Annotated in this window: 44 protein-coding genes (1 of these 44 only partly in view); 19 read left to right on the forward strand and 25 right to left on the reverse strand. The window is 64.2% G+C overall.

Annotated features, from left to right (window positions below; translation table 11 throughout):
- Window positions 1–263: 263 nt before the first annotated feature.
- Entirely contained in the window at window positions 264–1,289 is a 1,026-nt protein-coding gene (locus tag JGU71_RS13610; protein WP_199704704.1) for an alpha/beta hydrolase, read from the forward strand.
- 79 nt (window positions 1,290–1,368) lie between these two features.
- Here the strand turns inward: JGU71_RS13610 and JGU71_RS13615 are convergent, their stop codons facing one another.
- Window positions 1,369–1,935, reverse strand: a complete 567-nt coding sequence (locus JGU71_RS13615; RefSeq protein WP_199704705.1) for a hypothetical protein — start codon at window positions 1,933–1,935, stop codon at window positions 1,369–1,371.
- 215 nt (window positions 1,936–2,150) lie between these two features.
- On the opposite strand from JGU71_RS13615, the gene JGU71_RS13620 reads away from it, so the two are divergent.
- The 7 genes from JGU71_RS13620 (at window position 2,151) to JGU71_RS13650 (ending at window position 15,637) form a co-directional block, all read left to right on the forward strand.
- Entirely contained in the window at window positions 2,151–4,007 is a 1,857-nt protein-coding gene (locus JGU71_RS13620; RefSeq protein ID WP_267908408.1) for an alpha/beta hydrolase-fold protein, read from the forward strand.
- Window positions 4,008–4,165: 158 nt separating this feature from the next.
- Window positions 4,166–4,693 (forward strand): DUF732 domain-containing protein, encoded by a 528-nt coding sequence (locus tag JGU71_RS13625; protein ID WP_199704706.1) that lies wholly within the window; start codon window positions 4,166–4,168, stop codon window positions 4,691–4,693.
- Between the two features lie 6 nt (window positions 4,694–4,699).
- Window positions 4,700–5,674: a cutinase family protein gene (locus tag JGU71_RS13630; RefSeq protein WP_199704707.1), complete on the forward strand. Its 975-nt coding sequence runs from the start codon at window positions 4,700–4,702 to the stop codon at window positions 5,672–5,674.
- A 172-nt stretch (window positions 5,675–5,846) separates the two neighbouring features.
- Complete coding sequence (locus JGU71_RS13635; protein ID WP_199704708.1) at window positions 5,847–6,848, forward strand: LLM class F420-dependent oxidoreductase; 1,002 nt, start codon at window positions 5,847–5,849, stop codon at window positions 6,846–6,848.
- Window positions 6,849–7,050: 202 nt separating this feature from the next.
- A complete protein-coding gene (fadD32, locus tag JGU71_RS13640; RefSeq protein WP_199704709.1) occupies window positions 7,051–8,949 on the forward strand; it encodes a long-chain-fatty-acid--AMP ligase FadD32 in 1,899 nt (632 codons plus the stop codon).
- 144 nt (window positions 8,950–9,093) lie between these two features.
- Complete coding sequence (gene pks13 / locus JGU71_RS13645; RefSeq protein ID WP_372433184.1) at window positions 9,094–14,088, forward strand: polyketide synthase Pks13; 4,995 nt, start codon at window positions 9,094–9,096, stop codon at window positions 14,086–14,088.
- Window positions 14,089–14,134: 46 nt separating this feature from the next.
- Window positions 14,135–15,637: an acyl-CoA carboxylase subunit beta gene (locus tag JGU71_RS13650; RefSeq protein WP_199705281.1), complete on the forward strand. Its 1,503-nt coding sequence runs from the start codon at window positions 14,135–14,137 to the stop codon at window positions 15,635–15,637.
- A 51-nt stretch (window positions 15,638–15,688) separates the two neighbouring features.
- Here the strand turns inward: JGU71_RS13650 and JGU71_RS13655 are convergent, their stop codons facing one another.
- A complete protein-coding gene (locus JGU71_RS13655) occupies window positions 15,689–16,555 on the reverse strand; it encodes a hypothetical protein (protein ID WP_233529204.1) in 867 nt (288 codons plus the stop codon).
- 210 nt (window positions 16,556–16,765) lie between these two features.
- Entirely contained in the window at window positions 16,766–17,425 is a 660-nt protein-coding gene (locus tag JGU71_RS13660) for a TetR/AcrR family transcriptional regulator (RefSeq protein WP_199704712.1), read from the reverse strand.
- 66 nt (window positions 17,426–17,491) lie between these two features.
- Between JGU71_RS13660 and JGU71_RS13665 the strand changes: the two genes are divergently transcribed.
- Window positions 17,492–18,793 carry a glycosyltransferase gene (locus tag JGU71_RS13665; protein ID WP_199704713.1) on the forward strand — a complete coding sequence of 434 codons (1,302 nt, stop codon included), beginning with the start codon at window positions 17,492–17,494 and terminating at the stop codon, window positions 18,791–18,793.
- Window positions 18,794–18,856: 63 nt separating this feature from the next.
- Here JGU71_RS13665 and JGU71_RS13670 read toward each other — a convergent pair whose 3' ends face one another.
- The gene (locus tag JGU71_RS13670; protein ID WP_199704714.1) at window positions 18,857–22,162 is read right to left on the reverse strand and encodes an arabinosyltransferase domain-containing protein; all 3,306 of its coding nucleotides are present in this window, start codon (window positions 22,160–22,162) and stop codon (window positions 18,857–18,859) included.
- 22 nt (window positions 22,163–22,184) lie between these two features.
- Window positions 22,185–25,463, reverse strand: a complete 3,279-nt coding sequence (locus JGU71_RS13675; protein ID WP_199705282.1) for an arabinosyltransferase domain-containing protein — start codon at window positions 25,461–25,463, stop codon at window positions 22,185–22,187.
- Between the two features lie 261 nt (window positions 25,464–25,724).
- On the opposite strand from JGU71_RS13675, the gene JGU71_RS13680 reads away from it, so the two are divergent.
- Window positions 25,725–27,464 carry a sensor histidine kinase gene (locus JGU71_RS13680; RefSeq protein WP_307829644.1) on the forward strand — a complete coding sequence of 580 codons (1,740 nt, stop codon included), beginning with the start codon at window positions 25,725–25,727 and terminating at the stop codon, window positions 27,462–27,464.
- A gap of 77 nt (window positions 27,465–27,541) precedes the next feature.
- Window positions 27,542–29,173: a protein kinase domain-containing protein gene (locus JGU71_RS13685; RefSeq protein WP_199704715.1), complete on the forward strand. Its 1,632-nt coding sequence runs from the start codon at window positions 27,542–27,544 to the stop codon at window positions 29,171–29,173.
- Here the strand turns inward: JGU71_RS13685 and ligD are convergent.
- The 3 genes from ligD to JGU71_RS13700 form a co-directional block, all read right to left on the reverse strand.
- A complete protein-coding gene (ligD, locus tag JGU71_RS13690) occupies window positions 29,148–30,122 on the reverse strand; it encodes a non-homologous end-joining DNA ligase (protein WP_199704716.1) in 975 nt (324 codons plus the stop codon). The genes JGU71_RS13685 and ligD overlap by 26 nt on opposite strands.
- A gap of 28 nt (window positions 30,123–30,150) precedes the next feature.
- Window positions 30,151–30,423: a DUF4242 domain-containing protein gene (locus JGU71_RS13695; RefSeq protein ID WP_199704717.1), complete on the reverse strand. Its 273-nt coding sequence runs from the start codon at window positions 30,421–30,423 to the stop codon at window positions 30,151–30,153.
- Between the two features lie 132 nt (window positions 30,424–30,555).
- Complete coding sequence (locus JGU71_RS13700) at window positions 30,556–32,223, reverse strand: helix-turn-helix transcriptional regulator (RefSeq protein WP_199704718.1); 1,668 nt, start codon at window positions 32,221–32,223, stop codon at window positions 30,556–30,558.
- Window positions 32,224–32,490: 267 nt separating this feature from the next.
- Between JGU71_RS13700 and JGU71_RS13705 the strand changes: the two genes are divergently transcribed.
- The 3 genes from JGU71_RS13705 to JGU71_RS13715 all read left to right on the forward strand — a co-directional run bounded on the left by JGU71_RS13705 (window position 32,491) and on the right by JGU71_RS13715 (window position 33,720).
- A complete protein-coding gene (locus JGU71_RS13705; protein ID WP_199704719.1) occupies window positions 32,491–33,042 on the forward strand; it encodes an HNH endonuclease in 552 nt (183 codons plus the stop codon).
- A 66-nt stretch (window positions 33,043–33,108) separates the two neighbouring features.
- Entirely contained in the window at window positions 33,109–33,363 is a 255-nt protein-coding gene (locus tag JGU71_RS13710) for a WhiB family transcriptional regulator (protein WP_199704720.1), read from the forward strand.
- A gap of 66 nt (window positions 33,364–33,429) precedes the next feature.
- On the forward strand, window positions 33,430–33,720 hold the full coding sequence (locus JGU71_RS13715) for a DUF1905 domain-containing protein (protein ID WP_199704721.1): 291 nt from the start codon (window positions 33,430–33,432) through the stop codon (window positions 33,718–33,720).
- On the opposite strand, the gene JGU71_RS13720 is transcribed toward JGU71_RS13715, so the two are convergent.
- A complete protein-coding gene (locus tag JGU71_RS13720) occupies window positions 33,713–35,914 on the reverse strand; it encodes an MMPL family transporter (RefSeq protein ID WP_199704722.1) in 2,202 nt (733 codons plus the stop codon). The genes JGU71_RS13715 and JGU71_RS13720 overlap by 8 nt on opposite strands.
- 91 nt (window positions 35,915–36,005) lie before the next feature.
- On the opposite strand from JGU71_RS13720, the gene JGU71_RS13725 reads away from it, so the two are divergent.
- The gene (locus JGU71_RS13725; RefSeq protein ID WP_199704723.1) at window positions 36,006–36,935 is read left to right on the forward strand and encodes an SGNH/GDSL hydrolase family protein; all 930 of its coding nucleotides are present in this window, start codon (window positions 36,006–36,008) and stop codon (window positions 36,933–36,935) included.
- A gap of 51 nt (window positions 36,936–36,986) precedes the next feature.
- Here the strand turns inward: JGU71_RS13725 and JGU71_RS13730 are convergent, their stop codons facing one another.
- From JGU71_RS13730 to dprE1, 3 genes are read right to left on the reverse strand one after another with little or no spacing between them, the layout of a single operon-like run.
- Window positions 36,987–38,897 (reverse strand): galactan 5-O-arabinofuranosyltransferase, encoded by a 1,911-nt coding sequence (locus JGU71_RS13730; protein WP_199704724.1) that lies wholly within the window; start codon window positions 38,895–38,897, stop codon window positions 36,987–36,989.
- A gap of 4 nt (window positions 38,898–38,901) precedes the next feature.
- A complete protein-coding gene (gene dprE2 / locus JGU71_RS13735; RefSeq protein ID WP_199704725.1) occupies window positions 38,902–39,663 on the reverse strand; it encodes a decaprenylphospho-beta-D-erythro-pentofuranosid-2-ulose 2-reductase in 762 nt (253 codons plus the stop codon).
- 15 nt (window positions 39,664–39,678) lie between these two features.
- Window positions 39,679–41,118 (reverse strand): decaprenylphosphoryl-beta-D-ribose oxidase, encoded by a 1,440-nt coding sequence (gene dprE1 / locus JGU71_RS13740; protein ID WP_199704726.1) that lies wholly within the window; start codon window positions 41,116–41,118, stop codon window positions 39,679–39,681.
- 39 nt (window positions 41,119–41,157) lie between these two features.
- On the opposite strand from dprE1, the gene JGU71_RS13745 reads away from it, so the two are divergent.
- Window positions 41,158–41,619 carry a GtrA family protein gene (locus JGU71_RS13745; protein ID WP_307829645.1) on the forward strand — a complete coding sequence of 154 codons (462 nt, stop codon included), beginning with the start codon at window positions 41,158–41,160 and terminating at the stop codon, window positions 41,617–41,619.
- On the opposite strand, the gene JGU71_RS13750 is transcribed toward JGU71_RS13745, so the two are convergent.
- From JGU71_RS13750 to JGU71_RS13765, 4 genes are read right to left on the reverse strand one after another with little or no spacing between them, the layout of a single operon-like run.
- On the reverse strand, window positions 41,612–42,232 hold the full coding sequence (locus tag JGU71_RS13750; RefSeq protein ID WP_199704727.1) for a pyridoxamine 5'-phosphate oxidase family protein: 621 nt from the start codon (window positions 42,230–42,232) through the stop codon (window positions 41,612–41,614). The two genes, JGU71_RS13745 and JGU71_RS13750, sit on opposite strands and share 8 nt — an antisense overlap.
- Window positions 42,233–42,277: 45 nt before the next feature.
- Complete coding sequence (locus tag JGU71_RS13755; protein ID WP_199704728.1) at window positions 42,278–42,934, reverse strand: Crp/Fnr family transcriptional regulator; 657 nt, start codon at window positions 42,932–42,934, stop codon at window positions 42,278–42,280.
- Window positions 42,931–44,916 (reverse strand): adenylate/guanylate cyclase domain-containing protein, encoded by a 1,986-nt coding sequence (locus JGU71_RS30405; RefSeq protein WP_199704729.1) that lies wholly within the window; start codon window positions 44,914–44,916, stop codon window positions 42,931–42,933. Before JGU71_RS30405 ends, JGU71_RS13755 begins: the two co-directional genes overlap by 4 nt.
- Window positions 44,917–44,925: 9 nt before the next feature.
- Window positions 44,926–47,106 carry a molybdopterin-dependent oxidoreductase gene (locus JGU71_RS13765; protein WP_199704730.1) on the reverse strand — a complete coding sequence of 727 codons (2,181 nt, stop codon included), beginning with the start codon at window positions 47,104–47,106 and terminating at the stop codon, window positions 44,926–44,928.
- Window positions 47,107–47,290: 184 nt separating this feature from the next.
- On the opposite strand from JGU71_RS13765, the gene JGU71_RS13770 reads away from it, so the two are divergent.
- A complete protein-coding gene (locus JGU71_RS13770; RefSeq protein ID WP_199704731.1) occupies window positions 47,291–49,906 on the forward strand; it encodes an AAA family ATPase in 2,616 nt (871 codons plus the stop codon).
- 400 nt (window positions 49,907–50,306) lie between these two features.
- Here JGU71_RS13770 and JGU71_RS13775 read toward each other — a convergent pair whose 3' ends face one another.
- The 3 genes from JGU71_RS13775 to JGU71_RS13785 form a co-directional block, all read right to left on the reverse strand.
- Window positions 50,307–50,960: a M50 family metallopeptidase gene (locus JGU71_RS13775; RefSeq protein WP_199704732.1), complete on the reverse strand. Its 654-nt coding sequence runs from the start codon at window positions 50,958–50,960 to the stop codon at window positions 50,307–50,309.
- A gap of 62 nt (window positions 50,961–51,022) precedes the next feature.
- Entirely contained in the window at window positions 51,023–51,127 is a 105-nt protein-coding gene (locus tag JGU71_RS13780) for a methionine/alanine import family NSS transporter small subunit (protein ID WP_199704733.1), read from the reverse strand.
- Window positions 51,124–52,692, reverse strand: coding sequence for a sodium-dependent transporter (locus tag JGU71_RS13785; protein ID WP_199704734.1), 1,569 nt, complete (start codon window positions 52,690–52,692; stop codon window positions 51,124–51,126). The genes JGU71_RS13780 and JGU71_RS13785 overlap by 4 nt, the downstream gene beginning before the upstream one ends.
- Window positions 52,693–52,869: 177 nt before the next feature.
- On the opposite strand from JGU71_RS13785, the gene JGU71_RS13790 reads away from it, so the two are divergent.
- Window positions 52,870–53,517, forward strand: a complete 648-nt coding sequence (locus tag JGU71_RS13790; protein ID WP_199704735.1) for a DUF998 domain-containing protein — start codon at window positions 52,870–52,872, stop codon at window positions 53,515–53,517.
- Here JGU71_RS13790 and JGU71_RS13795 read toward each other — a convergent pair.
- The 6 genes from JGU71_RS13795 to JGU71_RS13820 all read right to left on the reverse strand — a co-directional run bounded on the left by JGU71_RS13795 (window position 53,483) and on the right by JGU71_RS13820 (window position 57,565).
- Window positions 53,483–53,650 (reverse strand): hypothetical protein, encoded by a 168-nt coding sequence (locus JGU71_RS13795; RefSeq protein WP_199704736.1) that lies wholly within the window; start codon window positions 53,648–53,650, stop codon window positions 53,483–53,485. The genes JGU71_RS13790 and JGU71_RS13795 overlap by 35 nt on opposite strands.
- Before the next feature lie 12 nt (window positions 53,651–53,662).
- Window positions 53,663–54,247: an LppU family putative lipoprotein gene (lppU, locus tag JGU71_RS13800; RefSeq protein ID WP_199704737.1), complete on the reverse strand. Its 585-nt coding sequence runs from the start codon at window positions 54,245–54,247 to the stop codon at window positions 53,663–53,665.
- A 91-nt stretch (window positions 54,248–54,338) separates the two neighbouring features.
- Window positions 54,339–55,226, reverse strand: a complete 888-nt coding sequence (locus JGU71_RS13805; protein WP_199704738.1) for a DUF8017 domain-containing protein — start codon at window positions 55,224–55,226, stop codon at window positions 54,339–54,341.
- A gap of 74 nt (window positions 55,227–55,300) precedes the next feature.
- On the reverse strand, window positions 55,301–55,675 hold the full coding sequence (locus tag JGU71_RS13810) for a hypothetical protein (protein ID WP_199704739.1): 375 nt from the start codon (window positions 55,673–55,675) through the stop codon (window positions 55,301–55,303).
- Window positions 55,676–56,044: 369 nt separating this feature from the next.
- Window positions 56,045–56,530: a hypothetical protein gene (locus JGU71_RS13815; protein ID WP_199704740.1), complete on the reverse strand. Its 486-nt coding sequence runs from the start codon at window positions 56,528–56,530 to the stop codon at window positions 56,045–56,047.
- Between the two features lie 270 nt (window positions 56,531–56,800).
- Entirely contained in the window at window positions 56,801–57,565 is a 765-nt protein-coding gene (locus JGU71_RS13820; protein ID WP_199704741.1) for an alpha/beta hydrolase, read from the reverse strand.
- A gap of 82 nt (window positions 57,566–57,647) precedes the next feature.
- Here JGU71_RS13820 and JGU71_RS13825 point away from each other — a divergent pair, with 82 nt between their 5' ends.
- Window positions 57,648–57,671, forward strand: partial view of a DUF4282 domain-containing protein gene (locus tag JGU71_RS13825; protein WP_199704742.1) — the 5' portion only. It continues 537 nt past the right edge of the window; 24 of the gene's 561 nt are visible here — the first part of the coding sequence; it begins with the start codon at window positions 57,648–57,650; the stop codon falls past the right edge of the window.

Below are 57,671 nucleotides of genomic sequence, written 5' to 3' on the forward strand. Positions count from 1 at the left end.
TCAGGTCATGGTTATCAAGTCGTGACCGAAAGTGGTTGTCGCAACACGGGAAGGACAAGCTAGGGTCACCAACCAATAACGGACAAATGCGTCTGGATCGCCGGGGGCTCGGTTGCCTCGGCGGGCAATGTCGAATATTGTCACCGAGCGAGTGTGACCGGAACGTTATTGCACTACCCGCCTGCGTAATGGCGGTCGTGTCCGTTTGAAGTTGGTAGAGCCGCCCTGGCGGACACCGCAGTAGCAGAAAGAGAGCTCTATTCATGCGTCTTGGCAACGCGACGTCGTCCGGAAGTCGGGGCGTTTCCCGCAGTTGGAAACAGCGGGTCCTCGGCCTGACTGCCGCAGCGCTCGTGCTGCCGGTGTCGGCCGGTATCGCCGGTGGCGTCGCCACCGCGTCGCCGATCCATGGCGCACCGGTTCTCAGCGCGCCCTCGGGCGGCTTCGAAGAACTGATCGTCCCGTCGGGCATGGGCCCGATCAAGGTGCAGGTCCAGTGGGCCGCCCGCGGCGGCAACGCGGCGCTCTACCTGCTCGACGGACTCCGCGCTCGCAACGACCGCAACGCCTGGTCGTTCGAGACGAACGCACTGCAGCAGTTCGCGGGCGACAACGTCACCCTCGTCATGCCCGTCGGTGGCCAGTCGAGCTTCTACAGCGACTGGTACGCGCCCAGCAACTTCAACGGGCAGAAGACGACCTACAAGTGGGAGACGTTCCTCACCAAGGAACTTCCCGCATTCCTCGCCAACTACGGCGTCTCGCCGACCAACAACGCGATCGCCGGCCTTTCGATGGGTGGCAGTGCAGCGCTGACCCTCGCCGCGTACCACCGCGATCAGTTCAAGGCGGCTGCCGCGTACTCCGGCTACCTGAACATCTCGGCACCGGGTATGCGTGAAGCGATTCGCATCGCGATGCTCGACGCAGGTCGTTTCAACGTCGACTCCATGTGGGGTCCGCCGTGGAGCCCGAACTGGCTGCGTAACGACCCGTTCGTTTTCGCACCGAAGCTCAAGGGCCTCCCGCTCTACATCTCCGCTGCAAGCGGTCTCCCGGGTCCCTACGACCGTCCGACATCCGCGCTCGGCGTCTACAACACGGCCAACGGCATGGCGCTCGAAGCGCTCGCACTCGTGAACACCCGCGCCTTCCAGATCCGTCTCGCGACGCTCGGTGTCCCGGCCCGCTTCGAATTCCCTGCTGCTGGCACGCACTCATGGAAGTACTGGGAAGCGGAGCTGTTCAAGTCCCGCGACATGTTCCTGGACGTTCTCAACGCACGCTGACCGAAACGGTCGAACCGAACGCCGAACCGCCCCGCGCAATCTCGACGATTGCGCGGGGCGGTTGTTTGTGTCGGGGGTGTCAGCTCACGACGAAGGCAAGCAACAGTGGCGAGATTGCTGGATCACGCCACCAGGAAAGCCCGAACCAGACACCGGGTGAGACTTCCCGAATCTCGTCGAGGAGTGGCGGCGTCGGTGAGGGTGCGTAGTTCAGTATCCAGGCCGGTTCGTTATCCACCTTCGAGGTTCCGAGGTAGACGTCTGCGACCCAGCCTTCGATGCCGGCACCGGTGATGCGGTTCTGCAGGTGCCCGCCGTTGCTTCCGGTGTAGAACGTCTTGCCGATCCACAGTGGCGGTGCCATTGCGGCCATGATTGCCGGCCGAGTGACCCAACCACTCGTTACGCCGCGGGGTGTGGAACCGGCGGCAGCGGACACGTAGATCTCGTCCTGCTGCTCGACGCTGCATTTGAACCGCAGTGCGTCGATGGTGGCAGCGCGGTCGTCGGGATACACCGCACAGCCGTTGCCGTAGTCGGTCGGTTCCGCGCTCGCATTGCCGACCGCTGTGAACGGGGCAAGCGCCACAACGGTTCCGAGCGCAAACGCAAGACTTCGAAATCGGTATCTTGGCTGTTTGGTCATGTCCTTCGTATCGTTACCGAGACGAACTTTGTCACTACCTATTACGCTCGATGTGGTCCGAGCCACAGTTTCATGCACCAATTGCAACATCCGTCACATTGGAAACTACCCGTCCCCTGCGCGTCGTCCCCGGAATGGCCTCTTTCGGCGTGTAGAACAGAGCTTGCATGCGGGTGCCGAAGGGTGCCCATTGGACGGAAAGTGAGGCCACGCCGATGCGACGCGCACCCGGTTTACGCTCTCGAGCCTTTGGGATGTGTGCGGCGGTGCTCGTTTTGCCGCTCGCCGCCGGACTCACCTCCGCGACGGCGTCGGCGACGCCACTCGCTCCCGCATACGAAGCCCCGCCGCTTGCGAAAGCACCTGGCGCTGCCGCGATCACCAACGTCACGTGGTTCACGGATCGTCGCGTTTCGCTCTGGGTCGAATCTCCGTCGATGGCAGCTCCGGTCCAAGTGCAACTGCTGCTGGCCCGTGATTGGAACGCCCGCCCCGAGTCGAAGTTCCCCGCGCTGTTCATGCTCGACGGCCTCCGCGCGCAGGACGGCGAGAACGGCTGGACGCTCGACGCGAAAGCCGAGACCTTCTTCGCCGACAAGAACGTCAACGTCGTACTTCCGATCGGTGGCCAGTCCAGCTTCTACTCCGACTGGCTCGAACCGGACAACGGCAAGAACTACCAGTGGGAGACGTTCCTGACGAAGGAACTCCCACCGCTGCTCGAAAGCCAGTGGCGCACAACCAATGTCCGCGGTGTGCAGGGCTTGTCGATGGGCGGCACATCTGCGATGTTCCTCGCAGCGCGCAACCCCGACTTCGTGAAGTACGCGGCGTCCTACTCCGGCTTCCTGACGACCACCTCGCTCGGCATGCCGCAGGCGATTCAATACGCGATGAACGACGCGGGTGGCTTCAACTCCGGAGCGATGTGGGGTCCGCCGAACAGCGCGGACTGGACCGGCCACGATCCCTACATGCTCGCCGACAAGCTCAAAGGCATCAGCCTCTACGTCTCGAGCGGCAGCGGCATGACCGGACCGTTCGACCAGCCGTCGGGAATCCCAGGAGTCAGTACCAACTTCGCGGGTATGGGCCTGGAAATTCTGGCACGCCTCACGTCACAGAACTTCGCCACGAAGCTCAATCAGCTCGGTATTCCGGCGCAGGTCAACTACCGACCGTCGGGCACGCACTCCTGGCCGTACTGGGATTTCGAGATGCGGCAGTCGTGGCCGCAGGCGGCGAGCGCACTCGGCGTCGAGGTCGACAAGCCTGCCTGCAACCCGGCGGGCGCGATCGCTGGCTTGGCATCGGCCAACAACTGGCTCGGTGACTGCCTCACCGGCGAATACAACGTCGCAGGCGGCGTCGCACAGGACTTCCGCTTCGGCCGGATCTTCTACTCGTCGACCGGTGGGACCCAGGTTGTCGCCGGCCGAATCGGTGGCGACTACGAGGCCAACGGTGGCGCAGGCGGACCGCTGGGGTTGCCGATCAGCGAAGAGCGCGGCGCGCCGGACGGCCGTGGGCGCTACCAACTCTTCGAGCGCGGCAGCATCTACTTCACCCCGCAGACCGGCGCGCACGCGATCCGCGGATCGATCCTCGACGAATGGTCGAAACAGGGTTACGAAGGTGGACCTCTCGGCTACCCGGTGGCCGAAGAGGTGAAGACGCCCAACAAGGACGGCGTCGTCCAGGGCTTCGAAATCGGTGCCATGTATTACAGCCCCAACAACGGCACACACCGAGTGCAGGGCATGATCATGGGCAAATACGGCGCCCTCGGTTACGAGGACAGCTGGCTCGGCTTCCCCAAGGGCAGCGAGCAGTCGGTCAAGGACTTCGGGAAATTCAACGAGTTCGAGGGCGGCAACATCTACTGGAGTCCGTTGTCGGGTGCATGGGCCATCAAGAACGGACCCATCTTCGACGCCTGGAAGAGCGTCGGCTACGAGAACGGCAAGCTCGGGTTCCCGACCGGCGATCAGTTCGACATACCTGGCGGAACGCAGCAGAACTTCCAACTCGGCTACATCACGGTCAAGGACGACAAGGCGGAGATTCACTAGCAGGGCGCTTCGCGCCTCGTGAGTCTCTTCGGAGGGTGGAGCCTCCTGAAAGACTCACGAGTCTCGAATCACTGCCAGAGTTTCGTCAATTTCGCTCTGTAGCCTGTACGAAAGCCTGTAGGGAAACGACCAGCCACGACTGCTTAGGAAACGAAAGAATGCCGCGCTTCTCCCTTGTCCGTTCCATGTCCGCTGTTGCGGTTGCCGCCGCTGCGTGTGGGTTGTTGGCCGGTTGCGGCGGAGACGATTCGACGGCTACGGGCAATCCGACGCCGACCACGCAGGCCGTACCGACGAGTGCGGAAACATCGGCGCCCGAAGCATCAGGAGCCCAGCCGTCGTCGGCGCCGGTGACGAGCCCGGGTGCAGCCGCAACGGCACCGCCCGAGGAGCCGCAGCCGGTTCCGAGCGGATTCCCCGGACCGACCGAGGCTCCGAAGCCGGTCGCGCGTGACGAGGCGATGCTGGCCGAGCTGAAGAAGGGTGGCATCACGACGTCGCAGGAGAGCGCGACCGTCATGGCCAACTACGTCTGCCAGTCGCAGCAGGAGAACGGCGACCCGGCAACCGTCAAGGCGACCGTCGTCGCCTACGTCGGCGGCGATCCTGCAACCGAGACGACGCTGACGCCCGAGGACGCCGCCCAGGTGTTCATCGATGCCGCGAAGACGTCGTACTGCAAGTAGTCCGTGATGGCGTCGCGAACAACTCGTAAACGGTCGAGAGGCAAGCTCTTCGGTCTGATAGGCGTGCTTGCCGTCGGGTTGCTGATCCTGCTCGTCATCCTGTTGGTCTGGTATCTGCTCGCGGGTCGGTTGCCGAGTCCTACGCCGGGGCCAACCGAACCACCGCGACCGGACACGCAGTCAGCGGATTGCCCCGACGTGCGGGTACTTGTCGTTCCCGGCACCTGGGAATCAAATGCCGCAGACGACCCGTTCAACCCGACCGCAAACCCGATCTCGTTGATGCTCAACATAAGTCGGCCCCTGCAACAGCAGTTTCCGGTGTCTCGGACCGATGTCTTCACGGTGCCGTACGTCGCGCAGTTCTCGAATCCGATCGCGTTGCCACCGGACGGTCAGCAGTCCTACAACAACAGTCGAACGCAGGGCATGCAGAAGGCGACCGAAGCTCTGGTCGACATGCATGCCAGATGTCCGCTGTCGAGCTTCGTGTTAGCCGGTTTTTCGCAGGGTGCCGTGATCGCAGGCGATCTTGCGGCGCAGATCGGGGCAGGCAACGGACCCGTACCCGCTGACCTGGTTCTCGGTGTGACCCTTATCGCAGACGGCCGTCGCGATCCTGCGCAGTCGATTCCGATCGGACCCAATCCGGCGGGTGTCGGTGCCGAAGTGTCGTTGCGCGGCATCGAGGTCCCCGGCATCTCGATGACGGGCGCCCGACCCGGCGGCTTCGGACAGCTGTCCGACCGCACGTTCTCCATCTGTGCACCGGGAGATCTGATCTGCGATGCACCCCGAGCTGCGTTGAATCCCTTCAACATTCTGCCGAGTCTCGCAGCTCTTGCAGGTGCGGCAGGCAATCCCGTCCACACGCTCTACAACGGCTTCGTCGTCGATCCCGCAGGCACGACAGCGACGCAGTGGACGACACAGTGGGCGATCGATTTGGTGAACAACGCCCCGAAGCCGGCGCATTCGTGATCGGCTCGGATCAGCGTGTTCGAAGTCACGGACCGCCTAATCGGCGTAACAGTATGTGTGACGGAGCGGAAATAGGTTCGAGAGCGCGCACCCGCTAGAGTGGCGCACTGGCTGGCTGCCACCGTGGCCGTGCCTACTGACCAGCACCAATAGTCGAGGAGAGCGTGAATCGATGACCTCCGCCGTCGAGCCGGGTAGCCCGCCGTTGCGAAAGTTCCGTTTCGCTGCGGGTGGCGAAGGCAACGCCGAAGAGGGCGGTGCACGCAAGTTCATCAAACTCGCGCAGCAGGCCGAAGAATACGGTTACGACAGCTTCATGATTCCCGATCACCTCGGCAATCAGGTCGGACCGATCGCGGCTCTCGGCGCCCTCGCTGTTGCCACGGACAAGATCCGGCTCGGCACAGCTGTGCTGGCAAACGGCTTCAGGCATCCGGCAGTACTTGCCAAGGATGCTGCGACTATCGACGTTCTTTCGCGTGGCCGGCTCGAACTCGGAATCGGCGCAGGCTGGATGAAGGAAGAGTTCGACAAGGGCGGGATCACCTACGACAAGCCGTCGGTGCGCATCGAGAAACTCGACGAAACACTCACCATCCTGGATGTGCTGCTGCGTGGCCAGGAGTGCAACTTCGAGGGCAAGCACTATCAGATCAAGGGTTTGAAGGGCAGTCCTCGTCCGCGTCAGGGTCCTCGTCCGCCGATTGCGGTCGGCGGCGGCGGACCCAAGATGCTCGCGCTGGCAGCCAAGCATGCCGACATCGTCTCCGTTGTGCCCGTTACGACGAAGGAAGGCAAACTGCTGCTTTCCGGCATCACGATGGAGAAGACGATCGAGCGCGTCGACCTGATTCGTCAGGCCGCAGGCGACCGATTCGCTGACATCGAGCTCAACTGGGCGATCACCACGATCGTCATCACAGACGACCGCGAGCAGATCGCCGAGATGGCACTGCAGGCGCTGGACAAGGGCTTCCCGCCCAACATGGAAGTCGACGTGAAGCTCGGTGTCGAAGACATTCTGACGTCGCCCTACATCGCTATCGGGACGTTCGAAGAGATCGCCGATCAAATCCGAAACACCCGTGCCAAAACGACGATGTCCTACGTGGGTGTGTTCCCGACCCAGATGGATGCCTTCGCACCAATCATTCCGTTGCTACGCGGTGAGTAGCGCCGGGGTTTGCAGTGTTCCGCGCGTTTCACCGACGCGGACGTCTGTAACATATTTCTGGTTTCCAAACATGTAGCCGATACGGTGAACGCCGCGTTCGATTGCCAATAACCTTGCACGACGAGAGAACACCCGCGGGCGAAGCAAGTCGGGGTGCACCACGCCAGTGACGTGAGTGCGCAGGCGCTTCGGAGGAGAAGGAATGGACGAGACTTTCGATGACTACCTCGACGACAACGGGAATATTTTCATTCCCGAGGGTCGTACGCTGGTAGACCACGTCGAGAAGCACACCCGCGCCGACGCACACGACTTGGCGTACCGGTACATCGACTATTCCCGTGAGCGCGACGGTGAAGCGCACGAGCTGACCTGGAACCAATTCGGCACCCGGCTGCGGGCGGTGGCCGCTCGGTTGCAACAGGTGACCAAGCCTGGTGACCGCGTCGCGGTGCTCGCACCGCAGGGACTCGACTACGTCATCTCTTTCTTTGCCGCTATCTACGCCGGAACCATCGCCGTGCCGTTGTTCGACCCCGACGAGCCGGGCCACACCGACCGGCTGCATGCCGTTCTCGGCGACTGTGAGCCTGCGGCGATCCTCACGGCTACTTCTTCCGCCGCTGGGGTCCGTCAGTTCTTCCGTGCCCTGCCTGCCGCGCAGCGTCCGCGCATCATCGCCGTCGACGCGATTCCCGACAGCGTCGGCGACACCTGGGTTCGTCCGGACATCAAGGTCGACGACATCGCGTACCTGCAGTACACCTCGGGCTCGACCCGAGTCCCCGCAGGCGTTGAGATCACGCACCGCGCCGTCGGTACCAACCTGCTGCAGATGATCGACGCGATCGAGCTCACCGAGGATTCTCGCGGCGTCACCTGGTTGCCGCTGTTCCACGACATGGGCCTGCTGACGGTGATCCTGCCTGCGGTCGGTGGCAAATACATCACGATCATGTCGCCGAGTGCGTTCGTGCGCAGGCCGTACCGCTGGATCAAGGAATTGGCCGCCGCGAACGACGGCGCCGGAACCTTCGCGGCCGCACCGAACTTCGCGTTCGAGCACGCCGCCGCTCGCGGACTTCCGAAGCCGGGCGAGACGCTCGACCTCAGCAACGTGATCGGACTGATCAACGGCAGCGAGCCTGTAACGACGTCGTCGATGCGCAAGTTCAACGACGCGTTCGCGCCCTACGGGCTGCCGAAGACCGCGATCAAGCCGTGCTACGGCATGGCCGAGGCGACCCTGTTCGTATCTGCGACGAAGCACGAGGACGAAGCCAAGGTCATCTACGTGGACCGCGGTGAACTGAACGCCGGCGTCATCAAAAAGGTCGATCCACACTCGGAGAACGCGATCCCGCAGGTCTCGTGCGGGTTCGTCGCGCGCAGCCAGTGGGCCGCGATCGTCGACCCGGAAACGGGCATCGAGCAGGCAGACGGACATGTCGGCGAAATCTGGTTGCACGGCGCCAACATGGGCATCGGCTACTGGGGCCGCACCGACGAGACGACGGAAACGTTCAAGAACACGATCGCAACGCCGCTTGCCGAGAACAGCCATTCCGACGGCGCTCCCGACGATGCGACGTGGATGCGAACCGGCGACTTCGGCGTGTACGTGGACGGCGAGCTGTACATCACCGGTCGCGTCAAGGACCTGGTGATCGTCGACGGCCGCAATCACTACCCGCAGGACCTCGAGTACTCCGCACAGGAGGCGAGCACGGCACTACGTCCCGGTTTCATCGCGGCGTTCGCTGTCCCCGCCAACCAGCTGCCGCCTGTCGTGTTCGAACACAGCAGCCATTCGGGCTTGAAGTTCGATCCGGACGACAGCTCGGAACAGCTCGTCGTCGTCGCCGAACGTGGACCGGGCGCTGGCAAAGCCGATCCGCAGCCGATCGCGGACACCGTCCGCGCGGCCATTGCGACTCGGCACGGTGTCACCGTTCGTGACGTTCTGTTGGTGCCCGCGGGAAGCATTCCTCGCACATCCAGCGGAAAGATTGCGCGTCGCGCATGCAAATCGGCGTACCTCGAAGGAACTCTCCGCGGTGGATACACCCAGACAGCCTTCCCGGACGCCGCTAACGATTAGCTTCTACGGGCGGGTAACTTGGTGGATCTGATGACTGAACAAGAACACACGCCCTCAGACAGTGTTGGCGCTAGCTCGGACGGCGCGGTTGCGAAAGGCTCGGCTGCACAGAGCCTGGAAGTACACGGTTCGGACGGCGCAGAGCTGACCGTCGCCGAACTGCGCACCTGGCTACGCAACTGGGTCGCACAGGCGACCGGGCAACCAGCGGAGAACATTGCCGACGACCGGCCGATGGAAGAATTCGGCCTGTCCTCGCGTGACGCCATCGCGTTGGGTGGTGAAGTCGAAGACCTGACCGGTGTGATGCTCACCGCGACGGTTGTGTACCAGCACCCGACGATCGCGTCGCTCGCGTCGCGCATCATCGAGGGCGAGCCGGATGCGCCGGAAGAGTCGAACGACGACTCCTTCTACACGTCTGCGGTCCCGGCCGGAGAGTCGCACGATATCGCGATCGTCGGCCTGTCGACCCGCTTCCCACACGCGGGCACGACGCCCGAGCAGACGTGGGAGTTTTTGATCAACGGCGGTGACGCGATCACCGAACTGCCGGAGGGTCGGTGGCAGGAGTTCACGTCCGATCCCGAGGTCGCGGCGCAGGTTGCGAAGGCGAACACCCGCGGCGGCTACCTCGACGACATCAAGGGCTTCGATGCGGAGTTCTTCGCCATGTCGCCCACCGAGGTCGAGAAGGTCGATCCGCAGCAACGCCTCGCGCTCGAACTGACGTGGGAGGCCTTGGAGCACGCGCGGATTCCCGCAAGCAGCCTCAAGGGCACACCCGTCGGTGTGTTCATCGGCAGTTCGTCGCACGACTTCACGATGCTTGCCGCGATCGACCCCAACAACGGGTCGACGCCGTACGGACTGACCGGCGCAGCGTCGTCGATCATCGCGAACCGTGTCTCCTATTTTTACGACTTCCGCGGCCCGTCCGTCGCGGTCGACACCGCTTGCTCGTCGACGCTGGTTGCCGTTCATCAGGCGGTCCGTGCGTTGCGCAGCGGTGACGCCGATCTCGCGCTCGCGGGCGGCACCAACACTCTGCTCGCCCCGCTCGTCACCCTCGGGTTCGATTCGGTCGGCGCGGTCGCCAAAGACGGCAAGATCAAGGCCTTCTCGTCGGACGCCGACGGCATGGTTCGCTCCGAAGGTGGCGGACTCGTCGTACTCAAACGGCTCGAAGACGCCGAGCGTGACGGCGACCCGATTCTCGCGGTCATTGCAGGTTCCGCGGTCAACTCCGACGGCCGCTCCAACGGCCTGCTCGCGCCGAACCCGGACGCCCAGGCCGATGTGCTGCGCCGCGCCTACCGTGATGCCGGCATCGCGCCGTCGGGCGTCGACTATGTCGATGCGCACGGCACCGGCACCATCCTCGGCGACCCGATCGAGGCGGACGCCCTTGCACGCGTCGTCGGTCGTGGTCGTGACAACGACAAGCCGATGTTGCTCGGCTCGGCGAAGACCAATTTCGGGCACCTCGAGTCCGCAGCCGGCGCCGCAAGCCTGACGAAGGTTGTCATGGCGATGCAGGAGAACAAGATTCCTGCCTCGATCAACTACGCGGGTCCGAACCCGTACATCCCGTTCGAGAAGGCCCACCTCGAGGTTGTCGCCGAACCGACCGATTGGCCGCGCTACACGGGCACTGCCGTCGCAGGGGTATCGGGCTTCGGGTTCGGTGGCACCAACGCGCACGTCGTGCTCAAGGAGTACATCCCGGCTGTCGTGGACGCCGAGGTCTCGGACGAGGGTGCCCCCGACGCCATCGAGCAGGGTCAAGGTGCCCCCGACGCCGCGGTCGATGACGCTCGCGAGCCGTTGCCGGTCGTTCTCGTGCTGTCCGCCTACCTGCCGTCACGTCGCCGTCGCGCGGCTGCCGACCTTGCCGACTGGCTCGAATCCGACGCAGGTGCGAACACCCCGCTCGAAGATGTCGGCCGCGCGCTCGCAAAACGTAATCACGGTCGTACCAGGGCCGTTGTGCTCGCGCGGACCCACGCCGAGGCGGTCACGGGCTTCCGGGCAGTCGCTGCTGGCAAGCTCGCGCAGGGCGTCTACTCGGCCGACTCACCCGCGACACAGGGTGCGGTCTGGGTGCTGTCCGGCTTCGGCGCACAGCACCGCAAGATGGCCAAGGACCTCTACCTCGCCAACGCCGTGTTCGCGAAGGCCATCGACGAGGTCGACGAACTGATCCTCGACGAGGCCGGCTACTCCGTGAAGGAGATGTACCTCGACGACGCGCAGGACTGGGATGTCGGCACGTCGCAGGTCGGCATCTTCGGCATCCAGATCGGCCTCGCCGCACTGCTTCGCCACCACGGTGCCGAGCCGTCCGCGGTCGTCGGGCATTCGCTCGGTGAGGTCGCGGGCGCGTACATCGCCGGTGGACTCGCGCTCGAGGACGCCGTTCGCGTGATCTGTGCGCGGTCGCGGCTGATGGGCGAAGGCGAGTCGATGCTGTCTGGCGACGCAATTCGCCGAATGGCTCTGGTCGAATACAGCGCCGAGGAAATCGTCGGCGTGCTCAGCGAGTACCCGGACCTCGAGGTCGCCGTCTACGCCGCCCCGACGCACACGGTCATCGGAGGTCCGGAGCCGCAGGTCGAGGCGATCATGGCCCAGGCCGAGGCCGCAGGAAAGATGAACCGTCTGCTGCAGACGAAGGGCGCGGGCCACACGTCGCAGATGGACCCGCTGCTCGGTGAGCTCGCCGCCGAACTGGCAGGCATCGAGCCGACCAAACTGAAGCACGGCGTCTACTCGACCGTCGACAAAGAGACGTACTACCGTCCCGGTCACGAGGCGATTCACGGTGTCGACTACTGGGTCAAGAACATGCGCCACAGCGTGTACTTCACCAACGCTGTGAAGCAGGCCGTCGATACCGGCCACACCACGTTCCTCGAGCTTGCGCCCAATCCTGTTGCGCTGATGCAGGTTGCCGCAACGACGTTCGCCGCCGGCCTGCACAATCCGCAATTGATCGGCACCCTCAAGCGCAAGGAAGACGAGCAACTCGGTGTGCTTATGGCGCTTGCTCAGCTCTACGTACACGGGCACAACGTCGACATCGACACGCTGTTCACGCCCGGCGACTACGCAGACATCCCGCGGACGGCGTTCATCCGCAAGCCGTACTGGATCGATGCGCGCCTGAACAGCAGTGGCAACTCTCGGATCCCTGGTGCGCACGTCGCGCTGCCCGATGGTCGCCACGTCTGGGAGATCGACGCGACTGCCGCGACCGACCTCGCCGCGCTGGTGACAGCCGCTGCGACACAGGTACTTTCGGACGTGGCACTCGGTGCCTCGATCGCGCACGGTGTCGTCCCGACCGTGGGAACCCTGACGACGACGCTCAACCCGCACCCCGGTGGCGCATCGGTTCAGGTGCACGCCAAGCAGGGTTCGGCGTTCACGCTGCTGTTCGACGCGGTCGTCACCTCCGGCGCGGAGTTGCCGCAGCCGGTTGTCGCCGCACCCGTTGCCGTTGTGGAAGAGGCAGACCCGGAAGCTCTGCCCGAGGTCGTCGAAACCTTCGGTGAGCGTTGGGATCCCAACGGCACCCAGACGTTGGAAGACCGACTTGCGTTCATCGTCGCGGAGTCGATGGGCTATGCGCCCGAAGACATTCCGGTCGAGATTCCGCTGATCGAGCTCGGCCTCGACTCCCTGATGGGTGTTCGCATCAAGAACCGCGTCGAGTACGAATTCGACATCCCGCAGTTGCAACTGCAGGTGGTCCGCGACGCGAACCTCATGGAGGTCGCGAAGTACCTGCGTTACGCGGTCGACAACCGCGAAGAGGTCCAGGCGCTCGCCGACAAGCAGGCAGCGGAGAAGGCGGCTGCGGATGCTGCAGCCGAGGGTGCCGTGGTCGAGGGACCAGCGGTCGAGAGCCCAGCGGTCGAGGGACCGGTAGTTCTGGATACAGCGGGCGAACCAGTGCTCGCCGTCGAAGACACGACGGTGCTCGCCGAAGCCGAAGCGATCGTCAAGGAATCGGCACCGGAACCTGCGGCAGTGCTCGGTGGCAAGCAGGCGACGGCGGACGCAGCGGGTTCCGACGTGCCGCCGCGGGATGCTGCCGAGCGGTTGGCTTACGCGACCTGGGCTGTTGTCACGGGCGAGTCCGCCAAGGGCATCTTCAACACCCTGCCTGTGCTCGACGACGAAACGGGCGAGAAGCTCGCAGCTCGGTTGTCCGAGCGGGCGAAGGGCGAGATCACCCTCGACGACGTGCTCGACGCCGAGAACATCGAAGCACTTGCCGACGTGATTCGACCGCACCTCGAAGGTGGCATCGACGGGATCGTGCGCACACTTCGGGCTCGTCCCGAAGGCGCGACGACCACACCGGTGTTTGTGTTCCACCCGTCCGGCGGATCGACGGTTGCCTACGAGCCATTGCTCAAGCGGTTGCCTGCCGACACCCCGATGTACGGCTTCGAACGTGTCGAAGGTGAGATCGAAGACCGTGCGCGGCAGTACATTCCGGAGCTGCGCAAGATTCAGGGTGACGGTCCGTACGTGCTGTACGGCTGGTCGCTCGGAGCCGTGCTGGCCTTCGCGGTCGCCAAGCTGCTGCGTGCCGAAGGTGCCGACGTCCGCTTGGTCGGCATGATCGACCTCGCGCTGCCCGCCAACCCGCCTGCCGACGGTCCCGAGGAGGCGAAAGCGCGGCTGGAGCGGTACACGGCATTCGCGAAGACGACCTACGGCGTCGACGCTCCGTTGCCGATGGACAAACTCGCCGGTGCCAGCGAAGAAGAGCAGATCCGGATAGTCATGGACCTGGTCAAGGTCAGCGGCGTCAAGATTCCTGGCGGCGTGATCGAACATCAGCGGACGTCGTTCATCGACAGCCGAGCACTCGCCAACGCGCAACCGTCGAACTACGAGGGCGACGTCGTCCTCTACCTCGCCGAGCGCTACCACGACGGCATGATCGAGCTAGAGCCCGCCTACAAGCACCGTGCACCTCAGGGCGGTTGGGGTCCGTACTTGCCGAAGCTGGAGATCGTCGAGGTCGGAGGCGATCACATCCAGATCATCGACGAGCCGTACATCGCGAAAATCGGTAAGCACCTCACCGACAAGCTCGTCACCATCTCGAAGGGGAACTGACTCAGTGAGCACTACGGCCGAGAAGCTCGCCGAACTGCGTAGGCGGATGGCTCTCTCCCAGGAGCCCGCCGGCGAAGCCGGTGCAGCGAAGCGCGCCAAAAAGGGTATCCCCAGCGCGCGCGAGCGCATCAACATGCTGATGGATCCGGGCTCGTTCGTCGAGATCGGCGCACTGGTCCGGCAGTCGAGCGACCCGAAGGCACTGTACGGCGACGGAGTTGTCACCGGTCATGGGCTTGTCGAAGGTCGTCCGGTCGCTGTCTTCTCCCACGATCAGACGGTCTTCGGCGGTTCGGTCGGCGAGATGTTCGGTCGCAAGGTGTCCGCGATCCTCGAGTTCGCCGCGAAGATCGGTTGCCCTGTTGTCGGGATCAACGACTCCGGCGGTGCGCGCATCCAGGACGCGGTGACATCGCTCGCGTGGTACGCCGAGATGAGTCGCAGGCACGAACCGCTGCTCGGCGTGGTTCCGCAGGTCTCGATGATTCTCGGTAAATGCGCAGGTGGCGCCGTGTATGCGCCCATCACGGGCACCGAGACGCTCGTCGCGACCGAAGACTCCTACATGTTCGTGACCGGCCCCAACGTCATTCGTGACGTCATGGGTGAGGACGTCACGCTCGAAGAACTCGGCGGCGCGCGAAATCAGATGGAGTACGGCAACCTGCACCACGTTGCCGTCGACGAGAAGGCTGCGTTCGAGTGGGTTCGCGCCTACCTCGGCTTCCTGCCGTCCAGCTGCCAGGAGCAGCCCCCGATCGTCAATCCAGGTCTGGAGCCGGAGGTGACGGCGAGCGACCTCGAACTCGACTCGATCATCCCGGACGCCGACAACGCCGGCTACGACATGCACGACATCCTGCTCCGCATCTTCGACGACGGCGACTTCCACGAGGTCGGCGCAGACGTTGCGCGGAACATGATCACCGGTTTCTCGCGGGTGGACGGTCGGACGGTCGGCGTAGTTGCGAGCCAGCCCCTCGTGCTCAGTGGTGCGATCGACGCGCGGTGCTCCGACAAGGCTGCTCGATTCGTCCGCATCTGCGATGCCTACGAGATTCCGCTTGTGTTCGTCGTCGATACGCCCGGTGTGTTGCCCGGCGTCGAAGAGGAGAAGATCGGCGTCATCCGGCGCGGCGGTCGCTTCTTCTTCGCCGTCGTCGAGGCGACTGTGCCGAAGGTGACGATCATCGTGCGCAAGGCCTACGGCGGCGCGTATGCGGTGATGGGGTCCAAGCAACTCGGCACCGACCTCAACTTCGCCTGGCCGACTGCCCGCATCGCGGTGATGGGCGCAGAGAGTGCGGTCAGCATCCTGTTCCGTCGCCAGGTCCAGGAGGCGGGCGAAAACGGTCCGACCGTGCGCAAGAACTTGATCGACTACTACAACGCCACCATCCCGACCCCATGGGTTGCGGCGGAGCGTGGCTACATCGATGCCGTCATCGAGCCGTCGCAGACCCGCCTGGAGCTACGCAAGGCGATGAAACTGCTGCGCGACAAGCAGGTGAGCCGGATGCCGCGCAAGCATCGCTTGATGCCGATCTAGCAGCAACCCCTCGAGCGAATGTGACATCCGTCCCGCATAGCGGTACCGCTGTCACATTCGCTCTGCGCTTTTGATGTGAACGTTCGGCCGAGGCCGCCCGCAGGCTCGTTCGTAGCCGGCTCGAAGCTGTGCTTCGACGAGGAGCGGCTCGTCCGACAGCTGCGTCGGCAAGTGCGTCACGACCTCGATTCCGCAGGCCAACATACGTTCTCGACGACGAACAGTCGCCACATGGTCGCGAACGGACATGTGGTGGGCAAGCGAATCGATCTCCCACGCCATCGCGACACTGTCGATCCAGCCGTCCGGGCGCGCTATGAACTCGCCTGTGCCGGAGACGATGTCGGGATTGTGGACCATCGTGGGAAGTCGAAAACCGCGATAGAGCTTGCGTGCGCGCAACTCTGCGATGGAGTGCGCGTTCGCGCTGAGTTCGCCGAGAACGGTGCGAGGTAAGGCACTCCCGCGATCGCTGCCGGCGGCCAACTCGTCGACCAAGGCTTGCAAGGAGGTGTCGCCGCGCTGTAGAACTCTGGTCAGGGCCGTACGGCATAAATCGGCGGATGTCATCCGTCTACAGGCGTCCAGTACTGCCCGCTCGATCGGCGCGCACCGCAACGAACCGCGCTTTGCACCGTTCGGCATGCGCCATGTCCGCTCGATGTGAACGAACGCGGTCGGTGTTCGCGACCGGGTGTGCGGGATCAGGACATGAGCGTTGCTTCCCGCTATTTCGAAGCCGTATGCGGCGAGAGCGCTCGTACCTGTCAGCAGAGCGTCGTCACCGCCGTACAGCAGCGCCGCGATACTGCGTTGTCGCTGCGACGGATGGCCGTTGTGCAGCACGACAACGCCGGGCAGGATACGTTGCCAGACGCCGCCGTTGCCACACCGGCGCGCGATCGAGCTACGCGCCATTCCCAGCTGCTGCAATGTGGTCGACAGGACGACTCCATCGCAGCTGGCATTCACTAGTCGATCGAGTTCGCCCCCGCGCATGTGCCGATCATGCCCGAGGTGGATCATCGCGCTCGGCAGCTGACCTGGGGAAATGGTAAGCCTGTGGATAACTTTCGTGCCAAAATCGCGGAGCGAATGTGACAGTGGACCCGCATAGCGGTACCGATGTCACATTGGCTCCGCCAGAATTCCACTACACAGCGAATTGCCCAGCCAACCTTCGTAGTCTGCGGTCGACCACCCCCGGCGACCGGTCAGCAGTTCCCATACCTCGACGCTGTTGAGGGTCCAGACGATGTCCGCCGCCCGCTCGACGCTCAGTTCGCTGCGTAGCGCTCCCAACTCGTTCGCGCGCCGGGCGACCATCGTTGCGCCGACGAGCCGTTCGCCGTCGATGGTCCTCAGGTGTGCGACGAGGTCGGCGTCTCCCGCGCCGGCACCGGCTGTCACGGCGACCAGCAGCGGACCCAAGCGCTCCATCAACTCGACGCCGAGTCGCGCGTAGGCCTGGAGAAAGCGCGCGGCATCGGGGTCGGCGTACATAGCGACGACGTGTGGACGCTTGGCGAGCGGGATCGGTAGATCGTCGCCGACGAGACGAACGTCGTAGATCCGCTTGAGCAACGCGGCCTTCGAGCCGAACGTGTTGTAGACGGTCTGCGTCGATACCTGCGCCGTCTTCGCGATCTCTGCCATTGTCGTTGCGCCGTAACCACGTTCGATGAACAGCACATACCCCGCTTCGATGATTCGGTGCTGCGTCAATGCCGTTTGTTCGGCGCGCAGTGGGCTGACGTAGGAGCGGGCGTCGGACGCGGACGAATTCATTTGAACCACACTCAATCGATTTGCGTATGTCTCCAAGAGAGTACGAGCCCCAGAGGAGACAGCACAATGGCAACCTTCCTGTTCGCATCCATAGCCGTCCAGGCCCACACGACGAATCCACTTCCGATAGCCGCGCGTTTGGTCGAACGCGGGCATCGAGTGCTGTGGTATTCCGGCAAGGCGTTCCACGATCGCATCGCCGCAATCGGGGCCACGCCGCTGCCGTACGTCGACGCGCCGGACTTCAGCGGCCACGACATCTTCGAGTTCTTTCCCGAGTTCAAGGGGATGTCAGGGCCGAAGCAGATCGGCCTCGCATTCGACCGGATCTTCGTCGGGCACGCACCGCACCGCGTCGCCGACCTGCGAGCGATCATCGCAGCGGAACGAACCGAAGGACGATCGGTCGACGCGATGCTGACCGAGGGTCTGAGCTATGGCGTCGGCATGGTGTCCGAACTCGAAGGGGTCCCGTGGGCCACCTTCGCCGACGGACCCCTTCCGTACGCCGACGCGGACACGCCTCCGTTCGGGCCCGGGATGATGCCGATGGCTGGGCCGATAGGACGACTACGCAATCGACTCGTGCGTACGATCGCCGCGAAGGTGATCTTCAAGAACGCCGAGCGGACCTACGACGCCATTCGCGCCGACCTCGGCCTGCCTCGTGACCCCAATTCCGCGTTGGACTCGGTCGCATCACCGATGCTGCACATGCAGGGCTGCACACCGGCGTTCGAGTACCCACACGCCGACCTGCCCTCGCATATCAACTGGATCGGCGCACTGAAGCCGGACCCGACCACAGGCTGGGTCGAACCCGCATGGTGGTCCGACCTCGGGACCGACCGCAAACCAGTCGTGCACGTGACCCAGGGCAGTCTCCGACCCGATATGACCGAGCTGGTTGTCCCTGCCATCCGTGCGCTCGCCGACGAGAACGCGCGGGTTATCGTGACGACGGGTGGACCGAGCCGGTCGGCAGTCGAGACCGCCTACGGCCAAGCGTTGCCATCCAATTGCATTGTCGAGCAATGGATTCCGTACGACGAGATCCTTAACAAGGCCGACGTCTTCGTCACCAACGGTGGCTACACGGGTGTCACGTTGGCGTTGTCGCACGGTGTCCCGATCGTGCAGGCGGGCACAACGGAGGAGAAGGCGGAGATCGCTGCCCGCATCCAGTGGTCCGGCGTCGGGCTACGCCTCGGCAAGACGGGGCCGGCACCCGATAAGGTCCGCGCCGCGGTCCGCAGAGTGCTCGACGAGCCAGGCTTCCGGGTAGCCGCCCGAAAAGTGCAGGCCGAGATGGCAACCCACGATTCGAGCAGAGAAGCCGCGGACCTGCTGGAGAAGCTGGCGAGCTGAACGGAGCGAATGTGACACCGGACCCGCATAGCGGTACCGATGTCACATTCGCTCAGCGCAAACTCAGAACACCCGCAACCGACCCGGCGACCAGAACCCCGACCGTGTCGCCTCACCCGTATCGAGTTGGGCGGGTTGCGATGTCGGGTAGTAGCGGTCGTAGCGCTCCAGTGAGCCCCAGTCCCTGCTCCAGTCGTCGCGCAGATACGTCGGCACGGTCACGGCCATGGCCAACATCTCGGTGAACCCGAGCGGACCGCCGTTCTCCGCGGCCTGCCAGGTGTCGGTCGAACTGACCGCCAACGGACGGTCGGGCAGGATGCGATATCCGGGGACCTCCGCGACGCCGTTCTTGTGATAGAACGGCCGCTGGCACGGGAACTGCAGACCGACCGCCCAGTCGAGCAGTACGGGCTGCTCGGACCCGATGACGTCGTTGAGCGAAGCCAACTTCGGCACTCGCGGCGGCGTGAATGCCAGCCATTGGTCGCCGATCAGGATCGGGTCGTTCGCGACGATGCGGACCACGTCGGCGTCGGCTGGCAGTTCGTCGAGCGGGACCCGCAGGTTACGCCACGACGGTGCCGGACCGATGTCTTTCGGTAGGTACTCGCCCTGCAGCTGAACCGTTCCGTCCGGCAACCGGTGACCGTATTCGACCTTCAGCGACTGGCCGTAATTCATGGCGCCGGTCGCGTCGATGGAGAAAATGCGACCCGCGGCGGAGATGACGACGAGCGGAGCGTCGTCCGAGCGTGCCGGTAGTTGGTACCAGCTGGAGACGACGGACGCAGGCTCCTGCACGCCGGCCTGGTAGCTACCGAGTACCGGTGTGGTCGCTGGGTCGAGGCCGAACGGCAGCTTCGCCGTACTGCCGTTGACGCCGCGAGCACCCGTACCACCGCCGGTGCCTGCACCTTCGCCGGTTTCGAACGCCGGACCCACACTTTGGGTGTCCGTGTTACCCATGCCGGGCTTGACCTCGACGAAGTCGGCGGAGAGGTCCTCGGGAATGCCGTTGGGCGAGAAGCCGACCGGGAGTCCGCCCGCGAGTGGATCGTTCGGATCCTTCGGTGGATTGGCAGGGTCGACGAGCGGGGTGAGGTTGCCGGAATTGGGGTCGGATTCGACGAGGACGTCGTTGGCGAGTCCGCAGGAGTTGCCGGTGATCGCGTCGTAGTTGGATCGGGCGATCGAGTACGCCGGGTATTGCGCGAGCGCACCTTTCGCGAGCGAGAGCACTTCGAACAGCACCATCGCACCGGCGAGAACGGTCAGCGGAGCGGCCGCGAACTTCCTGATCCGCCGACCACGTGCGGTAGCGGCCGACGCTTGCGGTTTCGCGAAGCCTTCCCGCAGGTAGTGCCAGGCGACGAGGACCAAGGCGAGACCGAACAGTCCGAGGAACACGGTGTTGGATTCTTGCCCGCCGAGCTGGACGCGTTTGTCGAACCACGGGACGCCATAGGACGACACGTACCAGTAGGCATTCCAGCCGGAGAACGACAGCGCCATCACGAACAGCAGCCCTGCGGCGAACACAGTGCGATTTCTGCGCGAGCGAAGCGCACTCGCCCCGACCGCGACCGCGGTCAGCGCGGCAAGCGAACCGGCAATTCCCGCGTAGGCACCGAAGTGGTGGGTCCACTTGGTCGGGTTGAACATCATGAAGAAGATGGTTCCGAAGACGACGCCCATCAGACGCCACGCCGGACCGTTCGCTACGCCGGGGATTCGCTTGCGCCGCAACAGGATGAACAGCGTCGTGAAGAGGCAGAGCAGCATGACGAGGAACGCGAAGCGCCGCGACAACGAGCCGTCTGCTGTTTCGACGAAGAGGTAGTAGTAGCGAAGGAAGTCCTTGTACCACTCGAGGTTCGGGCCGATGGCCTGGCGAACCCGGTTGGCTTCCTGAATTCCTGCGAAGGTCTGGTCGTTGTAGACCACGGTGAGCACGAGTAGACCGGCGGCGGCCATCGGCGCGAGCAGCGGCAGCGTGCCGACCTGCCTGTGTCGTTTGACGATGATCCGGGTGATCGGGCGAATACCTGCGATGAGTGCAGCCACACACATCAGACCGGTCGGGGCGGCGGCCAAGGTGAAGGCGCCGACGAGGCAGGCGACAGCCGCGGGCAGCAATCGTCCCGTCGCGATCGCACGTTCGACCGAGCACCACGTCAGGAGCGCGCCGAGGGCGACGATCGGCTCCGACCGCAGACCGTTGTCGTAGGGCAGCCAGAAGGCGAGGAAGACGAAACCGCCGGTCCACAGCGCGACCCGGTTTTGCCTGACCGCACGACCGAGGCGGGGGACGACCTCGCGGCTGATCACGAGCCAGCACAGGATGGCTGCGATCAGGGCAGGTAACCGCATCCACGGGCTGGCGGTCGACACCTTTGCGAACACTTCGAGAACGTCGTAGTACCAGCCGAAGGGTGCTTCCGGGACGCCGAACCAGCGGAAGTAGTTGGCCATGTAACCGGCGTGTTCGGCGACGCGGGCCATGTTGAGCAAATAGCCGTCGTCGGAGGTGTTCGCGCCGATGAAGTGCCAGACCAGCAAAACGCCGACGACGACGCCATCGACAGGGGTCGGGCGCAACCAGTGCGACGGGAAGAGTCGGCGATGGCCGCGACCGTCGGTGCCGTCGAGTCGGGCGAGCGCGCCGAGTGCGATCAACGTCAGCAACGCCGCCGCGATCATCGCGAAGATCTTGAGGAACGTCGGGGTGGAGGAGTAGCGCGAGTCGACGGTCATCGTGAACGACAACCCCTCCGGCGCAGCACCCGAGCGCAGGTCGGAGTAGACGCCGACCACCTGCGGCCGGAGGTCGCCCTTCAGTTCACCCTTCACCGGATCGCCTGTCGGGGTCGTCAGCCCGACGAATTCGGCCGACGTGACGTCGATGTTCGACGAGATGGTGATGGTCGAGCATTTCGACATGTCGGAACGCAGGGCGGACGCGACCACCGCATTTCGATCGAGCACGTCGACGGTCGCTTCGTTGACGCGCACGAACATCGCGTTGAGCGCGGCGCCGTCACCCTGCGGAGGTGCGGTCGCCAGCAGGAACCCACCACGTTCGGGCAGTTGCGCGACCGTCGAGCACGGCAGCGACGCTTCGATGTCGATCGGCACCTGCGCCATCAGAGGTGCGTCGACGTTGCCGATGACACCGTCCTGCGGCCAGTTCAGTACTGCTGTCGTCTGAGTGACCGGCAGAAACGGTGTGGCAAGGGCGAACAGAGCGCCGAGTAGACCGGTCACCAGAGCGATCAGACGCGCGGTCCGGAAGTCGGACCGCACGTCCGTCCCCCTGGAAATGGGGGCTGGTTTTTCGGCCTGCGGGGCTTTCACGAGGTCGGGCACGGTTGCAAATGCTATACGGGCATCAGCGAACTCGGATCGGTCCCGGCGTCCAGGTCCCGCTTCGCGTTGTCACCGTCACGCCGACCTGCGCGGGTACCGCGTTCTTGTCGAGCGGCGTCAACCGTTCCAGCGATCCCCAGTCCCGTCGCCAGTCGTCGTCCAGGTACGTCGGCACCGATTCGGCGGCGAGCAGCAACCCGGTCCAGCCGAGTGGTCCGCCGCCGATGTTGTCCTGCCACGCGTTGGTCGAGTCGGCGCCGATTCGGTCGGGCAGGATGCGGTAGTCGGGTACCTCGGCGACGCCGTCGTGGTGGTCGAACGGTCGCTGGCAGGGGAACGCCAACCCGACCGACCAGTCCAGCAGGACCGGCTGCGACCGTCCGACGACCTCGTCCAGCGTCTGCAGATGCGGGATTCGCGGCGGGGTGACCGCAAGCCACTGGTCGCTGGTGATGTCGTTGTCGACTGCGACGATCCGAACGACGTTCGCCGCGTCCGGGATTTCTGCGAGCGGTACCCGCAGGTTTCGCCACGACGGGGACGGACCGATGTCCAGCGGCGTGAGCATTCCCGTGTCGGTGACCTGACCGTCGGGGCTCCTCGTACCGAACTCGACCAGCAAGGTTTGCCCGTAGGTCAGCACGCCGTCGGCATCGAACGACAGAATTCGGCCCGCTGCGGTGATGACGAGAATCTTGTCGAGACTGTTCTCCGGTGCTGGTCGGTCGAGTCCGTACCACTGCGACGTCAGCGTCGACGGCTTCTGTTCCCCGGTCTGGTAGCTACCGAGGACCGGCGTCTTCTTCGGGTCGAGGCCGAACGGCAGGCTCACACTGCTTCCGTTGATGCCTGCGTTCTCCTCGGTACCGCCACCGGTACCTGCTGCGGTCGTGTCGGTCGTCCTGCCGGGGTCGTCGGTGCGGATCGAGTTGGCAGAGCCGACCGCTTTTTCCTCTTCGTCGGCGGTGAGGTCGGAGGCGACGCCGTTCGGGGTGAAACCGTCACCGGTGGCACGCAGACCGTCGGCGACCGAACCGGTGACGGGGGTGAGCATCGAGGAGTTCGGATCGTTTTCGACGAGCACATCGTCGGCTAGTCCGCACGTGTTGCCTGCGAGCGAATCGAGGTTGGACTGTGCAATGGAGTACGCGGGGTACTGCGAGACCGCACCCTTCGCGAACGACGCAACCTCGAACAGGACCACGAAACCGGCGGCGATCGTCAACGGTGCCGGAGCGAATCGACGGGTCCGAGTCGTCGATGCGGTCACATACGGCTCGCGGAAGTGATGCCAGATCGCCAGCAGCAGTAGCAGGATCGTCAGGCCAAGCATGACCGTCGCAAAACCCTTGCCCGCGATGGACGGTGGCTTGTCCCACCACGGGATGCCGTAGCTCGACACGTACCACCAGCCGTTGGAGCTGGTGAAGGCTAGCGCGGTCACGAACATGACGGCAGCGGCGAACAGCGACCTGTTGCGCGGTGAGCGCATGTTCTGCGCACCGACGGCTATCGCTGCCAATGCTGCGAGCGAACCGGCAAGACCGGCGTAGACGCCGAAATGGTGGGTCCACTTGGTGGGGGTGAACATCATCAGGAGCAGCGCGCCGAAGATGATGCCGAGGACCCGCGTCGCAGGTCCGCGTGCGGTACCCGGAATGCGGCCGCCCTTACGTAGAACCTGCATGACGCAGACGATCAGGCAGAGCAGCATCACGAACATGCCGAAGCGGCGGGCGAGCGATCCGTCGGGGGAGATCGCCAGCAGGGAATCCCAGCGGTAGTGTTCGTCGAACCATTTGACGTTCGGGCCGACGGCAGTGCGCACGCTCGTCGATTCGAGGACCGAGGCGAGCGTCTGATCGGCGAACATCGCGACCAGCACTAGCGTGCCGGCAGCGAGACCAGGCGCGAGCAGGGACGCGTAGCTGCGCAGCTTGCCGATGTCGGTTGCCGCACCGGCTCGTTTGACGATAATCTGCAGCACCGGCCGTGACCCCGCGATCAGAGCGGCAATACAGATGAGTCCCGACGGACCCGCCGCGAGCGAGAAGGCCGCGATCAGGACGGCGAACGCGCCAGGAAGCAGACGTCCGGTCGCGATGGCGCGTTCGATCGAGCACCACGTGAGCAGCGCGCCCAGCGCGATGATCGGTTCTGGACGGAGACCGTTGTTGTAGGGCAGCCAGAACGCGAGGAATACAAGCCCTGCGGTCCACAATGCGACCTGGCTGCGACGCACGAGGCGACCCAGTCGCGGCAGGACCTCACGGCTGATCACCATCCAGCACAGAACACCCGCGATCAGGGCTGGCAAACGCATCCATGGACTCGCGGTCGACACTTTCGCGAACGTCGCGAGGACGTCGTAGTACCAGCCGAAGGGTGCCTCGGGGACACCGAACCAGCGGAAGTAGTTGGCCATGTAGCCCGAGTTGTCGGACACCCTTGCCATGTTGAGCAGGTAGCCGTCGTCGGAGGTGTTGGCGCCGATGAAGTGCCACAGGCCCAGCGTGCCGATGACGACGAGGTCGACCGGCGAGATCTTCCACCACGACGAAGGCAGGAAGCGACGTGGTTTGCGGCGGTCGGTGCCGTCGAGAACGTGCAGCGCGATCAGGGATGCGATCGTCGCGAGCACGGCGACGATCATCGCAGCGAACTTGAGCGGCGACGGGCTGGAGGAGAACCGGGAATCGAGGTCGAGATGAACGCCGAGGCCTGCCGGTGCGCTCGCTGCGCTGCGGACCGAATCCGGATCGAGATCGGTGAAGATGCCGACCACCTGCGGCCGGATGTCACGTCGGACATCGGCTTTGATCGGTGGCTCGATGTTGGATACCTCGGCGATCGCACCCGCTGGATCCGCGCTGATGCTGATCGTCGACGAGTCGGGCAGTTCGGCTACGGGCAGCGAGACCAAGGGGTTGTCGCGCAACAAGACTTCGAGCAGTGGTTCCGCACCCTGCTCGCCTTTGACCACCTTGACGACGAGACCTTCGGCAGCAGCCCGACTCGACTCGGTGGGGATGGTCGAGACGACCGTTCCGCCCTCCGCGCCGAGATCCTTGACTGCGGCAGCGGGAATGGTGGCTGCGAACCCGAGCGGTGTGTACGAAATGAGCGGCGCGTCAACGCTTTCCGCGCTGGCCTGGGGCCAGTCGATGCTCGCGGTGTCTTGCTCGACCGGGAGCAGGGGAGTGGCTAGGGCAAGCAGAAAGCCCAGCAGACCCGTCACGATTGCAATCAGACGGGCTGTACGAAGGCGCTTGGCATCAGGTGGCACAGGTTCAGATGGTATCGGCGGACCCTGTGCGAGCACGCAGCCCACGCGGGCAAGCCCGTGCTGGCACCGCAGCGGATCTCCGTGTTAGCACGGAAGCGCCTGGCGGGGGCATGTGCAGCCAGGTGTTCGACCGATCCAGCGACACGGGTTTCGTCAGTGGCAGCACGGTAGCGGTGACGGGGTTGCGACGAGGATGCTGAACTCCACACCAGGACAAATCGTCACCAGGACAAATCGAAACCAGGACGAATAGACACCAGGACAGGAGGTCGGGCCGTGAGTCGGCTGAGCATTGTCGCGGTCGCTCTTGCCACCGCCGGATTGACCGCCGCGATGGTTGTCGCCGTCGATTGGGACGCATTCCGGGCGGTGAAGAATCCACTCGAACTGGTGATGTTCGTCCTGGTCGGGTGGGCGTTCGTCGGAGCGGGCATCGCGAGCTGGCGGATCCGCCCGCACGACAACACCGGCAAGCTGATGATCGGAGCCGGATTGCTCTGGCTCGCTCGCGGGTTCAACTTCTCCAGCCAGCCGATGCTGTTCACCATCGGCTGGGCGCTGATCGTCGCGTACTTCGCAGTGCTCATCCAGGTGGTGCTCGGCTTTCCGCTCGGTCGGCTGCGTAAATCGTGGGAACGGTGGTTCGTTGCCGGTTGCTACACCTATTACCTCGGCTCCGCGATGCTGGAGTTGGCGTTCGCCGATCCGGGTCGTGTCGCCGGTCAGACCTCTGGCGAACCGATCAACCTACTGTTGATACGCGACGACCCCGACGTATTCGATGCCTTGCAGCTTGTCTTCGGCCTCATCGACGTGTCCATCGCGATCGTCATGATCGTCGTGCTGTACCGCCGCTGGCGGCGCGGGTCCGCGGCATACCGGTCCGCGTTCGCGCCGCTGTGGATCGTGGCGTTGATCGGAACGGCCGTCGTCTTGACGCTGTACGCGATCGACGCGACGTCGCCAGGTGCACTCGACGAAGCCGGTGCAATCATCGGGTATGCCGCGACCATCCTGTCGCCGCTGTCGATCGCGTTGGGGCTGTGGCGCTTCCGAGTTGCGCGCGGTGCCGTCAGCGACGTGATGGTCGAGGTCGGTGCCGCGCCACTCGGCGAAGACTTCTCGAGGGCACTGCGACGCGCGGTCCGTGATCCGAGCTTGGTGCTGTGGTCCTGGTCGGCCGATCGGCGTTGTTACGTCGATGCGGAGGGCCTCGGGCATCGACTGCCCGACGACGACGGTCCGCGAGCGGCGACGGTCCTCGAACGCGACGGGGTGCCCGTCGGTGCTCTCGTCTACGACCAGTCACTTCGTGATCAGCCGCAACTGATCGCAGCGGTCCGCAGCGCCGCAACCGTTGCGCTGGACAATCATCGGCTGCAAGCCGAACTCGAGGCGCAGCTCGAGGAGGTCCGGCAATCCCGCGGTCGGATCGTCGCTGCCGGTGACCAGCAACGCCGCAGGCTCGAACGCGATCTACACGACGGTGCCCAGCAGCGGCTTGTCGCCGCGTCGATCCTGCTGCGCCGCGCACAACGGTCGCAGCACGACCCACAGATGCGCGACCTGCTCGTTCAGGGTGCGGCAGAACTGGATTCGGCGTTGAAGGAGCTGCGTGATCTCGCCCGCGGTGTCTATCCGCCGGTGCTGCAGGAGCGTGGGCTCGGAGCCGCGCTGGACGGACTCGCCGAGCGGTCACCGCTGCCGCTGGAGATAGTCGACGACCTGGCCGAGCGCCCAGCGGCGGCCGTCGAACTCGCCGCCTACTTCATCGCGGCCGAAGCGGTGACGAACGCGATCAAACACAGCGCGGCCACCCACGTCGAGATCGCGATGAGCGCTGCGAACGGCGAACTGAAGCTCGTTGTCGCCGACGACGGCTGTGGCGGCGCGACATTCGGCCCGGGTGGCGGTTTGAGTGGACTGCTCGATCGCGCCTCGGCGCTCGGCGGGCGGCTGGCGGTGCTCAGCCCCGAGGGTGGCGGAACGAAAGTGACGGTCCACCTGCCGCTCTAGTGCGGGCTGGGGTTGAATGGGTGTCTCGGGCTTTCTCGGGGGCTGATAGCCAGGACGCCAGCGAAACAGGTGGAGACATGGGTGGATACGACCTCTCACCGGGTGCCGTGTTCGCCGGCTACACGATCGAAAACGGCATCGGTGTCGGCGGAATGGGATCGGTCTACGTCGCGCGCCATCCGAACCTGCCGCGCCGCGTCGCATTGAAGTTGCTGCACAAGAATCTGACGTCGGACGACTACGTCCGTGCGCGGTTCGAATTCGAAGCCGACCACGCCGCCAGGCTCGAACATCCCAACATCGTCGCAGTCTACGACCGCGGCAGGCACCGCAATCAGTTGTGGATCTCGATGCAGTACGTCGCGGGAACCGATGTCGCACAATTGGTTCGGGATCAAGTGCTGCCGCCGGATCGGGCGTTGCACATCGCCTACGAGGTCGCCCGCGGACTCGACTACGCCCACAGCGCCGGAGTCTTTCACCGTGACGTGAAGCCCGCCAACATCCTGCTTGCCGATGCGCCGTACCCGGGCGAGTCCGAGCGAGTGTTGTTGACCGACTTCGGTATTGCTAAGGCACTCGACGACACCGTGCACCTCACCGAGACCGGGATGTTGGTCGCGACACTGCGATACGCAGCGCCGGAGCAGATCGACGGTGCCGAGGTCGATCATCGGACCGACCAATACTCGTTGGCGTGCACACTGTTTCATCTGGTGACGGGCGCACCGCCCTATCCGGGACCAAACCCGTCGGCAATCATGAACGGACACTTGAACGCTCCGGTGCCGCGGGCGAGTGCTTTCCGACCTGGGCTGCCCGCAGCGTTCGATCAGGTGCTTGCCAAAGGTTTGGCCAAGAAGCGGGCCGACCGCTACGACTCGTGTGTGGACATGGTCGACGCGGCGAGGGCGGCGTTGGCTGCTGCCGAGCCGGATCAGACCGTGCCACATAGGGTCCCGCGCACATTCGACTTGGACGCCACGGACCCCGACGTCACCGCATTCGCCCCGAACTCACAGGCGTTGCGAGTGGTGCTGACCGACGATTCGGTGTTGCTTCGCGAAGGAATCGCTCGGCTGCTGCAAGACGAGGGCATCGATGTGGTCGGGCAAGCGGGCGATGCGACCGCTCTGCTCGAACTGGTGGCCGAACACCGTCCCGATGTTGCCGTCGTCGACATTCGGATGCCACCGACGCACACTGTCGAAGGTATCGAGGCGGCGATCACGATCCGTCGTGACTATCCGGACACCGGGGTGCTGTTGCTGTCTCAGTACGTCGAGACAGAGAACGTGATGAACCTGCTCGACGGGGGAGCGGGCAGTCTCGGCTACCTGCTCAAGGACCGTGTTGCCGATGTCGACGAGTTCGTCGACGCCCTCAACCGCGTCGCTGACGGCGGGTCCGCTATCGATCCGGATCTGGTCGGCAGGCTCGTTTCCCGACCGCACCGGGGGCATCGACCGCTCGACGAACTGTCGGCCCGCGAGCGAGAAGTGTTGCAGCTTATGGCCGAAGGTCGTTCCAACAAGGCGATCAGTGCGTCGTTGTTTCTCGGCGAGCGGACCGTGGAAGCCCATGTTCGGAGCATCTTCGTCAAACTCGAACTTGCTCCCGAACCGGAGGATCACCGGCGGGTCCTTGCCGTGCTGACACATCTGCGGGCAGCGCCACCACCGGTCAGTCGTCCCCACCCGGATCTGTGACACCTTCGGTTTCGTCGCGTTCGGCCCACTCCAACAGCCGTGAAATGTCGAAAACCGCGTCGTCCATTCCGGCGTGGAGGTCGCCGAGTTCGGCGAAACGTGCTGGGACGGTTTGCATCGTGAAGTCCTGCGGGTCGGCGTCGTCGATCTCGTCCCACGCGATCGGCGTCGAGACAGTTCCGCGTGGATTGCCTCGCACGGAGTAGGCGCTGGCGATCGTATGATCGCGCGCGTTCTGGTTGTAATCGACGAACAATGCGGCGGGGTCGCGATCTTTGCGCCACCACGTCGTCGTCACCTCGGACGGTGCCCGGCGCTCGACTTCACGCGCGAACGCGAGCGCCGCCCGGCGGACGTCTTTGAAGCCGTAGTCGGGAGCGATGCGGACATAGATGTGTAAACCCTTGCCGCCGCTGGTCTTCGGCCAGCCGATCGCTCCGAGGTCGTCGAGCACCTCGTGTGCGACGTGCGCAACACGACGCACGCGGTCGAAACTGCAGTCCGGCATCGGATCGAGATCGATGCGCCACTCGTCGGGGAATTCGACGGCTGCACTGTGTGTGTTCCACGGATGAAATTCCACGGTCGACATCTGGACCGCCCAGATCACGTGCGCCAACTCGGTCACACACAGCTCGTCGGCGTTGCGGTTGTAGCGAGGGAAGTGCACCCGAACCGTGTTCAACCAGGGCGGAGCCCCGTTCGGTACGCGTTTCTGGTGCACTTTCTCGCCGCTCAAGCCTGTCGGAAAGCGATGCAGCATGCACGGCCGCTCGTAGAGCGCATTGACGATGCCGTCGCCGACCGATAGGTAGTACTCGACGAGATCGAGTTTGGTGGCACCGGTCTCCGGAAAATAGATGCGATCCGGATTGCTGATCCGCACCACCTTGTCGTCGATCTCGAGCTCGACGGCAGGAGATTTCGACTTACCGGAACTGGTGGCCATACCTGCCAAGATAGCTGTCCGGCGCGGATCAGTCGGCGGTTGTCGGATCGATGACGGTCCCGATGCGGCTGATCCTGTTCGCCGGAAAGCCGGACAGTTCAGCATGTTCGCGCACGGCGTCCTCGTCGTCGGCGACGTAGACACAGTAGATCTTGTCGTCGGTCACGTAACTCTGCTGCCACTGTGCGCGGCCTTCCATCGTGGCCAACGCGGCGTTCGAGGTCTGGGCTGCGCCCTGCAGTTCTGCCTGCGTGAGATTGCCAACGCTTGGCATGTCGCGTTCGATTACGTACTTCGGCATCGGATTTCTCCTTCGAGGGTGTCCCCGGGTGTTGGGGTTGCGATACCAAAATTACGGTCGGCGGCCTGTGTCGGACATCGGCATCGGCCGTCGTTGTCGGACTGTCCGGGTGGGCATTTCTACCCACAGCGGTCAGCGGCGACGCGGGTCCACGATGCCGTTTTCGAACGCGTAAGCCGTTGCGGCGGAGCGGGATGTGACCCCGAGCTTGGTGAAGACGTTCGCGACGTGCCGGTGTACGGTCCGCTCACTGAGGAACAGCGCTGTCGCGATCTCACGGTTGCTGTTGCCTGCAGCGATGAGGCGCAGCACCTCGATTTCGCGGGTGCTCAGCCCTCCCGGCGCGGTCGATGCGCCCCGTAGTGCTGCAACCCTCTGGATGTCCGGGAGTGCGCCGAGCCGTTCGAAAACCGTTGCTGCTGCGTCGAGTTCGAGTGCGACGGCGTCGTCGTCACCCAACCCGCGGTAGGTTTCGGCCAGCAGAAGACGGGTCCGGGCCGTCTCGTACGGCGCTTCCAGTTGCTGCCACTGTCTGCAGGCCGTACGCAACACCGGAAGTGCCGTGACCGCCTTGCCTTCGGCGAGCAGCACCGCACCGCGCGCACGAGTGGCTGCTGCGGCGAGCCCGGAGCCGGAATGCGTCTGCGCGGCCTCGGTCAGCGCAGCCGATGCCCGCCTAGCGGTGTCGAGATCGCCAGCCGCAAAGGCGATTTCGAGCTGTGCGAGATGAAGTCGGCTCCGTGCGGATCGGCTCAGGTGCTCGTCGGCAAGCGCCGTACGGATCGAGGACGCGGCAGCCTCGGTGTTGCCTTGCGCCAGCCGAATCAGAGCGAGACCGGGCTGGGGATCGGCACCGAGTTCGTGGGCGGCGCGCAGGGATTCCTCCGCGCCTGCCAGGTCGCCGCGTAACCGAAGGATCTCTGCGACTTCGTAACGCGCGTCCGAGGCGACGCCGGAGTTGACGTTCACGGTGTCGGCGTGTGCGCGCAGCGCTTCCGTCATGGCGTCGTCCCAGCTGCCGTGCAACTGCAGTACCTGAGCGCGATGGACGCGGCAGATGCCGGGGTAGAGGTTCGCGTCGGGCAGTGGGCTGCACCATTGCGTCGCGGATTTCGTGACTTCGCTTGCCCGTCGAAGGTCGGTCAGTTCGTGACAGACCGACATCACGTGGCAGTAGATCGCCCCCGACCAGAACGGGGTGACCTCTCCCGTCGACACCATCAACATCGCCTCGTCGAGTAACGCGAGGCCTTCGTCGAGCTGTCCGAGAGCGACAAGCGTTTTGCCTTCGCAGAGAACACCGACCGCGACGAGATCGGTGTTTGCAAGGGTCCGGCCGAGCGTATGCATCCGCGTCGCCGACGCCATCGCCGTGTCGGTGTCTCCGCGCCCGAGCGCCTGAGCCGTTTCGAGGTAGAGAGGGAAGCCGTGGGCGGCACATTCGGGGATCTCGTCGAGCAGGTGGTAGCAGCGGCGCATCCAGCCGGCGCCCTTCGACACATCTCCACGCAGGCCCGTGTGCAGGCCCAGGTAGAAGGCCGCCATCGCCGCATCGGCCGTCTGCCCGACGTCGACGAAAATGCGATGAGCGCGAGTGAACGCATCGAGTGATTCGTCGATCTTGCCGAGCCACCACGCGGCCTCGGCCAACGCAACGAGGTCCGCGCCGGACAGTTCCCCATTGGTTTTGCCCGCAACGAACCAGTCGTACGTCGCCTGCCAGTCGCCGACGGCATGCACATCGAGCGGTTTGTCGACCAACGCCCGATCCGGAGGGGTTTGGTCGACGATCTCCACCATCGTCCCAGGGTAATCCCGCAAAACAACTCGCTCTACATTGTCGAGCCGATGTGTCAGCATTGTCTTCGATATACGTTGCCGCACGGGTAATGGTTCACGCGAGGAAAGAGCAGAAGGGAGTAGCAGTGCGCACGCCGAACAGTGTCGAAGTTCGATTTATGTGGCAGGCCGACGCCGGTCCGTTGCGCTGCTGCCTGGATTCAGCGCAACCGATCCAGTCCTGATTCCTGCATTCCCGCACTACCTTTCTCGAGACGGTGATGTCCCATGCGCTTTCGCAACCAACCCGCAGTACTGACTGCCGACAACTGGATACGCACGTCCGTACTCGTGTTGAACGTGACGTTCGAGGCTCTCACCGAGATCCCCGCCGACCGCGCGGTGGTTTTGGTGAGCGTGGGTGCCGCCGAGTCGGTCGCCGACCGCGATCCGGTCTTCCCGATCCGGTCGCATTACACGGAAATGGCTCTGCCGCAGACGATTCGGCTGCTTCGCTACGTCTACATCGAACACTACGTGCTCGTCTACGACGGAAGCCGAGCAACATTTGCGGGTGTGCTCCGGCGTGACAGGTACAGGTGCGGCTACTGCGATGCGTCGTTCGCGGGCACGGTCGACCACATCCTGCCGCGCAGCCGTGGTGGACCTGACACCTGGGGGAATTTGATCGCCTGCTGCGCCGAGTGCAACTGCTACAAGAGCGACCGCACGCCGGAGGAAGCAGGCATGCGTCTGCTCTGGGAGCCGAAAGCCCCTCGGCACGAAGAGAAGACGCAGCAGCGGATCTGGAAGGAAATGAGGGCGCTCCGCGCCTCGTGAGTCCTTCCGGAGGGCCCGACCTCCGAAAAGACTCACGAGCGGCGTAGCCGCCTGGAAAGGAATTCGATGACCGAAGTACTGGATATCAGGACGCTCGCCGACCTGCTGCCGATCTCGGACGCGCCCGATTGGCTCCGGGCTGCGTGCCGCGGTGACACCAACCCCGAAGCCTGGTTTCCTTTCCCGACGCAGGACTACGGCTACGCACTTTCGGTGTGTGCGAATTGCCCGATCATGCTGCAGTGCGGCGAGTTCGGGCGGGCAACAGGCCAGTCCGGGGTGTGGGGCGGCCGCAACCTCGACCGAGGTCGCGTGCAGTAGCGATGATTCCGGGACGGTTCGACAGTCATAGCTGTCGAACCGTCCCAGCCTCGAAAGCGAGTTGCCATGTCGACTGCCAAGACCGCACATCCGATCGACCTCGAATTCACCGCCCCGATCGAAAAGAACGGAGCCTTCGCCACCTTCCTGACCGTGCCGAATTCCGCGGAGTATTTCGGCACGCGACGTGCGATCAAAGTGTCCGGCACCGTCGACGGGCACCCGTTCGACGCGACGCTGATGCCATCCGGTTCGGGTCCGCACTGGATGCCGATGCGAGCCGCGATGTGCAAACAAATCGGCAAAGCAGAGGCCGGCGTGGAGGTGACCGTTCGGTTGCAGCAGCGACTCAGCTGAGCGCAGCCACGTCGGCGCCGTGTTCCGCTGCGAGCCGCTGCTCCAACTTCTCACCCTCGATATCGGGATCGGGGACGTGTTTGGCGAACCACAACGGGTGGTACCAGAGCGTGCCCTTGACGATCGCCATCACAGCGGGCACCAACGTCAGTCGGACGACGAAGGCATCGAGGAAGACGCCGACCGCGAAACTGAAACCGATCGCCTTGATCGTCGGGTCGTCGTTGACCATAAACGCCAGGAAGATCGAGAACATGATCAGCGCGGCGGCGGTGACAACACGCGCCGACAGTCCGGTGCCGCGTTCGACGGCGCCACGTGCGTCGCCGGTCTTGGTGTAGTCCTCCTTGATGCGCGACACGACGAACACTTCGTAATCGCTCGAGAGGCCGAAGATGATGGCCAGCATGATGATCGGCAGGAAGCTGACGGTTTCGCTCGGTGTGATGCCGAGCAATTCCTGGCCCCAGCCCCACTGGAACACCGCTACCTGTGCGCCGAACGCCGCGGATACAGACAGCAGGAAACCGATGATCGACTTGATCGGGACGAGGATCGTCCGGAACGCGAAGGTCAGCAGCAGGAACGCAAGGCCGATGACGACGAAGAGGAACACTGGCAGTGCGTCCGAAAGCTTCTTGGAGACATCGATATTGGACGCCGTGCCACCTCCGACGAGTAGCGTCGCGCCCGTCGTCCCTTCGATGCGAGTGCGGTCGCTGCGGATGCGGTCCACCAGTTTCGCTGTCTCAGGGTCGTTCGGTCCGGTGGTCGGTATGACGCTGATGATGACGACACCGTTGTCGGCGCCTGCCAATGTCGCAGCAGCGACACCTTCTTCCTTGCTCAAGGCTTCGACGATCGGCGCCGCGGCAGCCGGGTCGGCGAGATTCTCCGCGACGACGAGCAGCGGGCCGTTGAAGCCGACACCGAAGCCTTCGGTGGTGAGGTCGTAGGCGATGCGCGCGGTATCGCCCTCCGGCTTGGATGCGCCGGTCGGCAGGCCGAGCTTCATCTGAGTCGCGGGAATCGCTAGCACGATCAACGTCAGGACCCCGATGACAAGCACCGGTACCCGGAATCTGACTACGAACCGCGCCCACGCAGCGCCAGCCGTCTTCTCGGGCGTGTACGCGGCTTCGAGCGCGATCTTTTCGTGGTGTCCCGGCCGAAGTGGGGTCGCGAGGAACTTCGCGACCTTGCCACCGGCGAATCCCATCATCGCGGGCAGCAACGTCAACGCGATCAACAGGGCTACGAAAACCGCAGCGGCAGCGGCCAATCCCATGACGGTCAGGAACGGTATGCCGACGACGGCGAGTCCGCACAACGCCACGATCACCGTAAGTCCAGCGAACACAACCGAACTCCCGGCCGTGCCGACGGACAGCGCGACGGACTCTTCGGTGTCCATCCCCTGCAGCAGGTTGTTTCGATGCCGCGACAGGATGAACAGCCCGTAGTCGATGCCGCACGAGAGGCCGAGCATCAGCGCAACGGTCGTCGATGCCGAGGCGATGTCGACGACCGACGCAAGCGCGGTGACACCCATCAGGGTGGTGACGACACCGATGATCGCAGTCACGATCGGCAGACCCGCTGCGACGAACGCGCCGAACGTGATCAGCAGAATGACGAAAGCCATTATCAGGCCGACGATCTCGGGCAGTTCGGACACTTCGGTCAGCCAACCGGGATAGACGCTGCCCGAGTAGGCGACGTCGACGCCGACGTCTTCGGCAGGCACGACCGCAGCTTGGATCGCTGCCAACGTCGATTCGGGAACATCGACTGGGGAGGCAAGGAATTGAACCGAGGCGATGGCTACATCGGAGTTCGGCGCGATCGATCCCGGCGCGAACGGATCGGAAGCCGACACCACGCCGGGAAGCGTCTTCAGCTTGGCGACCGACGACTCGATCGCGGCCTTCGCGGCCGAATCCGTCAGCTTCGCAGCACCGTTGGTTGCAAACACAACTTGGGTTTGCCCGCCGTTGATCGCAGGCATTTTCGATGCGAGCAGGTCAGCGGTCTCCTGGGATTCGGTCCCTGGGATGGTGAAGTTGTCGTTTGTCTTGCCGCCGCTGGCATTTGCCAGCACGATCATTCCGATAGCGAGCGCCAACCACACCGCAAGAACCCAGCGGCGTTGCCGAAAGGTGAACCGCGCCAGCCGATACAGATAGGTCGACATTGCAGAGCCTCCGATGTTCGGCGGAACCGACGAGGAGCAATTTGGTGCAGTGTGACACAGCGGGCTGTGCAGCGAGGGCACAACGAAGGCGGTGAACGGGCTTTCGCTGCGGCAACGAGCGAGTGGCGATCACGCTGTGAGCCCACTCGCCGCGGGTAAGGTCTGCACGATGATGCTGGCATGGCGTTTACGAGCAATCGCGGTCACCGCAAGCCTGCTGTGCGCGACTGTGTTTGCGGGCGGTGTCGCTGCAGCGGCGCCAGGACACAACACCATCGCAGACGGCCAGTACTACGTCGCCCTGGGTGATTCGGGTGCTGCGACAACGGGTGTGCAGAGCTTCGATGTCGAGGCGCCGCTGCGGTGCGCGCAATCGACCGCCAACACCCCGAAGCTGCTCGCCCGCACCCTCGGCGTCCAGCTCGACGACCGAACCTGCAGCTCGGCGAAGATTCCGGACCTCTACGGTTCGCAGGGTCCCGGGGTCGCACCGCAGTTCGATGCGCTCGGCCCCAACACGAAGCTCGTGACTCTCCACATCGGCGCGAACGATGCGCGGTTCAGCGATTTCATCCTTTCCTGCGTCGCGGAGAATCTCGTTGGCCGCACCTGCGCGCGCGGCGAGGAGTGGAGCGCGGCGATCCAAGCCATTCGTCCGGCCTATGCAGCCGCGCTGGAGGAGATCCACCGCCGTTCACCTGACGCCAACGTCGTCGTCGACGGTTGGCCGATCTACTTGCGTCCGCAAGGGTGCGCCGATGCTCTGTTGACCGGGCCGAATGCCGCTTACGTGCAGTCGAAGTTCGACGAGCTGAACTCCGTTGTCTCGAGCGTAGCCGCTGCTCACGGTGCCGTCTACGTAGAAACTCGGACTGCGGGCCTAGGTCACGATGCGTGCGCGCCACGTAGTGAACGCTGGATCGAACCGGTCCTCGCAGATCAGACGCTGCTGCCCTTCCATCTGACGCTGCGGGGGATGAGCGGCATCGCCGCCGAACTAAAGGCCGCAAGCGGCTCGTGAGCACTTTCGGAGGGCGGAACCACCAAAAGGACTCACGAGCCGCGGAGCGGCCTAGGTCCTGACAACGAGTACGAAGGGCCCGATCTCGGTCACCTGGAAGCGAGGATCGGCGAACAGTTCCTCGGGAAAACTGACCGTGTAGCGGCGAACGTTCGGATCGTTCGGGTACACGTCCTCGGCCAGACGCAGGCTGTAGCCGTCGGGTCCGTAGCGGAACAGGATCGCGTCCGGCGCGCGCCACGGTGCCGCGTCCATTGCCGCAATCAGCTGGTCGGGGGTTTCGAGTTTGCTCCACTCGGCGATCGCCGCAGCCCGACCGTCGAAGTCGGCGAGCGGGTTCGCATAATGCGAGGTCAGCGCCTGGAAACCGAAGTACGGGTAGTAGCTGAGGAAGCTCGTGTCTGCCGTCAAGACAACCGTGTCGGCGCGCGGCCGTTGCAGTTGCGTCGAAAGAGCGTCGTCGATCTCGCGGTAGTACGCGGCACCGCCGGGCGGCCGCTTGTCGGCGCGGACGCCGTTGCCGTCGGTGTCGCTGTAGGCGGTGTTGATCTCGGGCTCCAGGTGTTGTGGGATGTCCTGCGCGAACGACATCGCACCGGCGAGACCAACGGCGAGCACGGCATAGCGAAAACCAGCTGGGCTCCCGATGTTGTCGTAGGCCGAGCGGGTCGCTTCTAGAAATCCGAAAACCCCCGCCGCAGCCAGCAAGCCGATCAAGATCGGTTCCAAGCGGAACGACAGCAACGTGCTGCCGAGGGCAGTGAACGCCATCGACGCAAGCGACCAGACGTAGATCGCGAGAACACCACAGCCGAGCGCGCGGGCCCGACGCGACGAACCGAACCGCACCGCGAGCCAGATCGTGCCGATCAGGCAGAGACCGCCGATAGCGGAGAAATGCAGCATCGGAAAGGCCAGCCGAGCCCCACCCTCTGGCAGGTAATGAAACGCCGTCCCCGATCCGGCCGGCCGGCCGTGGCGAAGTTCCAGCAGATAGGGCGCCCACACGATGAGTGCGATCACGATCGCGATGGCGCCGCAGACTCCCAAGCGAACAACGACTGGTACCGCGGCACGCCACGTATTGCCCGCCCGCACTGCGAGCACGGCTGCCAGGACGGCCATCGCTGTCACTGCAAACGCCGCGAGGCCGAGATAGAGCGTGTAGAACGTTGCGGCGACACCGAGGAACAATCCCGTCCCGATGACCGCGCCCCAACCGCCCGTGCCGGTGCTGTCGGGACGATGCAAACCTCCCCACGCGAGGATGAGCACCGGCGGAATCAGGACGGCGATGGTCGCGCCGTACGGTTCGGGAGAGGCGTAGGCAACGGTGACCGCAGCGACCGCCAGCCCGACCACTACCGCCCAGTCACCGCGAATCAGCTTGCTCCACAACACAAGTGCGACGACGGATGCTACAGCCAGCGAGGCGATCGCATACGGCTTGTATGCCTCCCAGCCGGCCATGCCGGTCAGGTTCGCGACACGACCGCCGATCCAGAACCAGCCTGCCGGGTAGAACGGCGGGACGTCGGCATAGGTCATGTCGCGCAGTGCAGCGGAATCGGTCAGTCGCGTGAGGTATTCGGTTCGAAACTCTTGATCGACCGAAATGCCGAACAGGTAGAGCTTGGTAGCACCTAGCGGCATGCCGAGTGTGACGGTGACGAATGCCGAAAGTCCGCCCCAGGAAAGCGCTTTCGCGACCAGCGGCCAGCGCTGGACCCGCAGCATCCAGATCGAGACGCCGAGCACCGCGATCGAGGCCACCTGCCCGACGGTCGTGAGCGCGCGCGTCACGTTCGACGAACTGAACGCGGGCCACTGAACCTGGGCGAACGCGAACAACCCGATTGCTGAGACGAGGGCAGCGACAACGATCGCCGCCGCCATCTCGGCGAGTGTCGACAGTGCGCGTCGCGCCGGGGCGGTGCCTGGCGCGATTTCGTCCACCGTCATCGAACTAGATCGGCAGCTTGCGGAAGATCGGCCGCGGAATGTGACGCAGGATCATCATCACGTAGCGGAACTGCCCGGGCGCCCAGACGAGCTCCTTGCCCTTGTCCGAGGCCCGAACAGCAAGTGCCGCAACAAATTCCTTGTCGACGGTCAGCGGTGCTTCCTTCACGTGCGCGCTGAACTTGGTCCGGACCATGCCGGGACGGATCACCAGAACGCGGACGCCGTACTCGCGAAGCGCTTCGCCGAGGCCGAGGTAGAAGCCGTCGAGTCCTGCCTTGGTGGAGCCGTAGACGAAGTTGGTGCGCTTGACACGCTCACCTGCGGCCGACGACATGGCGATGATCCGACCGAAGCCCTGACCGCGCATCTTCTCGCCGACGAGCACGCCGACCGACACCGCTGCGGTGTAGTTGACCTCGGCTATCTGCACGGCTTTGCGCTGGTTCTGCCAGAGTTCCTCGGGATCACCGTCGAGACCGAATGCGACGATCGCGACGTCCACATCACCGCCTGACCAGGCCTGATCGATCACGGCGGGATGGCTCGCTGTGTCGATGCCGTCGAAGTCGATGACATCGACCTTGGATGCACCGGCAGCCTGCACCTGCGCGACGGCTGCGTCGCGACCCGGATCGTTGGGCAGCGCAGCGAGGACGACGCGCGCAGGCCCCTTCTTCAGGTATTCCTCGACGATCGCGAGCCCGATCTCGGACGTGCCACCGAGAAGTAGCAGCGCCTGCGGATTGCCAACGGCATTGATCAATTTAGTAGCTCCAACTCACTGTAGTTCTAGCCTGCGAGCCATATCCGACATGAATACGCCTGTTGGATCGACCGTGCGGCGGACCTTGATCCACTCGTCGATCCGTGGGTACATCGCATGGAAAGTATCGGCGGTCGTCCGCGAATCCTTGGCTGTGTAGAGCCTGCCACCGAACTCGAGGACCCGACGGTCCAGCTCGGTGACGAACTCGTTGAGTCCGGCCTTGATCGGGAAGTCGACGCAGATGTTCCAGCCCGGGATCGGGAAGCTCAGCGGCGCTTGGTTGCCCGGCCCGAACAGCTTGAACACGTTGAGGAAGGAGTAGTGCCCGCTGGACTGGATGTCGACGATGATGCGTTTGAACTCCTCGACCGCTTCCGGCGGAACGACGAACTGGTACTGCAGAAACCCGTTCGAGCCGTAGGCCCGGTTCCACTCGCTCATCATGTCGAGTGGGTGGTAGAACGCCGTCAAACTCTGTGGCTGGTTCCGGTAGCTCTTCGCCTTGCGGTACCAAACTTCGGTCGCGAGGGTGAAGCTCGCCTTGTTCAGCAACCCGTTCGGGAAGAGGTCGGGGAAGGTGAACAGCGGCTTCGCGTCGAAGCGCAGCGGGTCCTTCTGCAGCTTCGCGGGCAGCTGATCGAACGTCGCGAGCGAGCCTCGCGATATTGCGGCACGACCGAGCTTCGGCGGCGCGCTGATCGCGTCGAACCAGCCGGAACTGTAGGTGTAGTTCTCTTCGCTGCCGTCGCTGTGAATGGCGATGGTCTCGTCGAGGCTGGACGTCACGTCGCCGTCGGCGATGAAGTACGCCGTCTCTGTCGGTGTCATCTCGATCGCCGCGCGCAGGATGATGCCGGTGAGGCCGTTGCCGCCGACAGTCGCCCAGAACAGCTTGGACGTCGGACCCTTCGGTGTCAGATGCCGAACCTTGCCATCGGCGGTCAGTAACTCCATCGAGCGAACGTGGTTACCGAAACTGCCTGCGCTGTGGTGGTTCTTGCCGTGAATGTCACACCCGATCGCGCCACCGATGGTGACCTGACGCGTGCCCGGAAGCACCGGAACCCACAGGCCGAACGGCAGAGCTGCCCGCATCAGCTGATCGAGGGTGACGCCACCGTCCACGTCGACGAGCCGAGTGTCGGCGTCGATCTTGTGGATACGTCGCAGCGGCGTCATATCGACGACGAGCCCGCCGCCGTTCTGAGCGTTGTCACCGTACGAACGACCGAGACCGCGAGCGACGACGCCACGCTTGAGGTGGCTTGGCTTGCTGTCGTTCTGCTCGGCGACCTGCGCGACCGCCTTCGCGATCAGCTCGATATCGGGGGTCGAAAGCACCTGCGCCGTCGTGGGGGCGGTGCGGCCCCAACCGGTGAGCGTGCGGGGCTGCGTGGGCAACGGCTGGGCTTCGTCGGGCGCCGCTGCCGTCTCCGTTGTTGTGGTGGACATCGGAGTAGAGGCTACCTGGCGCCGGATAGGCTCGTCAGCGTGTCCGGAACCGACCCGCAGCCCCATCTGCCTTTGCCCGTCGAGTTACCACTCGTCGACGAGCCCGGCGGTACCGACGTCGACCTCAAGACGCAGATCATCCGATTCGGGTTGACCGGCGGGCTCTCTGCGATCGTCGACTTCGGGCTCTACGTGCTCGGGTTGGCGATCGGGCTGCCCGTTAACGTTGCGAAATCGATCAGTTTCATCGCAGGCACAACCACTGCGTACCTGATCAACCGACGTTGGACGTTCAAAGCGCCGCCGAGTCGTGCGCGCTTCGTGGCAGTGGTCGCCTTGTATGCCGTGACGTTCGCGGTTCAGGTCGGTATCAACTGGGCGATCTACCACGCGCTCGACGACGAGTGGTGGCGTGTTCCTGTTGCCTTCGTCATCGCGCAGGGAACCGCGACGGTGATCAACTTCATCGTCCAGCGGGTCGTGATCTTCAAGATCAGCTGAGTTTGACGGGACGTGGCTCGGCCTTCGCGCCGAAGTAGTCGCCACCCTTGGATCGCATGTTGTCGGTACCCCACGCCCGCACCCGGGACTCGGGGACCATTCGCGGAATGTGTTTGCGGCAATGGATGTAGGCCTCTTCGACATCGACGACGACCCAGCGTTCCGGCAGCCGCCCCTTCGCACGTTCGGTGGGTAGGCCGCGGACCGTTGCGCGAATCACGTCGTCAGCGACGATCCGGGCGCTGCCGTTGATGTGGAGACCGATGAGATCTTCGACGAAGTCGATCAGCAAGATGCCGATGTGCGGGTTCTCGGAAATGTTGCCGAGACTTGCCAGCACACCGTTGCCTCGAAACTCCGGGTAGGCGACCGTGCGTTCGTCGATCACGTGGATGAAGCCGGGGGTGCCCGCCCGGAAACTCGAGTCACACTCGCCGTTGGCGTCGGACGTTGCGATGAAGGCCATGTCCATCCGACCGACGAACTCGATCATCGTCTCGTTGAGACGGTCGAGTACCTGATCGGAGTAGAACTTGTCGGCGCGATCCTGGGTGCCGAAGCGCTCCTGCAGCCGGTGCTCGCCGTTACTGCCAGGCCGGTTATCGTCGGACATCGGATCCTCTCCACAATTTCGAGCAATCGTATCCGGTTTAAGCCCTCAGCGTGCGGCTCTGTCGAGACCCGCACGGTCGATCACAGTGATCGTCCCCCGGCCGAGCGTCACTATTCGCTTGTCCTCCAATTCACGCAGAACCTTGTTCGCAGTCGCGCGTGTTGTTCCCGCCATCGAGGCAAGATCATCCTGCGTCAAGCGGATCTCCGCTAACGCATTTGCACCGCCGTAGACCCGCGCGAGATGGGCAAGCCGTCGTACCACCCGCTCGTCGACCGGCAGATACAACGCCTCGAGCACCATCGCCGACAATCGTCGCACCTGAGCGGCCAGGGTGTCGGTGAGAAATCGGTCGATCTGTGGCTGCTGTCGCCGCAGCCGGGCAAGTTGCTCGCGGCTCAGCGTCAGAGTCTCGGTGTCCTCGATCGCCACGACGGTCGCAGTTCGCCTCGCATGTGGACTCAGCAAAGCCTGTTCACCCCACGAGTCGCCGGGCCCGAGCAGCGACAACGTCGCCGTGTGACCGAGCGGTGTCGTCACCCGAACGATCTGCCTGCCGGACTGGATCAGATGAACGCAATCGCCCGGATCGCCTTCGTGACAGAGGATGTCGCGCCTGCGAAACCGGCGTCGAGTGCAGGTCGAGAGCACGTGTCTGCGCTCGTCGTCCGAGAGGCTGCGAAGCAGATCGAAGTCGGTCATCGCATACCTTCGAGGACGTAGACCGCGACAGGCTCGCGGCGACCTTTGACCTGCAATTCACCTCGGCTGCTCACCACCGCATTGTCGCCGAGTTGGGCCCTCGTCAGTGGCCCAATGACAACAGTCCCAGGCTCGGCCAATCCTTCGAGCCGCGCTGCGAGGTTCGTCGTGTCGCCGATCGCGGTGAAGTTGCGCATTTGTGCAGCCCCCACATTGCCAACCAGTGCGGGTCCGGTGTTCACCCCGACGCGAAACCGTGGCCAATCAGGACGGCCGTCAGCAACGCCCTCGATCGCGCGGTGCAAGTTCAGCCCGGCTCGCGCCGCGCGATGGGCATGGTCGGGTTGGCGGGTCGGCGCATTGAACAGTGCCATGACGGCGTCGCCGACGAATTGCACGACGGTCCCGCCCTCGTCCAGGATGACCGGCACGATCGCGCCGTAGTAGGTGTTGAGCATGTCAACCACCTGATCGGGTGACGACTGCTCCGAGAACGGCGTGAAGCCCCGCAGGTCGGCGAACAACACACTCACCTCGGCGATTTCGCCACCGAGACCAGCCTGCGTCGGATCCGCGATGAGTGCCGTCGCGACCGCAGGGGACATGTACGAGCGGAACAGTCCGTCGAGTTGCTGATACAACCGCGCATTCTCCAGGGCGACCGAGGTCTGCGATGCGAACGAGCGCAGCAGTGCGATATCGGAGTCGGAGAACTCGCCATCGCGGGCAACCTCGAGAACGCCTGCCGGTGTCCCCTTCACTGTCAGCGGCAGGGTCAACGCGGTTGAGTCCGCGCTGCCACCGTCCGCGAACTGCAGCTGCCCGCCGCGAATCAGGCCGAGCCGCAACCTGTCTCGATCGAACGCCGAGGCCGCGAGGCCGACCACCTCGTCCAGCAGTTCGGCCTCGCTTCTGATCACGCTGGAGCGCTCACCGACAGCTGCAAGCGCGCCGAGCCTGCGGACCTGCTCACGTTCGTTGCCGAGCGCGTGCGCGCCCTGTTGCAGGACGGCGATCTGACGTTCGGTCAGGCCGAAGCGACGCGACAGTTCCACTCCGACCGACCCGAGGGGTTCGGTCGCCGCGACGCCGCCGTCGGCGCGTTGGCGTAGCGCATTCACCATCTCCTCGAGCGCTCGCGCGTAGTCGCGTTCCATCGCCGCCATCGTCTGGCGCAGCGTGACCGAGTCGAACAACCCGTGCGCCGACCCCTCGCGCCGAAACTGCAGATGAGCGCTGAACACGATGAGCACAAACGCCGCGACCATCAGCAGGTGCCATTCCCACCACGATGCTCGCCAGCTGCGCCCGAACCCGACGGCGAACAGTGCCTCCGACAGCAGCACGAACGCGGTCAGGACACTGAGCAGCACAACTCCGCGAGTGCGCAGATATTTCAGGAGGTACCGGATCGCTGCGGTGAGGTAGAACGCCGAACCCACGAACGCCGCGGCGACCAGTGGACCGTGCGCCTCGGACGGGTCGGGCGCCCGATCCAGCGGTGGTAACCCGGCAAGCGACACGATGGCCCAGACGGCGAGCAGGACGAGTGGCAACGCGGCGAGCAGCGGTTCGAAACGTCTGATTCGCGCTGCGCCCGACGGTCCGTAGTCGATCGACGACGCCAACGCTGCCACCCCGCCGAGAACGAGGCCCACCGGGGTCGCGGCAACGAAACCCGCGTTGGGACTCGACAGGATGACGCCAGGCGTCGCGAGCGCGTGCAGGCCGAGAAAGCCTGCGTTGAACTGGAATACGAGCGACACCAGAATCAAACGCGCGTCACTGCGCTGTCGCGCCGCGCGAAGCAACACGAACCCGAGTGCCATCGCAGTCGACGCAGTCGCAAGGACGAGCCAGAAATGTACGCCGTGATGTTCGTAGTGAACGTCGAGGTGCGGCTTCGATACCAGCAACCACAACCCGAACGCGGGTATGGAGACGTGGATCAGCCACACGGCGACCCGAACGGGCGACGGCACCATTCGGGCCTAGCCGACCGGCGAAACTGTCACGGGCACACCGTTGAACACCGCGTTGCCCGATGGGACGTCGACCACAGCGTCGTCGGTCAGTGCGTTTGCATTGACGCCCGCATGAGCTGCCGCCACTCGCTGGGTACTGCCGCTGTGGCCCCAGCCGTGCGGGAGGCTCACGACCCCCGGCATGATCGTGTCCGTCGGTTCCAACGGCACGATCAGTTCGCCCGCCGCGGATTTGATCGTCGCCGAGTCCGTCAGTCCGAGGCGTTCCATATCGAACGGGTTGATCTGCAGCGTGCACTTGTTGGAGCCGCCGACCAGCGTCGACACGTTGTGCATCCAACTGTTGTTCGACCGCAGTTGCCGCCGCCCGATGAGAACGATGTCGGCAGGTGCTCGTTCGAGACTTTCCCGAAGGCGCGTGACGTCGTCGAGCATCTTGGCCGGGGCCAACTCGACCTTGCCCGATTCGGTGAGGAGCCGGCCGGGTAGTTGCGATTCCAGCGGACCCAGATCGAGTCCGTGTGGGTTGTCGAGCAGGGTCTGCAACGACAGGTTGCCGCCGCCCGACCACTCGCCGTACGGTCCGAGCCGCAGCATCATGTCCAGCCGCAGTTCGACGCCGGAGTTGCCCTGCAGGTCGGCGCGTAGATCGCCGACCTCCCGACCTTCCACGCCCGAGCCTTTGGCGCCTACCGCCGCGCGCAACGTCTGATCGATGATCATCTCGTCGAGGAGCATCGGGTCGCCATCTTGCCCTGCGGCGATCATCGAGAGTCGAGCGAGGATCTCCGCCTCCGACGGTCGATCGCCGAGCGGCAACATCGGCGGCGAGTAGCGCGCGTAGTTGCGGACCGCGAAGCCGAGCAGAGCGAAGTCGTAGTGGCTCGACTGCGTCGACGGCGGCGGCGGAAGTATCACGTTGGCATGTTCGGTGGTTTCGTTGAGGTACCTGTCGACGCTGACCATAAATTCGACGTTCGACAGCGCTGCCCCGATCCGTGGACCACTCGGTGCCGAGAGCACGGGATTGCCTGCGACGGTGACCAATCCGCGAACCTGGCCGTCGCCGGGGGTCTCCAATTCGTCGGCGAGGGTCGCGACCGGCAGTTCGCCGAACGCCTCCGGTAGTTGTCTGGCCCGGCTCGTCCAGCGACCGGTCGTGAATGCGCGGGTTCTGCGGGGCCCGGGTGCCGCGGGATTGGCGAACATCACTCCGCCGGGGCGGTCCAGGTTGCCGGTGAGAACGTTGATCACGTCGACTAGCCACTGAGCGAGTGTGCCGAATTCGGCTGTGCACGTACCGATTCTGGCGTACACAGCGGCGGTGGGAGCGGCAGCGAGTTCGTGGGCGATCCGCACGATGACGTCCGCTGGCACACCGGTGCGCGCGGCGACCGCCTCGGGTGTGAAAGGTGTTGCAGCGCTGCGTACCTCGTCGAGACCGTTACTTTCGACATCGACGGCGGTGAGGCCTTCGGTGAACAACGTGTGCACGATCGCGAACAGCAGATAGGCGTCGGTGCCCGGCTTGACGAAGATGTGTTCGTCAGCGAGTTTCGCCGTTCGAGTCAGGCGCGGGTCGACGACAACGACCTTGCCGCCGCGTTTGCGAATCGCCTTCAACCGGCCCGGAAAGTCAGGAGCGGTGCACAGCGAACCGTTCGATTCGAGCGGATTCGCGCCCAGCATCAGCAGATAGTCGGTCCGATCCAGGTCGGGTACCGGGATGGCGACGGGATCACCGAACATCAAGCCGCTCGACACGTGCTTGGGCATCTGATCCGCAGTGCTCGCAGAGAAGATGTTGCGAGTTCCGAGTGCCCGAATGAGCGGCGTGTTGTACAGCGCACCAGCGACGGTGTGCGCGTTCGGATTGCCGACGTAGAGGGCAAGCGACTTGCGTCCATGCTCGGCAATGACTTTGCCCAATCCTGCTGCCACTGCGGCGAAGGCTTCGTCCCAGCTCACCGTCACCCATTCGTCGCCGCGGCGAATCAGGGGAGCGGAGAGCCGATCCGGGTCCTCGTCGAGGTGGCCGAAGCTGGCACCTTTCGGGCAGATGAACCCTTTGCTGAATGGATCGTCACGATCTCCTTTGACGGAGGTGATGTGGTTGTCGTCGTCCAGGGTCAGCGTCAGACCACACACTGCTTCACATAGCGGACACGTTCGTAGCGCTGTCTTCATCGTCTCATCTTGTCCTCTGCGGATCGTCGTGGAAACCCTCGAACTGTCGGCAGGCCGACACTGGCAGCGTCGCGTCCGCGACAGACGGGTGCAGCGCGTTCCGGCACTCTTGTCCAAGTCAGATAAAAGTTGCGCCGAACTGCATGAACGAGTTCGATTGACCCGACAAGGATGCGAGCCGCACGTGACCGAACCGACGACCCGACCGAGCAGATTGCTGGAGAGAACGCAGATCCTCGGCGCGCTCGCGAGCAAGTGGCAGGATGCCGTGCGCGGCAACGGGTCCGTCGTATTGGTAACGGGTGAGGCAGGAATCGGCAAGACCAGCGTGGTTCGCGCGTTTCGGGAGTCGCTGGGAGCGGTACGAATTCTGTCCGGCGCCTGTGACGATCTGCAGACCGCGCGTGCTTTCGGACCGTTGCGTGACGCTGCGGCAGCGTCGTGCGGGCCGCTCGAAGACGCCCTTGCAAGTGGGGCGGGCGAGGAAGTCTTCGACGGCGCTCTCACCGAACTCCGAACCCAGCCGCCGACCCTGCTCATCGTCGAAGACCTGCACTGGTCGGACGACGCCACCCTCGACGTCCTCGCTTTTCTCGCGCGTCGGATCGACTCTGTCGCCGCGATGGTGCTGGTCACGATCCGAGACGGTGGCGCCGCTCCGGGTCATCCGCTGCATCGGTGGCTCGGCTCGCTCGCAGGCCTGCCTGTGCAGCGAATTGTGTTGCCGTCGTTGTCCGCCGGCGCAGTTGCCGAGTTGGCCGACCAAACCGATTGGGACGCAGCAACGCTGCACGAACTGACCGGCGGCAATCCGTTCTACGTCACCGAAGCACTGGCAGCTCCTCCCGACGACGCTGTCCCCGCAACCGTCGCCGACGCCGTGCTGGCGAGAGTGCGGCAGCTGGACAGTACGTCCATCGACGCGGTCGAACGCTTGTCGGTCGTACCGACGCTTGTCGAGTTCGAACTCGCCGACGTACTGCTCGGAGACCGCATCGATCACCTCACGAGTGCCGAGGACAGCGGAATCGTGCAGGTTCGCAGCGACGGCATCGCGTTTCGACACGAGCTCGCGCGCAGAGCGGTCGAAGCGAGCCTGTCGGGTCTGCGGCGCCGCACGTTGCACCGCAACGTGATCGGGGCGCTCGGCGCGATGCCGCGTCCCGATCTCGCCAGGTTGGTCCACCATGGTTTGGCCGCCAACGATTCCATCACCGTGATCCGCTTTGCCGCTCGCGCTGGAAGGGAATCTGCCGCAGTGGGTTCGCACCGGCAGGCGCTCGCGCATTTCGAGGCAGCGCTGCGCTATGCGGACACGTTGTCGACGGTCGATCTTGCGCGACTGCTCGACGACTACGCATGGGAGTTGTACAACGCGCACCGATTCTCCGATGCCGTCGACGTGGGTGAGCGCGCCGTCGCGCGTTACCTCGACGTCGGCGACCCGGTGCTGCTCGGCGAGGCCCGCGTGCGGTTGTCGCGGCACTACTACATGATCGGTGACACTCGTCGTGCGGTCGAAACCTCGCGAGCAGCGTTGGAAGGCTTGGAACAGACCTCCTCGCTCGGGGCGACGGCCTACGCGGCGACCTCGCACGGCGCTGTTCTCGCGCTCGCCGGCGACACCGACGAAGCCGCTCCCATCCTCGATCGCGCGCTCCAACTCGCTACGGAATCCGAACGGGTCGACCTGATCGAGCTTTGCCTCAACTATCAGAGTCTCGTCCGTCGCGACGTCGACCAGGACGGGCGGATCGCCTTGCTCCGAAAGAGTTTGGCGCTTGCGCTCGAACACGGCCATCACGAACACGCTGCGAGGGCGTACACCAATCTCGGTGAAATCCTCTACCGCAGCGCCAAGTTCGATGAATTGGACGTGTGCTTGCGTAGCGCGCTGCGCTTCACCGCCGAGCGTGGCTTCGGTTCGCACGCATTCAATCTCGAGGTCCATCAAGCGCTGCTGCGGATACGGCGGGGCGATTGGCAGGCAGGCGAGGACGCACTGGCGGCCATCATCGATCGCGCAGAGGACCCGGGGATGTTGCGTGTCTACAGCGTCCCGACCTACGCACGTCTGCTCGCTCGCAAAAACCCCGACACCGACCTCGCAGCAACGCTTCTCGGCGCCTGGCACACCGCGGTCGAACAAGGTTCGCTGCTTGCTCTCTCGTTCGCCGGGCCGGCATTGGCCGAGTACGCCTGGATCAGCGGCCGCGCCGACCTGGCGGCCATGGTGTTCGAACAGTGGCAGAGCGTCTGCGACCGGCCCGGCGCCGGACCGGTGTGGGGTGAAGTTCTCCGCTACTGCACCCGAGCGGGCGTCGACATCGGCGCCGCAGCTCTCGACGACATACCCGAGCGCTGGGCCGCCGGCCTGCAAGGTGATGCGGCGGCTGCCGTCGCACAATGGGAGACGATCGGCGATCCATACGAGCGCGCCCTCGAGCTCGTCGAAGCCGGTACTCCTGAGCAGACTAGAGAGGCGTTGTCGATACTTGACGGACTCGGTGCTGCGGCCGCCGCGGCGGCGGTACGCCGACAGCTGAAAACTCATGGCATGCAAGTAGTTCCACGTGGACCACACTCGTCCACCAAAGCCCACCCAGCAGGCCTCACCGCGCGCCAGGCCGACGTCCTCGATCTCGTCGCACAGGGACTGACAAACGCCGAGATCGCCGACCGACTCTTTCTCTCCGTGCGTACCGTCGACCATCACGTCTCCTCGATTCTCGGCAAACTCGGAGTCTCGACACGCCGCGACGCCGGTGCAGTCGCGCGATCGATGGCGGCTGTGCCCTGACACTGCCGTCGCTGCGCTCCGGGGCGTGAGCGGCCCCATAGACACGGCCTTCCCTCCTCGACTCGCTGTGACATTGCCGTCGCTGCGCTCCGGCTGTTCGCGGCCCTTTCAGGCACGGCGTTCCCTCCTCGACTCGCTGTGACATTGCCGTCGCTTCGCTCCGGGTGTGAGCGGCCCTTTTAGGCACGGCCTTCCCTCCTCGACTCGCTGCGCTCGCTCGTCAGTCCAGGCCGTGCCGGGCCGCTCACGCGCTCGCTCGTCAGTCCACGCTGTGCCTGGCCGCTCACGCGCTCGCTCGTCAGTCCACGCCGTGCCTGGCCGCTCACGCGCTCGTTCGTCAGTCCACGCCGTGCCTGGCCGCTCACGGGACACTCCCGTCTAGCAGATCACCGAACCCCGCTTATTGCCCTTGCATCTCCCACACGGCCAATCCGCAGAACGACGTGACGCCGAACATCCCGAGAATCCAAAAGATTCGTGGAATGTGAGTGAGCCAACGGAGCTGATCGATATCTGTCCGGCCGGATCGATTTCGCGAGACCTCGACGAGCGTGCGGAAATTGCCGAAAACCAGTACCCACGCGCCGACGAAGAACAGGTGCTGACGTATCTCGACGGGACTGTGCCGATCGAGATACACCAGAATCACGCCGGTGAAGATGAGCATCGCGGCACCGAACAGGTTCCGGATGTAGAGCAGCATCGCGGCCACCACCGCGAGTGTCGCCCAGCCCAGGACTGCCAGTTGGCCGCCGGTCAGCAGAATTGCCGCGAGAACAGCGACGAGGGGCGGTGTCAGATATCCCGCGGCAGTAGTCGCAATCATGCCTGGACCGCGCGGCTTTCCCCGCGACACCGTCAATCCCGACGTATCGGTGTGCAGTCGAATTCCCACCAGTTTGCGTCCGGTCAGGAGCGCCACGATCGCGTGCCCAGCCTCGTGAACAAGTGTCACGAGGTGTCGATTGAGCGACCACAAGGGACGAAAGAGCACGAGCAGACCCGCGACGAAGATTGGCGCATAGGCGCCGAGCTCGTCCCAGATGCGGTTCACCGGATCCAGTATCCGGATCCGAGGCGAGCAATCCGCTGACCGGGACCTACATCACACCTGGCTCAGTCCTGTCCGGGATGCCGCAACAGGTTCAAGATCGCGAGTGCAAGTCCTCCCCACACCGTCACCATGGCAACGATCATCATGACTACTGCTGCGGTGCTCACGACTCAGCCTCCTTGTCACTGTTCGTTTCGTCGTCATAGCCTGGTTCCTCGATGGGCGTGTGGCGACTCCATGGCAAGAACGACAAGCCGATCGCCACGACGATGAGGGCGACCACCATTCCCCAGCCGAAGATGTTGATGAAGGTCGACGGATATCCTTCATACGGCGCTTCGAGTTCTGACATGAAGTCTCGGAACAGGATGAAGGCCAATGCGGCAGGTGCCAGACCGCCAACTAGGAACTGCCACCATCGTCCAAGGCGGATCGTTCCAAACTTGTTCATATGCGCCATCAGCACCGGGAGCTTGCGGAACACGAAAGTCAACGCAACCATGCTCGCGACAGCGGCCGCCAAGATTCCGAAGCTGTTGACGAAGTGGTCCATGGTGTCGAGTACATAGACACCCGTGGTCGTCGAGAACAGGCCGATCGACAGCACCGCTGCGGGCAGTCCCACCCAGAGAGCAGCCGAAACGCGCGAGAGTCCGATCTTTTCCCGCACCGCGGACACAACCACCTCGAGCACGCTCACCAACGAGGTGAGTCCAGCGACTACCAGAGACGCAAAGAACAACACGCCAAGGAGGCCACCTCCCGGGGCTTCCGAGACGATCGTCGGGAAGGCCACGAATGCGAGCCCGAGTCCGGAAGTGGCAACCTCGTCGACCGGCACCGCTGCAGCAGTGGCCATGAAGCCGAGCGCTGCAAAGACTCCGATTCCGGCAAGCAGCTCGAAGCCCGAGTTGGAGAAGCCGACCACGGCTCCCGAGCCAGTCATATCGGTGCGACGTCTGACATACGACGCATAGGTGATCATGATGCCGAAGCCGACCGACAGTGAGAAGAAGATCTGTCCGAACGCGGCTACCCATACACTCGTTTCGGTCAACGCCGCCCAGTTCGGGCTGAACAGTGCATCGAGTCCGACACCCGCACCATCAAGGAACAGCGCCCGCACGACGAGCGCTGCGAAGACCAGCAGAAGCAGTGGCATGAAGATGATCGCCATCCGCCCGATGCCCTTCTGGACGCCGAGAACCATGATTCCTACGACGACAATCCACAAAAGCAGGAGCGGCCAGAACACCCCCGGCACCAGGTCCAGCGATGCCCCCGGCGTATCTGCAGCCTGCAGGAATTCGCCGAAGAAGAAGGCGTTCGGATCGTCTCCCCACCGCTCTTCGATCGAGAAGAACGTGTAACGGATCGCCCACGCGATGATCGCCGCGTAATAGATCGCGATCACTGCGCAGATTCCGGTCATCCACCAGCCGATGGGTTCGGCGCCGCGAGCGATCCGCCGAAAAGACAACGGCGCCGATCCGCGGTAACGATGACCGACGGCGTAGTCGAGGAACAGAAACGGAATTCCAGCCGTCAGCAACGCAACGAGGTAAGGGATGATGAACGCCCCACCGCCGTTTTCGTACGCGACGTAGGGAAACCGCCAGATATTGCCGAGACCGACGGCCGAGCCGATGGCAGCGAGTATGAAGACTCGTCGCGTGCCGAATGAGTCCCGACCGTGTTTCGTCCCCGACTTGTCAACCGCCTGTGTGGACATTCATCGAGTCTGGCATCAAACCGATGCGGCCGTTGATGTTTCGTGTGATCGCGGCCGTTGGCGCTCTAACCATTGCGCTCTTGATGCGGTACCACGACGACGCCGAGATTTCGGAGGCTAGGTTTTGGCGGATGGAGACCTGGCCGAGGCGAATGCGAACCCAGCGACAATGACCCCATGACCCTGTCGGTGCGCGAACGAATCGGTGCTGTCGCGTGGATCCTCATTGCCGGCTACTTCGTTGCTGAGGCGGTCGTCGTTGCCGCGCTGCCGAAGACCTACAACGCTGCCACCAGTTCCATCAGCAGCCTCGGGGAAATCCACTGCACGGGCGACATCTGTTCCCCGCTGCCTGATCTCATGAACTGGGCGTTTATGGTGACCGGCATTCTGGTCGCGGTCGGAGCGTTCGGCCTCAAAAACCTGCTTCCGCCGGGTAGACGGAGCAACATCGTTCTCGCACTACTTGCCGTAACCGCAATAAGTTGCACCGCAACAGGTTTCGTCCCGATCGATACCGACGAATCGCTGCATCAAATCGTCGCGATACCAACCTTCATCGCACGCAACGCTGCACTCGCTCTGCTGATCCGACCGATCTACACACAATGGCGACACTTCGGCATACTCACCGCAGCAGCCTGTGTAACAGGCACTCTCGGCACGCTGGCGATCGTCGTCACCGACCTACCGTTCGGCGTTGTCGAGCGAGTTGCCTTGTATCCGTTCAGCGTGTGGGCGGTCGTGGCCGGCGTTGCTGCATCGGTTATGTCGAGCAGCGCCAGACCTCTCACTCCGGCGCGACAGCCAACGGCACCAGGATGAGAGCAAGCACCCATGCTTGCGGCGCCGTCACGTGCAGCAGGATCAGGGCGGAGAAGGTCGCGCTGACCAGTGCGAGAGCAGGCCAGCTCACCCGGTAGCGGTGGGAGGCGATCGAAAGTTGATTGTGCGGCACGATGTTCGCCTCCTACAGCCGCTCAGCGCAGACGACGGTCTTGCGAACCGTGTACGCGAAGCCTTGCCCTGCCCCGCATTCTGCAGGATCGTCGGAGCCGCTGATAATCCGGAGCAGCCGCACATCGCCAGGAGTTACTGCGGCGCAGTCGATCTTGCCGATGACGTCGCCGGCCGTCGAATAGCACTGTCCGACAACCCAGTCGACGTCCATGCACAGCGCACTGGTCTCGACCCCGCCGCGCGTCGACGCGTACCACTGATCGATATCGGCAGCACATTCATCATGTTTGGCGACTGTGGCCACAACTTTGAACCCGGCGGCGGGCGTGCCGCAGGGCGCAAGCGCGATCACAGGGGCCGTATCGGATCCGGTGAGGCTCACGCAGTCGCCCACTTCGGCGGTGAATACCGGCTCGTCGGCCTTGGGGGTGGGGGTTCGTTTCGGGGTCGTCGGCTTCGGTGCGTCCGGCGCCTTCTCGGACGCAGGTTCGGCGACCGCCCGTGGGGTGATGTCGGAACCGCAGCCGCTGAGCAGCGCTGCACCGACGGCGACACCCAACAGCAGTGCAGCGGCATTGCGACGTGTTTTCGGCATCTGAGCAAACTCCTACGGACGATCCGACCTGGTGTAACAACTGTCGGTTCGAACCGCGTCAGGAGCTAGACACCCTGGGGGTCGAAGGCGCTCACCCCGTCGGTTTGCGAATGCTGGAGAAGATCGTCTTCGCATCGTCGGTGGTCAGTTCGCCCGATACTCCGCGATCGGCGACGATCACCATCAGGTCGGTGTCGGGCCCGTTCGGCACGGCGAATGTGAACACCGAGAATCTCGGCGGCGCACACGACTCGGTCGAGGTCAGGGACCCGGAGGTCTCGACGAAGACACCAGTGGACTGGCCGTCGCGAGATTGGAACGGAACCGCGGGAGACGACTTGATGTCGGGGGAGTTGTAGCCGCTCGACGCTCTCCGGCCAACCTCGATCGCCGCCGCGGTCGGGTCGGGTTGACCTGCTGTAATGAGAACCGACATAGCTTTCACCCAGTTGCCGCAGTAGCCGTCGTCGTAGTCGGCAACGCCCTTGCCGATGACACCGTTGGTGCCACCGATCGTGCCTTGCGAGGCGACGTCCCAGTCCGCGGGGACGTCGTAGGCCACCCCGCGGCTCGGCACGAAAACAGACTGATAGCCGTCGATCACCGGAGCGGGTGCGGGCAAATCGCCCTCGTGTGTGGTCTTCGGCGCAGCGCGAGTTGTGGCAGCCGAGGACTCTGCCGACGACACCTCGGCAGTTGTCGGCGTGCCACTGTCCGAACTGCCGCGGGTGACGATCACCAGCACGAGGACCGCGGTCAGCAAGGCGACGACGGCAACTCCGCCCGCGATGAGGGCAGTGTTTCGCCGGGGCGGCGGGGGTGGTGGTGGGAAGTACTGCGCCCGCGGGGGCATGCCGTTCGGGTACACGGTTGTCGGGTTGGTCGCAGGGCCCATGGGAGGTTCGTGAACCCAAGCCGGCGGCGGACCCCACGCATTTTCGGGCGAGCCCGACGCTCGATCGTCCTCGGTGCCGCTCATTCGAATCCCCCAAAAAGTGTTGTTGCCAGGCGCGCCCGCCGATGCTTACCGTACCGATCCCAGACGTGAGCTTCTCAGGACGCCAACGCCGATACCGCGCCGTGCCAGCGCGGTGACGCGACCGCACGCAACGCGGCCGACACAGCAACGAGGGGCGGCAGGGTGGTCCGTGACGACGGTGCCGTGAACCAGCGCACGGGGCCGGTCAGCAGATAGGTCGGCGGCAACGGAATACGAGCGCCGCCCGTGTGCACGATCAAGCCGTGGTCGCGGATCGTGGCCATCGCGTTGTGCGAGACCCCTGTCGTCGCGGCGAGAACGATGTGGCGCCGTGGGACGGTCGGCAGTTCGATGACCGGCCCGGCTAGCAGGTGCACGCGAAGGAACTTGTGGATATCCAGCGCGAGGTCGGCGGGCAACTCGATGCCGCAGAGCGTCGGACCGGTCACGAGTTCGAGTCCGATCGCAGAGGATCGTACGGTCCAGCCGCGTGCGCTGTACTCGACCGCAAGGCGTCGAGGATGTTCGTGACCGTCGGGGTGGTGTGTGCGTCTCGCATGGTGCCTCCAGAGTGGGAACGTGTCCTCCGAATGGTGGAGTTTGCGAGGCATCTCGGTCTGTCGCCGAGGTGACATGAGGAGTGTGTCCGAGCCGACACAACGAATTGGTAACTTTTCAGCTACCGCTAGGGCCTGAGTGGCGAGATTCTGATTCCGCAAAAATGTGGTTTACGACACAAAACTGCCTCTCGCTGTAATCAGCGAGAGGCAGTGAGGGTCCAGCAGTAGTTGGGATCTCTCGATCGTGGGTCGGACAGCTCAGCAGGCGACGCGGGCGTTGCGTCGAGCCCAGCTGCTCGACTTCACCGAGCGGACAGCTGCTGCGACCGCAACGAGCGGCGGAACCCAGCGCGATTCCTCGGGGGATACGGCCCAGCGGGCAGAACCGGCGATCATCTGGGTTGGCGGCAACGCGATGGTGTCGCCGTCCATGTAGACGATGGCACCCAGTTCACGCAGCGCTGCGATGGCCAGTGCGGCCTTCGCTACACCTGTGACGAGGTGGATCTGCCGGGTCTCGGACCCTGGAAGTTCGATAACGGGACCGAGGAGCATGTTCGCCTGCATGAATGCGTGAACGCCATCGGTGTACTCGGCTGGGACCTCGATGCCGCAAACATTGGCATCGGTGATGAGCGAGATTCCGTTGGCGGTCGTCGTTACCATCCATCCACGCTTGGTGTACTCGTCTGCAGATGCAGCCAGGGCGCTTGGGGAGACGGATGTTCCGGCGGTGGTGCGCACTCTTTTCTCCTTCGTGAAACTTGCTTGCTCGGTGCTTCAGAAGGGGTATCGGAGGCAGCGCACAAAAAGTTACTGAGAATTTCGTGAGAGGAGCCCAAAAACTTCTCGGCGAGCCCGCGGGGGCTCTAAAGCGGGCTTTCCTGGGCTTTCGACCCTCCCGAAATCGGCGAAAAGAGCGATCGCGTGCTTCTCGTAGCTGGTCTGCGCGGCCGAAATTTTCCACCCCGCGAGCCTGAGCAACTTTCTGGCAACCGTAAAAGGCTGCCAAACCTAGTTGTCGCCGAGCCCGGTTACCCACGCAGAGATCGTCTCGACCCACTCGGTGCCTGCTTCGGGGATCAGGCTGTTGTGGCCGACCCGCTCGATGATGTGCAGCTCTTTGGGCTCGGGCGCGGCGGCGAAGAGTCGATGCGCATGCGAGACGGGCACGATTTCGTCCAGCGTTCCGTGCACCATCAACAGCGGCGACCGCAGAGTCCGTATTCGTCGCAAGCTGGGATAGGCGTCGGGTACCAACCGTGTCGGAATGAAGCCGAAGTGAACCTTCGCGACATCGCGGACGCTGGTGAACGTCGACGTGAGAATCAGGCCTGCGGGAGGATAAGCCGTCGCCAACTCGATCATCACCGCGCCGCCGAGCGATTCGCCGAGGTAGAGAACCCTGTCCGGGTCGACCTCGTCCTGTTCGAGCAGGGCTGTCCTGGCAGCGCGTGCGTCGAAGTAGGTGCCTTTTTCGGTCGGCCGGCCTTCGCTGTGCCCGTAGCCGCGATAGTCGAAGAGCATGACGTCGAACCCTGCGGCGACCAGCAATGCGGCAGGCAGGATCCAGTCGCCGATGTTTGCGCCGTTGCCGTGTGCGAACAGGATGTGGCCGCGCGACGGGGCGATCGGCGTCGGCAGCCACCAGCCGTTGACGGTGACGCCGTCCTCGGTGACAAAGCGCAAGTCCGTGTACACCAGGTCGACATCCGCCGGCGTCGTGAGGATCACTCGCGACGGGAAGTAGAGGAGGGCCTCGAGAAGTCGATTGAGCATGATGGCAGTCAAGTTACCTGCACATGCCGGGCGACTCGCCGCAGTATTCGCGAATCCCACTCTGGCAGGGGAAGATCGAAGCATGAGTGAGGAGTCGCGACAGTAC

Origin of the sequence: Antrihabitans stalagmiti, assembly GCF_016482825.1 — a bacterium.
Classification (GTDB): domain Bacteria; phylum Actinomycetota; class Actinomycetes; order Mycobacteriales; family Mycobacteriaceae; genus Antrihabitans; species Antrihabitans stalagmiti.

Bases quoted from the DNA above. Each gene is read 5' to 3' on its own strand.
- JGU71_RS13610 (WP_199704704.1), top strand. From the start codon at position 264: ATGCGTCTTGGCAACGCGACGTCGTCCGGAAGTCGGGGCGTTTCCCGC.
- JGU71_RS13615 (WP_199704705.1), bottom strand. From the start codon at position 1,935: ATGACCAAACAGCCAAGATACCGATTTCGAAGTCTTGCGTTTGCGCTC.
- JGU71_RS13620 (WP_267908408.1), top strand. From the start codon at position 2,151: ATGCGACGCGCACCCGGTTTACGCTCTCGAGCCTTTGGGATGTGTGCG.
- JGU71_RS13625 (WP_199704706.1), top strand. From the start codon at position 4,166: ATGCCGCGCTTCTCCCTTGTCCGTTCCATGTCCGCTGTTGCGGTTGCC.
- JGU71_RS13630 (WP_199704707.1), top strand. From the start codon at position 4,700: ATGGCGTCGCGAACAACTCGTAAACGGTCGAGAGGCAAGCTCTTCGGT.
- JGU71_RS13635 (WP_199704708.1), top strand. From the start codon at position 5,847: ATGACCTCCGCCGTCGAGCCGGGTAGCCCGCCGTTGCGAAAGTTCCGT.
- fadD32 (WP_199704709.1), top strand. From the start codon at position 7,051: ATGGACGAGACTTTCGATGACTACCTCGACGACAACGGGAATATTTTC.
- JGU71_RS13650 (WP_199705281.1), top strand. From the start codon at position 14,135: ATGGCTCTCTCCCAGGAGCCCGCCGGCGAAGCCGGTGCAGCGAAGCGC.
- JGU71_RS13655 (WP_233529204.1), bottom strand. From the start codon at position 16,555: ATGGCGCGTAGCTCGATCGCGCGCCGGTGTGGCAACGGCGGCGTCTGG.
- JGU71_RS13660 (WP_199704712.1), bottom strand. From the start codon at position 17,425: ATGAATTCGTCCGCGTCCGACGCCCGCTCCTACGTCAGCCCACTGCGC.
- JGU71_RS13665 (WP_199704713.1), top strand. From the start codon at position 17,492: ATGGCAACCTTCCTGTTCGCATCCATAGCCGTCCAGGCCCACACGACG.
- JGU71_RS13685 (WP_199704715.1), top strand. From the start codon at position 27,542: ATGGGTGGATACGACCTCTCACCGGGTGCCGTGTTCGCCGGCTACACG.
- ligD (WP_199704716.1), bottom strand. From the start codon at position 30,122: ATGGCCACCAGTTCCGGTAAGTCGAAATCTCCTGCCGTCGAGCTCGAG.
- JGU71_RS13695 (WP_199704717.1), bottom strand. From the start codon at position 30,423: ATGCCGAAGTACGTAATCGAACGCGACATGCCAAGCGTTGGCAATCTC.
- JGU71_RS13700 (WP_199704718.1), bottom strand. From the start codon at position 32,223: ATGGTGGAGATCGTCGACCAAACCCCTCCGGATCGGGCGTTGGTCGAC.
- JGU71_RS13705 (WP_199704719.1), top strand. From the start codon at position 32,491: ATGCGCTTTCGCAACCAACCCGCAGTACTGACTGCCGACAACTGGATA.
- JGU71_RS13710 (WP_199704720.1), top strand. From the start codon at position 33,109: ATGACCGAAGTACTGGATATCAGGACGCTCGCCGACCTGCTGCCGATC.
- JGU71_RS13715 (WP_199704721.1), top strand. From the start codon at position 33,430: ATGTCGACTGCCAAGACCGCACATCCGATCGACCTCGAATTCACCGCC.
- JGU71_RS13720 (WP_199704722.1), bottom strand. From the start codon at position 35,914: ATGTCGACCTATCTGTATCGGCTGGCGCGGTTCACCTTTCGGCAACGC.
- JGU71_RS13730 (WP_199704724.1), bottom strand. From the start codon at position 38,897: ATGACGGTGGACGAAATCGCGCCAGGCACCGCCCCGGCGCGACGCGCA.
- dprE1 (WP_199704726.1), bottom strand. From the start codon at position 41,118: ATGTCCACCACAACAACGGAGACGGCAGCGGCGCCCGACGAAGCCCAG.
- JGU71_RS13750 (WP_199704727.1), bottom strand. From the start codon at position 42,232: ATGTCCGACGATAACCGGCCTGGCAGTAACGGCGAGCACCGGCTGCAG.
- JGU71_RS13755 (WP_199704728.1), bottom strand. From the start codon at position 42,934: ATGACCGACTTCGATCTGCTTCGCAGCCTCTCGGACGACGAGCGCAGA.
- JGU71_RS13765 (WP_199704730.1), bottom strand. From the start codon at position 47,106: ATGAAGACAGCGCTACGAACGTGTCCGCTATGTGAAGCAGTGTGTGGT.
- JGU71_RS13785 (WP_199704734.1), bottom strand. From the start codon at position 52,692: ATGTCCACACAGGCGGTTGACAAGTCGGGGACGAAACACGGTCGGGAC.
- JGU71_RS13790 (WP_199704735.1), top strand. From the start codon at position 52,870: ATGACCCTGTCGGTGCGCGAACGAATCGGTGCTGTCGCGTGGATCCTC.
- lppU (WP_199704737.1), bottom strand. From the start codon at position 54,247: ATGCCGAAAACACGTCGCAATGCCGCTGCACTGCTGTTGGGTGTCGCC.
- JGU71_RS13805 (WP_199704738.1), bottom strand. From the start codon at position 55,226: ATGAGCGGCACCGAGGACGATCGAGCGTCGGGCTCGCCCGAAAATGCG.
- JGU71_RS13820 (WP_199704741.1), bottom strand. From the start codon at position 57,565: ATGCTCAATCGACTTCTCGAGGCCCTCCTCTACTTCCCGTCGCGAGTG.